Source organism: Streptomyces sp. NPDC002573 (genome assembly GCF_042889625.1).
Classification (GTDB): domain Bacteria; phylum Actinomycetota; class Actinomycetes; order Streptomycetales; family Streptomycetaceae; genus Streptomyces; species Streptomyces gibsoniae.
The window spans coordinates 1-54,732 of record NZ_JBIARC010000027.1; the positions used below are offsets into that span (position 1 = coordinate 1).

Annotated in this window: 54 protein-coding genes, 1 tRNA gene and 4 pseudogenes (1 of these 59 only partly in view); 23 read left to right on the plus strand and 36 right to left on the minus strand. The window is 70.1% G+C overall.

Annotated elements, in window-relative coordinates; translation table 11 throughout:
• Nucleotides 1–658: 658 nt before the first annotated feature.
• Nucleotides 659–1,012 carry a hypothetical protein gene (locus ACFYX0_RS24345; RefSeq protein WP_388973068.1) on the plus strand — a complete coding sequence of 118 codons (354 nt, stop codon included), beginning with the start codon at nt 659–661 and terminating at the stop codon, nt 1,010–1,012.
• Between the two features lie 262 nt (nt 1,013–1,274).
• Here ACFYX0_RS24345 and ACFYX0_RS24350 read toward each other — a convergent pair whose 3' ends face one another.
• The 4 genes from ACFYX0_RS24350 to ACFYX0_RS24365 all read right to left on the minus strand — a co-directional run bounded on the left by ACFYX0_RS24350 (nt 1,275) and on the right by ACFYX0_RS24365 (nt 4,566).
• Nucleotides 1,275–1,793 (minus strand): hypothetical protein, encoded by a 519-nt coding sequence (locus ACFYX0_RS24350; protein WP_388973070.1) that lies wholly within the window; start codon nt 1,791–1,793, stop codon nt 1,275–1,277.
• A gap of 27 nt (nt 1,794–1,820) precedes the next feature.
• A complete protein-coding gene (locus ACFYX0_RS24355; protein ID WP_388973072.1) occupies nt 1,821–3,266 on the minus strand; it encodes a ParB N-terminal domain-containing protein in 1,446 nt (481 codons plus the stop codon).
• Nucleotides 3,263–4,039 (minus strand): ParB/RepB/Spo0J family partition protein, encoded by a 777-nt coding sequence (locus tag ACFYX0_RS24360; RefSeq protein ID WP_388973074.1) that lies wholly within the window; start codon nt 4,037–4,039, stop codon nt 3,263–3,265. Before ACFYX0_RS24360 ends, ACFYX0_RS24355 begins: the two co-directional genes overlap by 4 nt.
• Before the next feature lie 356 nt (nt 4,040–4,395).
• Nucleotides 4,396–4,566 carry a hydrophobic protein gene (locus tag ACFYX0_RS24365; protein ID WP_388973076.1) on the minus strand — a complete coding sequence of 57 codons (171 nt, stop codon included), beginning with the start codon at nt 4,564–4,566 and terminating at the stop codon, nt 4,396–4,398.
• 138 nt (nt 4,567–4,704) lie between these two features.
• On the opposite strand from ACFYX0_RS24365, the pseudogene ACFYX0_RS24370 reads away from it, so the two are divergent.
• The 4 genes and pseudogenes from ACFYX0_RS24370 to ACFYX0_RS24385 all read left to right on the plus strand — a co-directional run bounded on the left by ACFYX0_RS24370 (nt 4,705) and on the right by ACFYX0_RS24385 (nt 8,086).
• Nucleotides 4,705–4,878, plus strand: a pseudogene (locus tag ACFYX0_RS24370) (CsbD family protein).
• A gap of 796 nt (nt 4,879–5,674) precedes the next feature.
• Nucleotides 5,675–6,391: a hypothetical protein gene (locus ACFYX0_RS24375; RefSeq protein ID WP_388973078.1), complete on the plus strand. Its 717-nt coding sequence runs from the start codon at nt 5,675–5,677 to the stop codon at nt 6,389–6,391.
• Nucleotides 6,392–6,480: 89 nt separating this feature from the next.
• On the plus strand, nt 6,481–7,659 hold the full coding sequence (locus tag ACFYX0_RS24380; protein ID WP_388973080.1) for an ISAs1 family transposase: 1,179 nt from the start codon (nt 6,481–6,483) through the stop codon (nt 7,657–7,659).
• Nucleotides 7,656–8,086: pseudogene (locus tag ACFYX0_RS24385) on the plus strand (SRPBCC family protein). Before ACFYX0_RS24380 ends, ACFYX0_RS24385 begins: the two are co-directional and overlap by 4 nt.
• 249 nt (nt 8,087–8,335) lie before the next feature.
• On the opposite strand, the gene ACFYX0_RS24390 reads toward ACFYX0_RS24385, so the two are convergent.
• The 7 genes from ACFYX0_RS24390 to ACFYX0_RS24420 all read right to left on the minus strand — a co-directional run bounded on the left by ACFYX0_RS24390 (nt 8,336) and on the right by ACFYX0_RS24420 (nt 12,263).
• Nucleotides 8,336–8,491, minus strand: a complete 156-nt coding sequence (locus tag ACFYX0_RS24390) for a DUF6131 family protein (RefSeq protein WP_388973082.1) — start codon at nt 8,489–8,491, stop codon at nt 8,336–8,338.
• Nucleotides 8,492–8,689: 198 nt separating this feature from the next.
• Nucleotides 8,690–9,247: a hypothetical protein gene (locus ACFYX0_RS24395; protein WP_388973084.1), complete on the minus strand. Its 558-nt coding sequence runs from the start codon at nt 9,245–9,247 to the stop codon at nt 8,690–8,692.
• A gap of 166 nt (nt 9,248–9,413) precedes the next feature.
• Nucleotides 9,414–9,794: a hypothetical protein gene (locus tag ACFYX0_RS24400; protein ID WP_388973086.1), complete on the minus strand. Its 381-nt coding sequence runs from the start codon at nt 9,792–9,794 to the stop codon at nt 9,414–9,416.
• Between the two features lie 260 nt (nt 9,795–10,054).
• Nucleotides 10,055–10,264 carry a hypothetical protein gene (locus ACFYX0_RS24405; RefSeq protein ID WP_388973088.1) on the minus strand — a complete coding sequence of 70 codons (210 nt, stop codon included), beginning with the start codon at nt 10,262–10,264 and terminating at the stop codon, nt 10,055–10,057.
• Between the two features lie 61 nt (nt 10,265–10,325).
• Nucleotides 10,326–11,444, minus strand: a complete 1,119-nt coding sequence (locus ACFYX0_RS24410; protein ID WP_388973089.1) for a ParB/RepB/Spo0J family partition protein — start codon at nt 11,442–11,444, stop codon at nt 10,326–10,328.
• Between the two features lie 170 nt (nt 11,445–11,614).
• Nucleotides 11,615–11,800, minus strand: a complete 186-nt coding sequence (locus tag ACFYX0_RS24415; RefSeq protein WP_388973091.1) for a hypothetical protein — start codon at nt 11,798–11,800, stop codon at nt 11,615–11,617.
• A gap of 109 nt (nt 11,801–11,909) precedes the next feature.
• Nucleotides 11,910–12,263, minus strand: a complete 354-nt coding sequence (locus ACFYX0_RS24420; RefSeq protein ID WP_388973093.1) for a hypothetical protein — start codon at nt 12,261–12,263, stop codon at nt 11,910–11,912.
• Between the two features lie 343 nt (nt 12,264–12,606).
• Here ACFYX0_RS24420 and ACFYX0_RS24425 point away from each other — a divergent pair, with 343 nt between their 5' ends.
• A complete protein-coding gene (locus ACFYX0_RS24425) occupies nt 12,607–13,320 on the plus strand; it encodes a hypothetical protein (protein WP_388973095.1) in 714 nt (237 codons plus the stop codon).
• Nucleotides 13,321–13,338: 18 nt separating this feature from the next.
• Here the strand turns inward: ACFYX0_RS24425 and ACFYX0_RS24430 are convergent, their stop codons facing one another.
• Together ACFYX0_RS24430 and ACFYX0_RS24435 are read right to left on the minus strand one after the other, a co-directional pair.
• Nucleotides 13,339–14,301 carry a recombinase zinc beta ribbon domain-containing protein gene (locus ACFYX0_RS24430; protein ID WP_388973097.1) on the minus strand — a complete coding sequence of 321 codons (963 nt, stop codon included), beginning with the start codon at nt 14,299–14,301 and terminating at the stop codon, nt 13,339–13,341.
• A gap of 16 nt (nt 14,302–14,317) precedes the next feature.
• Complete coding sequence (locus tag ACFYX0_RS24435) at nt 14,318–14,575, minus strand: DNA-binding protein (protein WP_388973099.1); 258 nt, start codon at nt 14,573–14,575, stop codon at nt 14,318–14,320.
• Between the two features lie 193 nt (nt 14,576–14,768).
• Here ACFYX0_RS24435 and ACFYX0_RS24440 point away from each other — a divergent pair, with 193 nt between their 5' ends.
• Entirely contained in the window at nt 14,769–16,289 is a 1,521-nt protein-coding gene (locus ACFYX0_RS24440; protein WP_388973101.1) for a tyrosine-type recombinase/integrase, read from the plus strand.
• Nucleotides 16,290–16,386: 97 nt separating this feature from the next.
• Here the strand turns inward: ACFYX0_RS24440 and ACFYX0_RS24445 are convergent.
• A tRNA-Thr gene (locus ACFYX0_RS24445) sits at nt 16,387–16,460 on the minus strand.
• Between the two features lie 227 nt (nt 16,461–16,687).
• Here ACFYX0_RS24445 and ACFYX0_RS24450 point away from each other — a divergent pair.
• The 3 genes from ACFYX0_RS24450 (at nt 16,688) to ACFYX0_RS24460 (ending at nt 19,283) form a co-directional block, all read left to right on the plus strand.
• On the plus strand, nt 16,688–17,824 hold the full coding sequence (locus ACFYX0_RS24450) for a sn-glycerol-3-phosphate ABC transporter ATP-binding protein UgpC (RefSeq protein WP_311694495.1): 1,137 nt from the start codon (nt 16,688–16,690) through the stop codon (nt 17,822–17,824).
• A 229-nt stretch (nt 17,825–18,053) separates the two neighbouring features.
• Nucleotides 18,054–18,500 carry a hypothetical protein gene (locus tag ACFYX0_RS24455; protein WP_388973103.1) on the plus strand — a complete coding sequence of 149 codons (447 nt, stop codon included), beginning with the start codon at nt 18,054–18,056 and terminating at the stop codon, nt 18,498–18,500.
• A 51-nt stretch (nt 18,501–18,551) separates the two neighbouring features.
• A complete protein-coding gene (locus ACFYX0_RS24460; protein WP_355921868.1) occupies nt 18,552–19,283 on the plus strand; it encodes a nucleotidyltransferase family protein in 732 nt (243 codons plus the stop codon).
• A gap of 108 nt (nt 19,284–19,391) precedes the next feature.
• On the opposite strand, the gene ACFYX0_RS24465 is transcribed toward ACFYX0_RS24460, so the two are convergent.
• The 7 genes from ACFYX0_RS24465 to ACFYX0_RS24495 form a co-directional block, all read right to left on the minus strand.
• Nucleotides 19,392–21,104, minus strand: coding sequence for a DoxX family membrane protein (locus ACFYX0_RS24465; RefSeq protein ID WP_388973234.1), 1,713 nt, complete (start codon nt 21,102–21,104; stop codon nt 19,392–19,394).
• A 168-nt stretch (nt 21,105–21,272) separates the two neighbouring features.
• Nucleotides 21,273–22,211 (minus strand): 23S rRNA (guanosine(2251)-2'-O)-methyltransferase RlmB, encoded by a 939-nt coding sequence (gene rlmB / locus ACFYX0_RS24470; protein ID WP_388973105.1) that lies wholly within the window; start codon nt 22,209–22,211, stop codon nt 21,273–21,275.
• Between the two features lie 98 nt (nt 22,212–22,309).
• Nucleotides 22,310–23,710 carry a cysteine--tRNA ligase gene (gene cysS, locus ACFYX0_RS24475; RefSeq protein ID WP_388973107.1) on the minus strand — a complete coding sequence of 467 codons (1,401 nt, stop codon included), beginning with the start codon at nt 23,708–23,710 and terminating at the stop codon, nt 22,310–22,312.
• Between the two features lie 85 nt (nt 23,711–23,795).
• Nucleotides 23,796–24,203, minus strand: coding sequence for a PPOX class F420-dependent oxidoreductase (locus ACFYX0_RS24480; protein ID WP_388973109.1), 408 nt, complete (start codon nt 24,201–24,203; stop codon nt 23,796–23,798).
• Between the two features lie 53 nt (nt 24,204–24,256).
• Nucleotides 24,257–24,751: a 2-C-methyl-D-erythritol 2,4-cyclodiphosphate synthase gene (ispF, locus tag ACFYX0_RS24485; protein WP_355921856.1), complete on the minus strand. Its 495-nt coding sequence runs from the start codon at nt 24,749–24,751 to the stop codon at nt 24,257–24,259.
• Nucleotides 24,741–25,511: a 2-C-methyl-D-erythritol 4-phosphate cytidylyltransferase gene (gene ispD, locus ACFYX0_RS24490; protein WP_355921853.1), complete on the minus strand. Its 771-nt coding sequence runs from the start codon at nt 25,509–25,511 to the stop codon at nt 24,741–24,743. The genes ispF and ispD overlap by 11 nt, the downstream gene beginning before the upstream one ends.
• A 424-nt stretch (nt 25,512–25,935) precedes the next feature.
• Nucleotides 25,936–26,418, minus strand: a complete 483-nt coding sequence (locus tag ACFYX0_RS24495) for a CarD family transcriptional regulator (RefSeq protein ID WP_003953493.1) — start codon at nt 26,416–26,418, stop codon at nt 25,936–25,938.
• A gap of 712 nt (nt 26,419–27,130) precedes the next feature.
• On the opposite strand from ACFYX0_RS24495, the gene ACFYX0_RS24500 reads away from it, so the two are divergent.
• On the plus strand, nt 27,131–27,811 hold the full coding sequence (locus tag ACFYX0_RS24500; protein ID WP_388973111.1) for a DUF461 domain-containing protein: 681 nt from the start codon (nt 27,131–27,133) through the stop codon (nt 27,809–27,811).
• 122 nt (nt 27,812–27,933) lie between these two features.
• Here the strand turns inward: ACFYX0_RS24500 and ACFYX0_RS24505 are convergent, their stop codons facing one another.
• On the minus strand, nt 27,934–28,614 hold the full coding sequence (locus tag ACFYX0_RS24505; protein ID WP_009340348.1) for a response regulator transcription factor: 681 nt from the start codon (nt 28,612–28,614) through the stop codon (nt 27,934–27,936).
• Nucleotides 28,611–29,879: an ATP-binding protein gene (locus ACFYX0_RS24510; protein ID WP_355921848.1), complete on the minus strand. Its 1,269-nt coding sequence runs from the start codon at nt 29,877–29,879 to the stop codon at nt 28,611–28,613. Before ACFYX0_RS24510 ends, ACFYX0_RS24505 begins: the two co-directional genes overlap by 4 nt.
• 241 nt (nt 29,880–30,120) lie before the next feature.
• Between ACFYX0_RS24510 and phoU the strand changes: the two genes are divergently transcribed.
• Nucleotides 30,121–30,810, plus strand: coding sequence for a phosphate signaling complex protein PhoU (gene phoU, locus ACFYX0_RS24515; RefSeq protein WP_311694485.1), 690 nt, complete (start codon nt 30,121–30,123; stop codon nt 30,808–30,810).
• A gap of 502 nt (nt 30,811–31,312) precedes the next feature.
• Nucleotides 31,313–31,564 (plus strand): SCO4226 family nickel-binding protein, encoded by a 252-nt coding sequence (locus tag ACFYX0_RS24520; protein ID WP_311694483.1) that lies wholly within the window; start codon nt 31,313–31,315, stop codon nt 31,562–31,564.
• Between the two features lie 27 nt (nt 31,565–31,591).
• On the opposite strand, the gene ACFYX0_RS24525 is transcribed toward ACFYX0_RS24520, so the two are convergent.
• The 4 genes from ACFYX0_RS24525 to ACFYX0_RS24540 form a co-directional block, all read right to left on the minus strand.
• A complete protein-coding gene (locus tag ACFYX0_RS24525) occupies nt 31,592–32,353 on the minus strand; it encodes a DUF2182 domain-containing protein (protein WP_388973112.1) in 762 nt (253 codons plus the stop codon).
• Complete coding sequence (locus ACFYX0_RS24530) at nt 32,350–32,964, minus strand: DUF1326 domain-containing protein (RefSeq protein WP_388973114.1); 615 nt, start codon at nt 32,962–32,964, stop codon at nt 32,350–32,352. Before ACFYX0_RS24530 ends, ACFYX0_RS24525 begins: the two co-directional genes overlap by 4 nt.
• 76 nt (nt 32,965–33,040) lie before the next feature.
• Nucleotides 33,041–34,537 carry a class II fumarate hydratase gene (fumC, locus tag ACFYX0_RS24535; RefSeq protein WP_388973116.1) on the minus strand — a complete coding sequence of 499 codons (1,497 nt, stop codon included), beginning with the start codon at nt 34,535–34,537 and terminating at the stop codon, nt 33,041–33,043.
• Complete coding sequence (locus ACFYX0_RS24540; RefSeq protein ID WP_388973118.1) at nt 34,534–36,216, minus strand: NAD-dependent malic enzyme; 1,683 nt, start codon at nt 36,214–36,216, stop codon at nt 34,534–34,536. Before ACFYX0_RS24540 ends, fumC begins: the two co-directional genes overlap by 4 nt.
• 520 nt (nt 36,217–36,736) lie before the next feature.
• Between ACFYX0_RS24540 and ACFYX0_RS24545 the strand changes: the two are divergent.
• From ACFYX0_RS24545 to ACFYX0_RS24565, 5 genes and pseudogenes are all read left to right on the plus strand, one after another.
• Nucleotides 36,737–37,063 (plus strand): annotated as a pseudogene (locus tag ACFYX0_RS24545) (alkaline phosphatase); the annotation flags it as partial.
• An 82-nt stretch (nt 37,064–37,145) separates the two neighbouring features.
• Nucleotides 37,146–37,571: pseudogene (locus ACFYX0_RS24550) on the plus strand (alkaline phosphatase); the annotation flags it as partial.
• Between the two features lie 181 nt (nt 37,572–37,752).
• Nucleotides 37,753–37,851 (plus strand): hypothetical protein, encoded by a 99-nt coding sequence (locus tag ACFYX0_RS24555; protein WP_388973120.1) that lies wholly within the window; start codon nt 37,753–37,755, stop codon nt 37,849–37,851.
• Between the two features lie 145 nt (nt 37,852–37,996).
• Nucleotides 37,997–38,584 carry a GNAT family N-acetyltransferase gene (locus ACFYX0_RS24560; protein ID WP_388973122.1) on the plus strand — a complete coding sequence of 196 codons (588 nt, stop codon included), beginning with the start codon at nt 37,997–37,999 and terminating at the stop codon, nt 38,582–38,584.
• A 106-nt stretch (nt 38,585–38,690) separates the two neighbouring features.
• Nucleotides 38,691–38,900, plus strand: coding sequence for a hypothetical protein (locus ACFYX0_RS24565; protein ID WP_388973124.1), 210 nt, complete (start codon nt 38,691–38,693; stop codon nt 38,898–38,900).
• A 270-nt stretch (nt 38,901–39,170) separates the two neighbouring features.
• Here ACFYX0_RS24565 and ACFYX0_RS24570 read toward each other — a convergent pair whose 3' ends face one another.
• Entirely contained in the window at nt 39,171–39,932 is a 762-nt protein-coding gene (locus tag ACFYX0_RS24570) for a phosphoglyceromutase (protein WP_355921269.1), read from the minus strand.
• 175 nt (nt 39,933–40,107) lie between these two features.
• On the opposite strand from ACFYX0_RS24570, the gene ACFYX0_RS24575 reads away from it, so the two are divergent.
• Nucleotides 40,108–41,376, plus strand: a complete 1,269-nt coding sequence (locus ACFYX0_RS24575; protein ID WP_388973126.1) for an MDR family MFS transporter — start codon at nt 40,108–40,110, stop codon at nt 41,374–41,376.
• Between the two features lie 40 nt (nt 41,377–41,416).
• Entirely contained in the window at nt 41,417–41,818 is a 402-nt protein-coding gene (locus ACFYX0_RS24580) for a TetR-like C-terminal domain-containing protein (protein WP_388973128.1), read from the plus strand.
• Between the two features lie 6 nt (nt 41,819–41,824).
• On the opposite strand, the gene ACFYX0_RS24585 is transcribed toward ACFYX0_RS24580, so the two are convergent.
• The 3 genes from ACFYX0_RS24585 to mshA all read right to left on the minus strand — a co-directional run bounded on the left by ACFYX0_RS24585 (nt 41,825) and on the right by mshA (nt 45,526).
• Nucleotides 41,825–43,507: a glycosyl hydrolase family 28-related protein gene (locus ACFYX0_RS24585; protein ID WP_388973129.1), complete on the minus strand. Its 1,683-nt coding sequence runs from the start codon at nt 43,505–43,507 to the stop codon at nt 41,825–41,827.
• Between the two features lie 154 nt (nt 43,508–43,661).
• Entirely contained in the window at nt 43,662–44,162 is a 501-nt protein-coding gene (locus tag ACFYX0_RS24590) for a YbjN domain-containing protein (protein WP_388973131.1), read from the minus strand.
• Nucleotides 44,163–44,185: 23 nt separating this feature from the next.
• Complete coding sequence (gene mshA, locus ACFYX0_RS24595) at nt 44,186–45,526, minus strand: D-inositol-3-phosphate glycosyltransferase (protein WP_388973133.1); 1,341 nt, start codon at nt 45,524–45,526, stop codon at nt 44,186–44,188.
• A gap of 311 nt (nt 45,527–45,837) precedes the next feature.
• Between mshA and ACFYX0_RS24600 the strand changes: the two genes are divergently transcribed.
• The 3 genes from ACFYX0_RS24600 to ACFYX0_RS24610 all read left to right on the plus strand — a co-directional run bounded on the left by ACFYX0_RS24600 (nt 45,838) and on the right by ACFYX0_RS24610 (nt 49,678).
• A complete protein-coding gene (locus ACFYX0_RS24600) occupies nt 45,838–46,656 on the plus strand; it encodes a class I SAM-dependent methyltransferase (RefSeq protein WP_355921253.1) in 819 nt (272 codons plus the stop codon).
• A gap of 327 nt (nt 46,657–46,983) precedes the next feature.
• Nucleotides 46,984–48,087, plus strand: coding sequence for an NlpC/P60 family protein (locus tag ACFYX0_RS24605; protein ID WP_388973135.1), 1,104 nt, complete (start codon nt 46,984–46,986; stop codon nt 48,085–48,087).
• Between the two features lie 271 nt (nt 48,088–48,358).
• Nucleotides 48,359–49,678 (plus strand): PP2C family protein-serine/threonine phosphatase, encoded by a 1,320-nt coding sequence (locus tag ACFYX0_RS24610; protein WP_388973137.1) that lies wholly within the window; start codon nt 48,359–48,361, stop codon nt 49,676–49,678.
• A gap of 16 nt (nt 49,679–49,694) precedes the next feature.
• Here ACFYX0_RS24610 and ACFYX0_RS24615 read toward each other — a convergent pair whose 3' ends face one another.
• The 5 genes from ACFYX0_RS24615 to ACFYX0_RS24635 all read right to left on the minus strand — a co-directional run.
• Entirely contained in the window at nt 49,695–50,030 is a 336-nt protein-coding gene (locus ACFYX0_RS24615; protein WP_267971890.1) for a DUF2516 family protein, read from the minus strand.
• A 160-nt stretch (nt 50,031–50,190) separates the two neighbouring features.
• The gene (locus tag ACFYX0_RS24620; RefSeq protein ID WP_388973139.1) at nt 50,191–50,838 is read right to left on the minus strand and encodes a hypothetical protein; all 648 of its coding nucleotides are present in this window, start codon (nt 50,836–50,838) and stop codon (nt 50,191–50,193) included.
• 82 nt (nt 50,839–50,920) lie between these two features.
• Entirely contained in the window at nt 50,921–51,442 is a 522-nt protein-coding gene (locus tag ACFYX0_RS24625) for a helix-turn-helix transcriptional regulator (protein WP_355921242.1), read from the minus strand.
• A gap of 169 nt (nt 51,443–51,611) precedes the next feature.
• Entirely contained in the window at nt 51,612–53,705 is a 2,094-nt protein-coding gene (locus ACFYX0_RS24630) for a phosphotransferase family protein (RefSeq protein WP_388973236.1), read from the minus strand.
• Nucleotides 53,706–54,013: 308 nt separating this feature from the next.
• Nucleotides 54,014–54,732, minus strand: partial view of a GntR family transcriptional regulator gene (locus ACFYX0_RS24635; RefSeq protein ID WP_388973141.1) — the 3' portion only. The gene runs 223 nt beyond the window's last position; only the last 719 of its 942 coding nucleotides appear in the window; its start codon lies beyond the right edge, outside the window; it ends in the stop codon at nt 54,014–54,016.

Sequence of the window (54,732 nt, forward strand, 5' to 3'; positions counted from 1 at the left end):
CTACGAGCGCAAAGCCGAGCACTTCCTCGCCTTCACCAGCATCGCCTGCACCCTCATCTGCTACCGCCGACTCGCCAAATGAGATGACTTCTTAGAGCAGGGGCAGACTCAGCACGGGGGGAACCGAGCCTGCCCCTGCACGTCGGCGCCCGCGAGCCTCCCCCTGGAGTGCAGGCGCCTGACCCCGCGCAGGGTCACTCTCCTCAGCGGCTGGCGCGACTGGAATGTCACGGGTGACGGCAGACGGTTACATACACAACACCTCCGTGAAGCCGTCCACTGTGTGCCTCACAATGAGGTCACATCCCCTCCATGGCAGCTCGGCACGGCGGCGCGATCCGAACTGCTGTCGCCAAGCAGCGGCCCACCGCGAGATCACCATCTGCGGCTGAAGCACGAATCGGGTCTGGGCCGGCGGGGGCGAGGAGTGGGCCGCCCGTCCCCGCTGGTTGTCGCGGTGAGGCGCTCCGCTACCCGTAGGCCTGGCTGCGGCCACTCGCAGCTACGCATCGAGACCGAGGTCGTACCGGCCAAGTCCACCGACACCTGGTAGATCACGCGGCCATTTGCCCAGTCCTGCCGTGCAGCGACGGGCGCCCACCGCCATGCGCCGTGCGACCACACTGCGAGCGCCGGGCGGCCGACGTGCGGGTACGTCGTGACCTTCGGCTCGGGCCTGTCCTCCTCGCGGCGCCACGGGCGGGCCGGTGCGGGCTCGGGGATGTCGCTGGTGTCGCTCACGCTACGCTCTCCGGACGTCCCACTTCGCCTGCACAACGTCGAGCGGTCGCACTGGACCAGGGGTGTGTCACGCCTGTTCCAGGGCATCCCCGAACTCGCGCAGCGTTTTGCCGCGGTGGCTGCGGGCCAGTTCGTGCCCGACGGCTATGGCGAGCGCAACCGGCCATTCGACGAGGTCGAATGCCGTGAGGAGACCGAGGCCCGCGAGGTAGGCGAGCTGATCCCTAGGCGGCAGTTTGAGCCGAAGGCCGCCCAGGGAGACGGTCACTGAATCACCCGAGACGACTCGTTCGGCCGCGGCGCGGGCACCGCGGGAATTCGTGATCGGAACGGGTGCGCCGCCAGGCGCGGTATCGGGGTCTGTCCTGCTCGCTCGCACGGTCATGTCGCATCCCGTTTCCACGGCCGCTTCCGGGCATCGGCTCGATACCCCTCCTCCACGCTAGATGAGTTCCGGGCGGTCTTCCTCTTGTGGAGCCGGGTCTTGCGGCGCTGCGGCCCGTCGACGTGGAGTGGTCGCCGGGCCGCCTGGGCTACGGGAAGGTCAGCTGCTGCGGCGCGTTTGGATCTTTCGGCGGCTGCCAGGCGGAGGGCGGTGCGTCGGGTGCGTCCCGGTTGGTTCGCAGCCACCACGCAAACTGCCAGTTGCGGCAGGTCCGGTACCTCCACAGGCCCCGCTTGTGGGCGGTGGCGGGTATCGAGTGCTCGCCCCATCCGGTGATGGGGCAGGCATTGTCGAGGGTCACCTGCAGGCCGCGCACGAGGGCGGGGCCTTTCCACTGGTGACCTTCGGCGTACTCGAAGGCCAGGTGTGCATTCTTCGACCAGTCCCACGGATGGGGAAGGGCGCAGACGTACCAAGCTAGCGGCGGGTTCTCCCCTGGCAGGGTGATGCTCTGGCGGGGTGCCCGCGCGTTGACCGGGTGACGGTCTGAGACCCCGAACGATTCCAGGCAGTGACGGTCGAGATTGACGTTGCGAATCCCGGCCAGCCACATGATCAGGTACGGTGCGGCGCTGTTCAGACCGACCCTGACGGGCGGTTGCGGCATTACTTGAATCCCCCCTCTTGGTGAATGCTAGGGCGCTTCCCTTTCTTTGACCAATTTTACCAAATTTTCCACGAGTTGCTTATGGCGACCGTGTCGAAATTCGTTGGGGTAAGGCATATTGAATTCCTCATCCAGGGCTTTTTCGTAATCGAGATCGGAAAGCCTGAGGGGGTTTTTGCAGACGGCCCGGAGCGTGGCGTTGGAACGGCCGGCGACCTTCACCTCCCCGAAGTACGCCTCCAGCAGCTCCTGCAGCGACTCGGGGGTGTGGAAGCGGATCCGCATCCACTTGCCCTGCATGAACCGCATGTCGACGTTCTCCTTGTCCAGGAATGACAGACGGGTGGAGTCGTGACGGCTCGTGGAGTGCTGCTTGTTCTCGAACGCCAGCTCGGCCAGCAGGTTGCGGGTGCCGATGCACACCGTGCCGTCCGCCCGGCACAGCGCGTTCACGGTGGTGAGCACCCAGTGCTGGTAGTCCAGCGACGTGGTCGCGTTGATGACGGAGTCGAGGACCACCATGTCGTACAGGCCGTGCTCGGCGACCCGCCTCTCGATGGTGCGGACCATACCGACGACACCCTTGATGTCGACGGCGTACTTGCCGGGGGTCGTGCGGTACGGCTCGTAGTCGTCGATCAGGTAGCCCTCAGGGCGCAGCTTCTTGGCGTAGTCGCCGTGCCCGGCGCCGAAGTCGACCACCCGCAGGTCGGGCGCCTTGCGCAGCCGAGGCAGGGCCAGCTTCTCCCACACCTCGCTCTTGTAGGCGAGCTGCCCCTGCTTCTTCAGCGAGCTGTACTGGCGCAGCCGCTTGGGCTGCACGATGTGCTGGTTGTAGACCGGCGCCTGGTCCTCCAGGCCGGTCCAGTCGTACACGCCGTACTCGCCGGTGAGGTCGGCAACGAGCTGCGCCGCGTTCAGGGACGGGCAGGTCCAGGCAAGGACGTCGAAGTGGTTCGCGGCGGCGACGACGGCGTACTCCGCGTTGAGGGCGATGCGGCCCTGATCGTCGATGACGACGCTGCCCCACGCGCCGTGCCCGCCGGTCATGTACGAGATGGCCTGTTGGAACGGCTTATTGCGGGAGTTCGCGACGTTGATGGTCTGCCAGGGGATCCACGACCACCGGCCGATGAGACCGGGCTCGGCGTACACGACGCTCGCCTCGGTCTCGACCCTGTTGTGCAGGAGGTTGAACTGAATCTCGTCACTCAAGCGGACCTTGGTGCCCAGCATGACCGCGGGCGTGTGCGTGATGCCGAGGGCCTTCATCGCCTTGGTTCTCTGGTGGCCTGCGACCAGGGTGCCGTCGGCGTTGAGGATGACGGGCTTGACGATGCCGTGCCGCCCGATGGACTCCTGCAGCCGCGCGAAGGCTTCCTCGGACAGCAGCCGCGGGTTGTAGTCGGCGGGCTGCAGCTCGGCGAGCGGGTACGCCTCGTAGAACGTGGTCCTGGGTCCGGAGCTGCTCATGCGTCCTCGTCCTCCAGGTCCTCGTCGTAGTCCGCGTCCTCGTCGGCGTCGTCCTGGTCGGCGTCGCCGGCGGAGGCGTCCTTGTCGGGGGCGGCCTCAACGGCGACGGCCGGGGCCTCGGCGGTCTCGGTGTGGGCCTGCTGCAGCAGGTGCCAGCCGAAGCCCAGGTCGCCCCGGTTCTCGGTGGTGTACCGCTCGTAGATCGCGTTGAGGGTCTCCACCTCGGCCGCGGTGATCTGCACACGCATGTTGGACCACTGCAGGTAGCCCCACTGCAGGTACTCCAGTTTGGCCATCGCGCCGGTGCCCTGACCGTCGGAAGGCAGGTCGATCGTCGCGGGCAGGGCCCGGGAATCGAGGAGCTTGTCCAGGGCGCCCTGGTCGTAGCCGGTGCCGTCGAGGTCGGGCAGATCCTCGAGGATGTCGGCCAACAGCTCGCTGTCGTACCCGGCGAGGTCGGAGGTCCGGTTGTCGACGACGACGATCCGGGCCGCGTCCTCGTCGCTGACGTCGACCCACGTCGCGGCAATCTGGTCCCACCCGAGCTGCTTGGCGGCGGCCCAGGTGTGGTTACCGGCCAGGATTTCGTTGGGGCGGCCGGTGTGGGTGCCGCGGTTGACGACGATGGCCTTGTACTGGCCGTTGACGCGCAGCGATTCGGCGATGGCGTCGACGTCGCCGGTGCGCGGGTTGCGGTGGTACCCGGTCAGGTCATCGATCGGGACGGCAAGCGGCAGCAGCGACTCGGGGATGCGGGCGGGCACAACACTCACAGCAGGAGCCCTTCGTGTAGGAGCGTGCCCCCGCGCCCTACGTCCGCCCAGATTAGAGGATCACGCGCTCACAAGCTGCGGCTCAACGTCGACGGCCGGTTCGCGGGCCGCGCGCAGCAGGTCTCGTGGCCGGGGGATGTCCCCACGTCCGGGGCCGCAGCGGTCGACTCTTCCCACGGCAGGGCGCTTAAAGGGGGATCAAGACGGGCCCGTCGCCCGTCGGTCGGGCGGCCACGCCGCAGAGCAGTCTCGCTCGGACGCCCTCGCCCAATGCGATCCGTAGTCGCTCATCAGACAAGCCCGTAGGGCCCGGCCGTTTGGTCGGGCCCTACGAAGGGGGTACGCGCGGGGTCAGGTCACCATCGGTACCAGCGGCCCCGGCCACCGCCAGCAGTGGTAGAGCGCATAACGAAGCCGAGCAGCCACAGCACCAGGACAACGAGGGCCACCCACCACAGGATCTTGACGGCGAAGCCGACGCCGAAAAGGATGACCGCGAGGAGCAGAACAAGAAGCAAGGGAACCATAATTTCGACCTCCTGAGCCTCCGTCTGCCCTGCGTTGTGTCCCCCATTCCTCAACCGCGCCTTTGTTTGTGATGGGAGAGCCGGGGCACGAGCCGAATACCAACACAGCGACACAGATGGTGTGGGGATGCCCCTTTCATGACTGCCACTGAGAAGGCCAAGGTGAAGACCTAGCAGGCCAAGGACCAAGACCAACGAGGCTGTGGGCAGCGCCATCGGCAACGACCGGTGCCCGCCACGGGGCAGACTGGGAAGAGCACGGGTGACGCCCGTGAGGACAAGGAAAAGACCAAGGACGCCTTCAAGTACTGACGTCCCCTCTGCCCCCGCCCCCCGGAAAGGGCCTTCCCTGGTCCTTTCCGACGCCACCGGCCACGAATCCTGGTCGGTGCGTCGCCGTTCTACGCGCCTGGCGAGTGGAGCGCCGACACCACCTTTCGAGCGGTGTGTGTGGGTATGCACAGCCGAAACCGGTGACACCCGGGAACTGATCAGCAAAACCCCTGAGCTGAGTTTGCGCGGGGCACGCCCCACATCTAGGAGATGCCACGTGTCGCAGGTGGAAGATTCCATCGAGGTCAACGTCCCCGTCCGCACCGCCCAGGGCTGATGCGTTCTCAGGTTTCGAGATCGAGTAGTCGGAGTGCGTGGTCGGCTAGTGACCGATAGTGGTCGGTGGCGGCGGTGATGTTCGTCCAGCGGGCCTGACGGATGAGGCCGATGGCGAGGTGCGGAGGGTCGCCACTCTTGGACTTCGGGGCGAATCCTTGCCTTCCTCAATCTGTGGATGGTCACCCGGATCCGCCTCCGGGCGCCGTCATTGATGTCACGCGTGGATGTCAGTCTGGGTCACGTGAGAGACACAGGGCCCCGTGCCGGTGAGCCAGGCTACGCTCACCGCGACCCGTACGGCCTGGTGAGAGGCGGTGCACCTTGGCGAGCCGCCCCTCCTCTATCTCGACTTGGACGAGCCTTTGAATCCGTGTGACGCGAAGCGGGGGTGTCGCCCCGAGGGCTACACGACCCATCGAATGAAGGCAGGGAGCTGGCTCGCCCACCTTGGAGCACGACCGTGAACCCGAAAAGGCACCAGCGGACCCTACGCATCATGTTGGCCGTTGCCGTAGGGGCTGCTCTCGCCATTGCCGTCACTGCATCGATCATGAAGGACCCCAGGCATGGGGAGGGTCTCTTGGGTGAGGTACTGGTGAGCGGTGACGGCCGCACCATCACCACCCTGAACAGCCGGGCCCCATGCCAGCAGGACCCGCCCGAACTGGTGGCAAGCGAATCCCGCGATTCCGTCACCTTGGTACTGAAGGAAAGCGATATCGATCTCCGGCCTCAGTGCCACAGGATCGACGAGCAGATCACCACGAAGCTGCAGTCACCACTGGGGACACGACGGCTGGTAGACCCGGGTAACGGCTGGACCATTGCCCCCTTCGACCAGAAGCGGCTGGCCAACCCGCGATATCTCCCGCCAGGCTATGCGCCGGCCACTGACGTGCAATGGAGCGATTCCAGCCAGCATGACCTGCTGACACCCTTCATTCGGACCCGGAGCTCGGGCCCCGCCTGGACCCGTTTCTACCACCGCGCCTCGGAGAAGGCGTCTTTGAGCATCACGCAAATCGCCGGAAAGCTCACAGTGAGTGCCGCAGGCACTCCGGAGTCCATCCACGGATGGATCGGTGGGCTCGCCCCGGACTCCAATAACACCGTGACGTGGACGAACGGGACCTACACATTCATCGTGAGCACCACGGATCAGGACCTCCACGAAGCCGAACTCCTGAGGATCGCCAAACAACTCATCCCCTAAACCCGAGACCACCAACTGGAGACGACGAACGCGACCCCCGATGATCAAGGTTGTCGAAGCTTTTGATCACGAACAGGGGTCGCGTTCGCATGCCATGCTCCCTGATCGGTGTCCTGCAACGCCACCGCGAGGACATCGTCTTGTCCTGCCCACCCGCCGAACTGCCCGACCTGACCTCGTTGTCGACGGTCCTGGACCGGCTTCCCGATCCGCGGCGCGTAAGAGGCCGCCGCTACAGGCTGGGCTCTCTGCTTGCCCTGTGCCTGCTCGCGGTCCTCGGCGGAGCCACCACGCTGGCCGGCATCGCACGGTTCGCCATCGACTCCACACCTGAGGTGCGCAAACGGGTCGGGCTGGACCGTCTTCCTCGCGCCACCACCCTGGGCCGCCTTCTGTCCCGCATCGACGGGGACGCCCTTGACGACGCCGTGGGCGCCTGGCTTGCCCGGCACTCCCGTGACCCCGTCGAAACCGATCCGCCCGAGCTGGTGGGACTGGCCGTCGACGGCAAAGCCGTGCACGGCAGCCGTGACGGCGGCAAGAGCGCCATCCACCTGCTCGCCGCCGTCCTGCACGAAAACCAGACGGTGATCTCACAGCGGCAGATCGCCGCGAAGAGCAACGAGATCCCCGCCTTCGCCCCGCTGCTGGAACGGCTCGACCTGCACGGGCACGTCATCACCGCCGACGCGATGCACACGCAGACCGATCACGCCGAGCAGATCACCGCCCAGGGCGCCCACTACATCCTGGTGGTGAAAGGGAACCAGAAGAAGCTCCGCCGACAGTTACGGCGACTGCCCTGGCGCGAGATTCCGCTCCAGCACCGCACCCGGGACAAAACCCACGGCCGCCATGAGATCCGCCGCCTGAAGGTCTGTACCGTCCAGCCCGGCCTGCGCTTCCCACATGCCGTCCAGGCCATCGAGATCAAGCGCCGCCGCACGAACCGCAAGACCGGCAAGACGACCGTCAAGACGATCTACGCGATCACCAGCCTCACCCCTGCCCAGACCACCCCGGCCCAACTCGCACAACTGATCCGTGGGCATTGGCAGGTCGAGGCCCTCCACCACGTGAGAGACGTGACCTTCGCCGAGGACGCCTCCCGCGTCCGCACCGGCACCGCACCCCGAGCGATGGCGACCCTCCGCAACCTCGCCATCGGCCTCATCCGCCAGGCTGGCTGGACGAGCATCACCGCCGCCACCGACCACTACCGGTCACGAGCCGACCACGCACTCCAACTACTCGATCTTGAAACCTGAGAACGCATCAGCCCTGCCGCACCGCCTACAACCAGTTGACCCAGTTCGAGGACTTCTTCCAGTTCATGGCCGGCGTCGAACACATCGAGCAGCGCACCGACACCCTCACTCACTGGAAGACGAAGATCGGCGGAGTCGAGCGCAAGTTCGACGCCGAGATCACCGAGCAGATCCTCGATGAACGCGTCGCCTGGACCACCATCGGCGGCGAGGCCAAGCACACCGGCGTCGTCACCTTCCACCGCATCGACGACAACACCACCAAGGTCATGCTGCAGCTCCACTACGAGCCCTACGGTCGGCCGAGACCGTCGGTGCCAAGCTCGGCTTCGTCAAGCGGCAGGTGACCGGCAACCTGAAGCGGTTCAAGGACTTCATCGAGTCCCGCGGCGGCACCGAGACCGGCGCCTGGCGCGGCGGGGTCTGACACACCCGGGACGGTCCGGGCAAGCGCACCCGCGTCGACGAGGCGCCGCCCGGCCCTACCGCGGATGCCGAGACAGGCGGGAAGCTGGGCGGACGGCGAAGAAGGAGGACCATCACGAACGATTCCGGGCTCCCACCCGAGCACCTCATCGACGACGTGGCGAACTCCCCCTGCGCCAGGTTTGGTCCTCCGTGGAGTTGCACAAACACCGCATGCGCAACGAAAGACCGCCCTGGGGCCCGGCACTACCTACCAGTAGTGGCGTCGGCCGCCGACGGCGTGCCCGACGGAGCCGAGGAGGAACAGAATGGCCCCGATGACGAGCAGGATGATCCCGATCGTCCACAGGATGCCGATGTGCAGGATGAACCCGACGACGAGCAGAATGACGCCGAGGGCGATCAAGGTGGCCTCCTTCCACTGCGGTCGGCGCGCCGGCCGCTGATGGCGGCGGCTGGTAGCTCGTCGCCGACTGATTGCCGTTGGCTCTCCTTGTGGCGGTGGAGCCGCCAGGTGGTGAGCAGGCGGTTGAAAACGACTGGTAGTGGCACAGGGCTGTGCGTAGGGCTTCGGTCTCCGCTTGGCCGCTGCGGTTCCACGGTGTCAGGCCCGGGCGTGGCGGGTCTGCCCGCCGTCGGAGAGGAGGTCATCGAACAGAGCGCGGTAATGCACCATGGCGCTGCGCAGCTGCTCGGTAGTGGCCCTATGGCCCACGCTGAGCGTGTCGATCTCATGCGCGGCCCGGTAGTGCTCCAGAGTGCGGCCGTGCTCGACCGAGAGGTCCTTGAGCTGCTGGTCGAAGCCCTCGGTGGGGTAGCCGCGCGCCTGCATCAACGAGGTCACCAGCCGGTCCGCGTCGTGCACTGCATCCTCCGGTCGGTCCACGAACTCCTGCTGCACGCTGTCCCAGTCCCGGGCGAAGCGGTCCTGGGCACTGGCCGGCAGCGGCTTGATGTCAAGCTCGTCATGACGCTTCGCACGCTCGCTGAGCTCACGCTCGGCGGCGAACCTGCTGTCGGCTCCCTCGACCGTCCGCTCATACTCCGGTCCGAAACGTTCACGCAGGGTCCGATGCCGCATGGAAACAGTCAGGGCCGACGCGATCAAGGCCACGACCACCACTACGGGAATGACGATCGCCAGAAGAGTTCCTGTAGACATCGAGCTGACTCCCTCCTGGCTGCCTGGCTCGCGTGAACGTAGCTCCAGGGCACTTCCCTTATCAGGGATATACCCGGGCAATACGGGCCCACACTCCGCAGTGGCTCGCCGCGGTCCATGCCTGCGACAAACCTGACAACCCTGAAAGCAACGCGACTTCGCCTCGCTACGAGTTGTTGCAGCCGCAGATGCCCTGCGGTGTGCACCAGCCGTCGCACGAGTTGCACCAGGTCATGCCCGGGGCGGGCGGCTTGCGTCGCGGTGCGGACGCGGCTGGGAAGGGTTGACCGTTGGGCGCTTTGACCAGGGCGGCGGGTCGGCCGACCGGCTGGGATATCGCCTCCTGCAGGTCGGCGAGGTGCCTGGCCGCGTCGGGGTCTGGCTTGGACTGGTAGGCGGGGGCCGTCACGGGTCTCCGGTCAGGGGCTGGCGGATGCGGTCGCTTGCGTTCGGCCATGACCTTGTCCAGCGGCCCGTAGCGTTCCCTCATCAGCCGTTCGAATAGGGCAGGGTCAGCGGCATGGTCGGAGCGATAGGTCGCGGTCATGTGGTTTCTCCCAAGGGCGCGGGGACCCGCCCGGCCTGACGGCGTGGGCGGGTCCACTCGCGGGTGCGTGAAGCGGCGTCCCCGTGTGGCGCCGCGCGGGCGGTGCCGGCGTCTGGCGGGTAGGGCGCGGGGGGGTTGCCACCCGCCAGACACCGTTGGGGGATGCCGCATGCCACGGCAGTGCTGATGGGCCGGTCCCGCGGCTGCAGCCGTTCCCAATCAGCGAGCAGAACGTACCACGATCGAATGTTGTGGCACATCTACGAGGTGGGGTGTTCGGTGTAGTTGGGGGCGGGATCGGGCTGGTCGGCCCACAGGACGGCGCCGAAGCCGTAGCCGTCGAAGGCGTCGGTGCCGCAGGCGTCGGGCTTGTCGACGAGGAACAGGGCGTCTTGAGCGGGCTTGGGGACAGGGTGGCCGAAGTCGCCTGGCTTCATGCGCTTCCAGTCGCGGCCGGTCGAGTCGCTCACGGGGGTTCCCTTCGGTGGGTGGGGCGCGGCCCGCCCCCGGGTGTGGGCGGGACGAGTCGGGTCAGGCCGTGGCGACGGCCGTCTTGGCGGCGGCCGGCTGCTTCGCCGGGGTGCGCCGGGCGGGCGCCTTCGGCCGGGCCGGGGTCTTCTTGGCCGCGGCGGCGGGCTTGGCCGCATCCGCCTTCGCCGGGGCCTGCGGCTTGGCTGCGACAGCCTTCTTGACCGGCGGCTTCGGCTTGGGCGCGGCGGGCTGGGCGGGGGCGGCGAGGCTCTTGTGCTCGGCGTCCGGGTTGAGGGCGATCTCGCGGGCGTCGGCGTGCGCCTTGGCCTGCCGCATGTTGAAGCGGGCCTTGGCGACCGCGTCGGCGACGCGGTCCATCTGGTCCAGGCGCTTGCCGACCTCGCCCTCCAGGGCCAGGGCCAGCTTCATCGGGTCGGCCTTGGCCAGCTCCTCCAGCAGGCCCAGGACCTGCTCGATCCGGTCGATGCTGTTGCGGGTCTTGGTGCGCTCGCGCTGCCGCTCGGCGCGCTCCTCGGGGCTCATGTCCTCGACGAGCATCGCGACGACCTGGCCCTGCTGCTGCTTGAGCGCGTACGCGAAGTGGACGAGCTCGTTGTCCCCGGCGAAGGCGCCCTTGGCCCACTTGGCCATGACCGCTCGCTGGTTGCCGGGGGTCAGGGCCGCGATCTGCACGGCGGCCTGGGTGCCGATCGCACCGGAGTTGACGTGCTGCTGGACTTCCTCGGTGAGGTCCAGGAGGGCCAGGCGCAGGTTGACGTACTGCGTGGACTTGCCGAACTCCGCGGCGACGTGGCCGACTTCAGCGCCTTCCTGCTCGTCGAGGATGCGGCGGAACGCCTTGGCCTCCTCCATCGGCGTCATGTCGGCCCGGTTGATGTTCTCGGCGACGGACCGCTTGAACCGCTCCATCTCGGTGAGGTCGTCGCCGGTGATGATGCATTTGATCTCGGTGAGTTCGGCGAGCTGGTGGGCGCGCCAGCGGCGCTCGCCCGCGACGATCTCGTAGCCGCCAGCGTCGCGGCGGACCTCGATCGGCTGCATCAGGCCGAACCGCTTGATGGAGTCGGCGAGTTCCTGCAGGGCGGTGGGCTCGAAGAACTCGCGCGGCTGGCGCTCGTTGCGGCGGATCTCGCTGATCGGGAGGGTCGTGATCGTCATCGCTGGCTCCAAGAGGCTGGTCGGGTCGGGGGGCGCTCCCTCCGCCCTGCTGCTCTTATTCTACCTGCACCGTTGATCTTGGGCCAGATTTTTGGGGGGAATTTTCGCAGGTCAGAGGGTATGCATGGGGGCGGGCACCAAGGGTGCCCGCCCCATCAACGCGAAGCTGTTCAGCTCGCCTGCATCAGGGTCTGTGACCCGCTGGACGGCTCCTGAATGACGTCCTGCGGATCCTCTCTGACGACGACGGCCAGCGCACGCAGCGCCTCCTCCGCCTCATGGACACCTATAGCAGGTCGGCCGGACAACTCGGCCTCCTCCATGCGCCGTTGGATGCGTGCTGGATCGATCGCCACCGCGCTTCCCCTCCCCTCGGCGGGGTCCCCCGCCTTCGACCACATGCACGATCACTGCTCCACACGCTTCCCCCCAGGACGCCCGCCCCTACGGGCGCCGGTGACGCAACTACCAGGTGGTGTCGGCCGGTTGGGCCTCGACGGTGCCGGCAGGCACGGCCCAGGTCGTGCCCTGCGGCGCGACGTCGGCAGGCGCAGCCCAGGTCGTGTCCTGCGGCGCAACGTCGACAGGCACGAGCCAGGTCGTGTCGGTCGCCTCGACATGACGCGACGTCACATCCCCCTGGCTCACCCCGATAAGAGCGGCCAGCGCAGCGAGCGCGACAGCGGAAAGAATCCGGAAAGCCCGATTGATACGCACAAGTTCCCCTGTATTCACATGGACCATGAAGGGCGGGAAGCGCGCAGGGACGGCGGTCAACGTCCGATCCAGGCCCCCGAGTTCGCGCGGAGCACCCGCCACGCCACACCTTGTAACGGAGTTGTGGAAACTTCAAGCCGAGGGGTTACCGTACTTTCACCAGACACACAATTCAGGGGAACGTTAGGTGCCACAACTTCCCGACCTGCCGGATCTGTCCGACGAGGCGGTTACCGCTTACCAACAAATACAGGACGGCCAACCGGTTTCTCCCGATACCCCGGGGCTGGACACGCTACTGACGACCGGTCTCGTACTGGATATGCAGGCCGGTGACGGCACTTACACCGCGGTCCATCCCCGGTATCCGGCAATGCAGATGGTTCAGCAACTCCACGAGCATTTGGCTGCGGTTGCCGCATTTACGGGCGCGTTACCGGAATTCGTGTCCAGCCTCCTGGAAACGCCCGTCGCACGGCGGACAGCGAACTCGTCGATCCAACTCCTTCTCGGCCGAGACCTGATCAACGAGCACATCGCCCGCGAACACGCCGCCGTCCGCAAGGAGGTCATCTCGGCGCAGCCCGGCCACCGCACCCGCGAGGACCTGGCGTACTCCTACGACCGTGACCACGGCGCCCTCAAGCGCGGCCTGCCCATGCGGACGCTCTACCACAGCTCCGTCCGCCGTGTCCCCACAGTCGGCGCCTGGGCCAGGAACATGTCGGACGCCGGCGCGGAAATCCGCACGCTCAACGGCCGGTTCCCGCGCAGCATCGTCTTCGACCGCCGTGTCGCCTTCGTCCCCGCGCACCGCAGCGACGGCGACCCCTCCCCGGACGAAGCCGTGATGATCACGGACCCGTACGGCGTGGGGCGGATCGTCGACGTCTTCGACATGTTCTGGGAACGCGCCAGGCCGTGGTACGGCGGAAACGGCCGCGACGACAAGGGCCTTTCCACCACCGGCACCCAGCGGGCGATCCTGCGCGAGCTGTGCCAGGGCCGTACACAGGCGCAGGCCGCGAAGAACCTGGGCATCGGTTCGGCCTGGATCAACGAGCAGCTGGGACAGCTCCGCAAGAAGCTCGGCGTGCAGACCCTCAACGAGGTCATCTACTGGTGGGCGACGTCCCCCGACCAGGAAGAAGACGACTGACGGGCCCGACGCGCCGCCCTACGAGGCGACCGGGGTACGCCAGGCCAGCGTGACCCGGTCGTCCACATCGCGTACCCCGCGCGCCCGCGCGGGGTGCACGAGGACCTTCTCCAGCAGCAGCACCACCAGGGCCCGCTTGGAGGCGTGCGGCGCGTGCTCCCACCAGCGGGCCAGGTCCTCGACCCCGCCCAACGGCACATCCACCACCTGCTCCAGGTGCCGCAGCCGCGCCCGCTCCTTCTTCAGGCTCTGCCCGATGGTCCGGTCCGTGGCGACGAGAGTGCTCCGCGAAAGGTCCCCCTTCGCGTACGGCTCGGCAAGCTCGGCCCGCGACTTCTCCAGCTGGGCTATCCGGCCGCGCACCTCCTCGGCCTCGTCGGCCAACTGCGCGCGGGCCGCCTCCAGTGCCGCCTGCGCGCCCGGGCGCAGCAGCTCACCGAGGATGTGCTCGGCCACGTATTCCTCGAGCAACGCCGCGTTGATGCGGACCTTGCCGCACCCGCCGCGACCCTCGAACGTGGTCTGGCAGCGGTAGGACGGCGTTCCCGCGCCGGTGCGGGCGCCGGCCATGCGCTGCTGGCACTGCCCGCACTCGCTCACCCCGCCCGCCAACAGGTACTCGTGATCGGGGGCCCGGTCCTCCGCGCTTCGCGTACCGCCAGGCCGGCCGGGCCGCAGCTCCTGAAGACTCCGGAACTCCTCCGGTGTGATCAGCGCCTCCCGGCCGGTCTCGACGAGCTCGCTCGTGGCAGGGTCCCGCTCCAGTCCGGCGATCGCCGGATTGTCCAGCAGGCGGCCGAGCGTCATGCTCGTCCACGCCCCACCCATCGTGCCGCGGTGGCCCTCGGCCGTCATCCAGGCCGCGACCTCAGCCTGCGACTGGCCGGCGCGGATACGGCTGACAGCCTCGCGCACAGCCTGCCGCTCCTCGGCGCGGACCCGCGTCAGTGCCTGGTTATCGAAGCCGTACAAGCGCGGCATGCCACCCGTTCCCCACTCATTCAGCCGGCCGTGCAGGTCCTCCCTGACGCAGCGAGCCGATCCCCAGCGCCTCCCAGAGGGCGGCCGTAGGAATCCGTATCGTGCTCCCCATCGTCAGCGTCCGCACGGGAAACTGACCGACCTTGATCAGGTCGTACGCCTTGTTGTGACCGATGCCCAGTGCGCGGGCCGCAGTCACGACGTTGACCGTCGCGGGCAGCGCCAAGACCTCGTCCAGGCTCATTCCGCGCTGTTCGGCGGCCAGAGTGCTCATCGTCGCCATATTCGTTGTCGCGTTCTCCCCCGCGCCAACTTGTGCCACACCATACACGCGGTACCAGGTAACAGGGAGTCTTGGCCAGCATCGTTAGGGAAGAATGTGCGCCCACAGTGAAAACCCGACGTGGGGGTGGGGGACAGTGTTCGAGGACAGGACATACAAAAGGTGCTCCTGTAAGGGCCCGCTGGTGGACAAGGACGGCCAACCGGTCCTGGACGACGACGGCAACCAGAAGATCGGCAGCCTGGAGAAGAACTGCCCCAAGCTGAAGCAGCGCGACCACGGCTCCTGGTACTACTCCATCGAGCTACCGCCCGGCCCGGACGGCAAACGCCTCCCCCGCGCGAAAAAGGGCGGCTTCCGCACAAAGAAGGAAGCCGCCACCGCAGCTGAGGCAGTCTGGAAACTCGCGCAGGATGGCGTAGACGTCCTTAGCGAGGAGACCGTCGCCGACTATCTGCACCGCTGGTTCGCCAAGCGCGTCGACCTCAAGCGGTCCACCCGCAAAAGCTACGAGGACTACATCGACCGGGTCTTCATCCCCTACCTCGGCGCCATCAAGCTGCTGCAACTGCGCACCCGCCACATCCAGGGCATGTTCGAGAAGATGTGGGCCGACAACGAGGTCCACGCTGAAAACCGCCTCAAGGCGCACCAGGCCCTCGAAGCCGAACGCGCCGCGCACACGGCCTGGAAGGACTGCCCGACCCGGCCGCGCCCCGAGGGGCTGCGCCAGGCGTGGCAGGACGCCAAAGCCGCCCTGAAGGAAGCCCGAGCCCTGCCCACGCATGTGACCGGCCCCGGCACACAGGTCAGGATGCGCAACACGCTCTCCGGCGCCCTGGACGACGCCGTGAACGAGAAGCTGATCTCCGAGAACTGGACGAAAGGCGTCGTCCTGCCGAAGTACGTCCGCCCCAAGCCGCTCGTGTGGACACCGGCCCGGGTCGAAGCCTGGCGTCAGACCGGCGAGAAGCCCGGCAAGGTCATGGTGTGGATGCCCGAGCAGACAGGCGCGTTCCTGGACGCCGTCGCCGGGCACCGCCTGTACCCGATGTTCCACCTGATGGTCTTCCGCGGTCTGCGCCGGGGCGAGGCTGCCGGCCTGCCGTGGGCAGAGACTGACCTGACACACGGCACCGTGCACATCAGCGAGCAGCTGGTGGTCGCGTCATACGACGTGTGGGAGGACACCCCCAAGAGCGAGAGCGGCGAGCGGACGATCAAGCTGGACTCGGAGACGCGGAAGCTGCTGGAACTGTGGCGCGCGCGGCAGGCCGGGGAGCGCGCCGAGTGGGAGGAGAGCGCCAAGACGTGGAAGGACACGGGCTTGGTGTTCACCTGGGAGGACGGTCGCGCCTACCACCCGGAGCACCTGTCGCAGACGTTCACGCGCCTGGTGACGAGGCTCGGCCTGCCGCCGGTGCGGCTGCACGACCTGCGGCACTGCGCGGCGACGCTGTCGCTGGCCGCCGGCCTGCACATGAAGGCCATCCAGACTCTGCTGGGGCACGGCTCGTACTCGCTGACCGCCGACACGTACACGTCGGTGCTGCCGCAGTTCGAGGACGCCCAGGCCGAGGCTCCGCTTGCTCTGGTCCCGCGCAGGTCCCCGGCGCGCCGTGACATGGCTCACGAGCCGGACGCGAAGGCCGGTGCTCCGGCGGCCGAGAATCCCGTCGGCGTTCCCAGCGAGGACGCCGCCTAACGGCTCGTTCCCATGGCGTTCCCATCGACGCTAAACAGGCCCATCGGAGATGGTCTCCGGTGGGCCTGATTCATGCTCCGACGCAGGTCAGAGGGTGAGCCCCCTGTCGGATTCGAACCGACGACCTTCGCTTTACAAGAGCGGCGCTCTGACCAGCTGAGCTAAGGAGGCGTGCACGTGTGTGCCCGAGCAGTGTACCCAGGTCCCAGCCCGGCACCGTCGAAAATTTCCGCGAAGTTCACAGTCACCCGGGTACTGACAGAGCAGGTGAATGGCAGGTACGGTCCTGAGCCAGTTCACTCTTGTGGACTACACCACAACGGAACCTCCGTAGTGGCACACCACCTTTACAACGGATCGTCCGGCACGTTCCTGCCGGTGAAGGGGGCCCATTCACCATGGCCACTGTCTCGTTCGACAAGGCGACCCGGATATACCCGGGTTCCACCAAGCCCGCCGTCGACGCACTCGACATCGAGATCGAGGACGGGGAGTTCCTCGTCCTGGTCGGCCCGTCGGGCTGCGGCAAGTCCACCTCGCTCCGCATGCTGGCGGGGCTCGAGGACGTGAACGCCGGCGCCATCCGCATCGGTGACCGCGACGTCACGCATCTGCCGCCCAAGGACCGGGACATCGCCATGGTGTTCCAGAACTACGCGCTCTACCCGCACATGACGGTCGCCGACAACATGGGCTTCGCCCTCAAGATCGCCGGTGTCGCGAAGGCGGAGATCCGCAAGAAGGTCGAGGAGGCCGCGAAGATCCTCGACCTCACCGAGTACCTGGACCGCAAGCCGAAGGCGCTCTCCGGCGGTCAGCGCCAGCGTGTCGCCATGGGCCGCGCCATCGTGCGCGAGCCGCAGGTCTTCCTCATGGACGAGCCGCTGTCCAACCTGGACGCCAAGCTCCGTGTCTCCACCCGTACGCAGATCGCGTCGCTCCAGCGCCGCCTCGGCATCACCACGGTGTACGTGACCCACGACCAGGTCGAGGCCATGACGATGGGCGACCGCGTGGCCGTGCTGAAGGACGGTCTCCTCCAGCAGGTGGACTCGCCGCGCAACATGTACGACCGCCCGGCCAACCTCTTCGTCGCCGGCTTCATCGGTTCTCCGGCGATGAACCTCGTCGAGGTCCCGATCACGGACGGCGGCGTGAAGTTCGGCAACAGCGTGGTGCCGGTGAACCGCGAGGCCCTCAAGGCCGCCTCGGACAAGGGCGACCGCACGGTCACGGTCGGCGTCCGCCCCGAGCACTTCGACGTGGTCGAGCTGGGCGGCTCCGCCGCCGGCTCGCTGTCCAAGGACGCCGAGGACGCCCCGGCCGGCCTCGCCGTCTCCGTGAACGTCGTCGAGGAACTGGGCGCCGACGGCTACGTCTACGGCACCGCCGAGGTCGGCGGCGAGCCCAAGGACCTGGTGGTCCGCGTCGGCGGCCGTCAGGTGCCGGAGAAGGGCGCGCAGCTGCACATCGTGCCGCGGCCGGGCGAGACCCACGTGTTCTCGACCTCGACCGGCGAGCGCCTCTCCGACTGAGGTCCGCCCACCGGCCGGCCCGGCACCCGGTGCCGGTGATCCCGTGACGAAGTGACGAAGAGGGCCCCGCAGCCGATCGCAGGGCCCTCTTCGCTGTCGACAAATACCCCGGCATACACGGCATTTCGACCACGAACGTCAACCCCCTACCCGGAAATCCCCACTTTCTCATCCCCCGTACCGGTGACTAAATGTCGCCAAATCACTACACCGCGCTACCCTCACTCGCGTGAAGCACACCACTACTCCTCGGACACGGCGCGGCCGTGGCCCCGCCCGCGGGATCGGCCGCACCCTGGCCCTCGTCCTGCCCGTCGTCCTGGTGCTGTCCGGGACCCTCGCGGTCACCCGCGTGAACTGGTCGGGGGGCTCGTCGAACTCGGTGCTCGCCGCGTCCGTCGCAGACGTCTCCACGCGCGCCTCCTCCCGCGCCCCGCAGGACGTACTGCGCGACAAGCTCCTGCTGGAGCTCCAGGACAGGAACCCGGGCGTCGCGCTCACCCACCTCCAGCAGGCGGTCAACGGCCGCCCGTCGCTGGCGAGGCACTGCGCGTCCATCGCCCGCGCGCTCGGCCGCGCCGCCGTCCGTATCTACGGCCCCACGCGCGCCCAGTCCTACGCCCGCCCGGTCTGCGACACCTCCTTCGCCTCCGGCGTGGCCGCACGGCGCGGCTGAGCCTGCCGGCCGCCCGGACGTCGGACGGGGCGCGCGACGTACAGTTCGGTCATGACCGATCCGAACGCCGCCTCGCGCCCCGTTCAAGCCGTCATCCTGGCCGGGGGCCAGGGCTCACGGCTGCGTCCGTACACCGATGACCGGCCCAAGCCGATGGTGGAGATCCCGGGCACCGGGACTCCGATCATCGGCCACCAGCTCGCCTGGCTCGCCGAAGAGGGTGTGACGGACGTCGTGGTCTCCTGCGGCCACCTCGCCGACGTCCTCCAGCGGTGGCTGGACTCCACCGATCTGCCCGTGCACGTCACGACGGTCGTCGAGGCGGAGCCGCTCGGCCGTGGCGGCGGTCTGCGCTACGCCGCCGAGCATCTGCCGCACCCCGACCGGCCGTGGTACGCCACCAACGGCGACATCTGGACCCGGTTCTCGCTGCGGGACATGGCGGACTTCCACGCCGAACGTGGCGCGGCCGCCACGCTCGCGCTGGCCCGCCCGCGCATCCCCTGGGGTGCTGTCAAGACGGACGGCTTCGGGCACGTCACGGACTTCATCGAGGCCCCGCCGTCGACGTTCGAGATCAACGCGGGCGTCTACGTGTTCTCGGCCGAGTTCGCCAAGATGCTCCCCGAGCGCGGCGACCACGAGCGCACGACCTTCCCCCGGCTGGCCCGGGAACGCCGCCTGGCCGGCTTCCCCCTCCCCCAGGGCGCCTACTGGCGGGCCATCGACACGGCGAAGGACCTCACGGAGGCGGCCAAGGAACTGGCGGCCCTGGGCCGCTGACCCGGCCGCCCGCCCCGGGACATGAGAAGGGCCCCGCACCTCCCATGTGCGGGGCCCTGTCTGTCTTCACCTGTTGTCTTCGTCTGTCTTCGCGAGGACCGGTCGGGGTCAGCCCAGGAGGCCGCCCACCAGGTGGTCCGAGCCTCCGGAGCCGCTTCCGCCGCCGCTGCTGCCGCTCGCACCGCCCGTCGGGCCGCCCGTGCCGCTGCCGCCCGAGGAGGACGGTCCGGCGCTGGTGCTGGGGGCCTGCCGCACCGGTGCCGAGTGCTGCGGCGGGGCCTGGCCCGCGGTGCCCTGGGTCTGGCTCGGCCGACTGCCGGTGACGGAGCCGGTCGCCCCGGCCGTCCCCGGCGTGGTGACCTCGCTCGACGGCGACGACGAGTTGGACCCTCGCGTCGCCGAGGGCCGCGAGGCCGAGGGGCTGGAGGAGTGCTGCCGCCAGCCCGGCGTCCCGGGCAGCGGCGAGCCCGGCAGCTCGTTGCGCGGCGCCTCCCCGGGGCCGGGGACGACCACGCGGTGCGTGTCCCGGACCGCCCCGCCGAGCAGCGACCCGACGAGCAGCGTCACCCCGGTCACGAGCGCGGTCAGCAGCGCGCCCCGGCGCAGCACATAGCGCCGCAGCTCCCAGATGTCCGCCCGCGGACCGAGCCTGCGCCAGGCGGCGCCCGCGAGCCGGCCGTCCACGGAGTACACCGGCGCCCCGGCGATGACCAGCGGCGACCAGGCCGCGAGGTAGATGATGTCGGGCGCGTCGTACGCGGGCGCCGTCCGCCAGCTCACGGTGACGATGAGCGCCGCGGACAACAGCGCGCCGACCGCGGCCGCGACCCGCTGCCACAGGCCGAGGACCGTGAGCACGCCCGCGATCACCTGGAGGAAGGCGACGACGAGCCCGGTCCCTACGGGGTGCTGGAGCGCGAACTGGCGCATCGGCTCGGCGACTTGCCAGGGGTGGAGCGTGCTGAGCCAGGTGACCATGGAGCCCCGTTTGCCGCCGTCGAAGTAGACGGGGTCGCAGAGCTTGCCCATGCCGGCGTAGGCGGAGATGGAGCCCAGGAAGATACGCAGCGGCAGCAGCACCACGCCGAGGTTCATCCGGCGGCCCGGATAGTAGGCGTGCCGCACCCCCGCCGCGGCGGCGGACGCGGCCGGTGTGCCCCCGCGCCGCCTGCCCCGGGGTCCCGGGACCGCGGACTGGACCTCGTCCCTGAACAGGGGGCCGCCGTAGGGCTGTTCGTCGTGATCCGGCAGGCCGTAGGCCGGGTCGCCGTAGGGCGGGTCCGCGTAGGGCGAGTCGGCGTAGGCCGGTCCGCCGTAGAGCGGTTGAGTGTAGGCCGGTTCGTCGTAGAGCGGTTGCGTGTAGGCCGGTTCGTCGTAGGTGCTGCCCGGGTTGCGCATGTGCGGCAGCAGCCGGGTCGCGCCGGAGTCGTAGCCGTGGCCGGGCAGGTCCCGCATGCCGAGGCGGGACATGAGCTGGGTCGCGCCCCCGTCGCCGGCCGCTTCCTCACCGTGGCCGATGCTCTGGCTCCGTACAGCCTGCAGCAGCCGGTGGGCGCCGGTGTCGTCGGGCGCGGACCTTCCGGTCCACACCACGGGACGACGGCGGCCCACGGCATCGGCGTCCTGGGGGCCGCTCAGCTGCCGCGCCGCGTGCGGGGACGGGGCGCGCCGTGTCGACGCGCCCAACTTCACGCGGAAGCTCGCATGATTGACGACGACCTGCGCCGGGTCGCTCGGCACCTTCACCATGCTCAGCGCGGGGGCGTCGTCGAATCCCGACGACCGCTCCCCCGTGGGTGTGCGGCGTGTTCTGGTGTCCACACTCATCTAACCGAGTGACGTGTGGTTAGGACACTGCTTTGACCGCGTGGATCTGTCCGGACCCCGTCAAGCTTGTCCCGTACGACCGGTTTCCCCCGTACGGGTGAGTACCCGAACGGTCGCCCGGGCCTGTCAGAGCGGTCTGTTCAGGCCCGGCACCCGTCGGCCTCAGGCGCGCCTGCGGGCCGCCTCGTACAGCACGATCCCCGCGGCCACACCCGCGTTGAGCGACTCGGCGCCGCCCGGCATCGGGATCCGCACCCGGTAGTCGCAGGTCTCGCCGACCAGCCGGGACAGGCCCTTGCCCTCGCTGCCGACCACGATCGCGACCGGCCCCTGAAGGGCGTCCAGGTCGCCGAGCTCGGCCTCCCCGTCCGCGGCGAGGCCGACGACGGTGATGCCCGCCTTCTTGTACGCCTCCAGGGCGCGCGTCAGATTGGTGGCGCGCGCGACGGGCGTACGGGCGGCCGTACCGGCGGACGTCTTCCACGCACCGGCGGTCATCCCGGCGGCACGCCGCTCGGGCACGACGACGCCGTGCCCGCCGAAGGCCGACACGGACCGCACGACCGCGCCCAGGTTCCGCGGGTCGGTCACCCCGTCGAGGGCGACGATCAGCGGGTCCTCGCCCTCGTCGAACGCGGCCTCGACGAGGTCCTCGGGGTGCGCGTACTCGTACGGCGGGACCTGAAGGACCAGCCCCTGGTGGTTGAGGCCGTTCGTCATGCGGTCGAGCTCGGGACGCGGGGCCTCCATGAGGTTGATCCCGCCGCGCTCCGCCGCGAGCTGGAGCGCCTCGCGCACCCGCTCGTCGCTGTCGATGAACTGCTGGACGTACAGCGTGGACGCGGGCACGCCCTCGCGGAGCGCCTCGACGACCGGGTTGCGCCCGACGACCAGCTCGGACGACGACTTTCCGCCCGTACGACGCTGCGGGCGTCCCTGGACGCGGCGCGCCTTCGCCTGGGCGGCACGCTGCTTGGCGTGTCCCTTGCGCATCTCGGCGGGCGGGGTCGGACCCTTGCCCTCCAGGCCGCGGCGCCGCTTGCCGCCGCTGCCGACCTGCGCGCCCTTCTTGCCGGACATGCGGCGGTTGTTCGCGGCCATGACCTACCTGTCTGTTGAAGCCTTCGTACGTACGTCTATGCAGTGTGCCGCCCGGAGGGCCGGGCGGCACAATCGATCAACGAGTCGCCGGGACGCGATCAGCGCGAGCCGAGTGTCCAGCGCGGGCCCTGGGGGCTGTCCTCGATCACGAGTCCGGACTGGTTCAGCTGGTCGCGGATGGCGTCCGCGGTGGCCCAGTCCTTGCGGGCCCGGGCGGCCTCGCGCTGCTGGAGCACCAGACCCACGAGGCTGTCGACGACCCCGTGCAGATCCTCGCCGCGGTCGCCCTCCCCGGCCCACTGCGCGTCGAGCGGGTCGAGGCCGAGGACGCCGAGCATGGCCCGCACCTCGGCGAGCCGGGCCACGGCGGCCTCCTTGTCGTCGGCGGCCAGCGCGCTGTTGCCCTGCCGGACGGTGGTGTGCACGACGGCCAGCGCCTGCGGCACGCCCAGGTCGTCGTCCATCGCCTCGGCGAAGGCGGGCGGCACCTCGTCGGCGGGCTCGACGGCACCGCCGGCCTTCTCCACGACGCGCTGCATGAAGCCCTCGATGCGGGCGAACGCGGACTCGGCCTCCAGCAGGGCGTCCTCGCTGTACTCGATCATCGAGCGGTAGTGCGGGGTGCCCAGGTAGTAGCGCAGCACGATGGGGCGCCAGCGCTTGACCATCTCGGAGACCAGCACCGAGTTGCCGAGGGACTTCGACATCTTCTCGCCGCTCATGGTGACCCAGGCGTTGTGCAGCCAGTACCGGGCGAACTCGTCGCCGTAGCCCTTGGCCTGGGCGATCTCGTTCTCATGGTGCGGGAAGATCAGGTCGATGCCGCCGCCGTGGATGTCGAAGACCGACCCGAGGTACTTGTGCGCCATCGCCGAGCACTCCAGGTGCCAGCCCGGGCGGCCGCGTCCCCAGGGCGTCTCCCAGTTGGGCTCGCCCGGCTTCACGGCCTTCCACATGGCGAAGTCACGCGCGTCGCGCTTGCCGGTCTCGCCCTCCTCGGAGGGCTGGCGCAGATCGTCGAGCTCCTGCCTGGACAGCGACAGATAGCCGCGCAGGGAGCGCACGTCGAAGTAGACGTTGCCGTCGGCCTCGTAGGCGTGTCCGCGCTCGATGAGCCCGCGCATCATCTCGATCATCTCGGGCACATGGCCGGTGGCGCGGGGCTCGTAGGTGGGCGGCAGGCAACCGAGGGCGCGGTAGCCGTCGTTGAAGGCGCGCTCGTTCTCGTAGCCGATTGCCCACCACGGACGGTTCTGCTCGGACGCCTTCTTGATGATCTTGTCGTCGATGTCCGTGACGTTGCGGACGAACGTCACGTCGAAGCCGCGGTACTCGAACCAGCGGCGCATGATGTCGAAGTTCAGGCCGGAGCGGATGTGCCCGATGTGCGGCGGCGCCTGCACGGTGGCACCACACAGGTAGATCGAGACACAACCCGGCTGGAGCGGGGTGAAGTCACGGATCTGCCGGGCGCTGGTGTCGTACAGGCGAATAGTCACGTGTCCAGAGTAGTGGGCCGTGGGGAGTGCCTCACGCCCTTTGCCGCCTTCGTGACCAACGTCAGGGGCGCCCGGGGATCCGCCCTCACAGGCCCCCGGCCACCCTGCGCGGGACGATCCGCACCACCACCCGCTCGGCGTCCCGCACCGAGTCCGGGTTGAACTCCGCGTACTTCTTCCCGGTGTACTTCAGCGACAGCTCGTCGATGAGTTCCGGGGCGCCCTCCGACGTGAGCTCCGCGGTCCCCCTGATCTCGGCGTACTCGTACGGCGAATCGGGGTCCTGGACCACGACGCTCACCCGGGAGTCGCGGTCCAGGTTCTGCTTCTTGCGCCGGTCCACGGTGGTGGAGACCAGGAGCTGGTCACCGTCCCGCGTGACCCACACCGGGGACAGCTGCGGGCTCCCGTCGGGCTGGATCGTGCCCAGGACCACGAAGACGGGGCGGTCGAGCAGGACCTTGAGCCGGTCGGACAGAGCGGCGGTTGCCATGGGGTACCTCCGGGGACCTCGGTCACTGGTGCCCCTCGGGTACCCCCGCGCTCTCAGTCCACCCGCGCCACGAGCGCCGTGGCGACGGCCATCAGCCCTTCGCCGCGCCCCGGGAAACCGAGGCCGTCCGTCGTCGCGCCCGAGACCGACACGGGGGCGCCCGCCGCCTCCGAGAGGATCTTCTGCGCCTCGTCGCGGCGCTTGCCGATCTTCGGACGGGGTCCGACGACCTGCACCGCGATGTTCCCGATCCGGAACCCGGCCGAGCGGACGATCCGCGCCGCCTCGGTCAGCAGCGTGACGCCCGAGGCGCCGGACCACTCGGGGCGGCCCGTGCCGAAGTGCTGCCCCAGGTCACCGAGCCCGGCGGCCGAGAACAGCGCGTTGCACGCGGCGTGCGCGACCACGTCGGCGTCCGAGTGGCCCGCGAGTCCGGGCCCCTCGCCGTCCCACTTCAGGCCCGCGCACCACAGCTCCCGCCCTTCCTCGAAGGCGTGGATGTCGGTGCCGATGCCCACCTGCGGCAGCAGCGGTGCCTCAGAAGCCATCGTTCAGCCTCCTGCGGGCCAGGACCGCCTCCGCCAGCACCAGGTCCAGGGGCCGCGTCACCTTGAAGGCCTCCTCGTGGCCGGGCACCACGACGACTCCGAGGCCCAGTTGCTCGACCATGCTCGCGTCGTCCGTGACGTTGTCCGTCACCGTCTCGTGCGCGTGGACCAGCGTGGCGCGGTCGAAGCCCTGCGGGGTCTGCACCGCGCGCAGCCGGGCCCGCTCCGGGGTGGCGACCACCGGTTCCGGCTCGCCGGGCGTCGCGGCGGGCTCGACCTCCTTGACGGTGTCGGCGAGCGGCAGCGCCGGCACCACGGCGGGCGCGCCCTCCCGTACCGCGTCGATGACCGCGTCCACCGTGTCCACCGGGACGAGCGGGCGGGCCGCGTCATGGACGAGGACGATCCCGTACTCCGGGGGCAGCGCGTCGAGGCCCAGCTTCACGGACTCCTGACGGGTGTCCCCGCCGGGCACGACCATGAAGTCCGTGCGCTCGGGCAGCGCATGCGCGTCCAGGAGCGACTTGACCTCGGCGGCGCCGTCCGGCGGGGCCACGACGATCACCAGGGAGACGGCGCGGGACGCGGCCATCGCGCGTACCGCGTGGATGAGCATGGGGGTGCCGTTGAGTGTGCGAAGCGCCTTGGGGGCACCGGGACCGAGGCGAACTCCCCGGCCGGCGGCCGGAATCACCGCGGCGATACGGGTCGCCGCCTGGGACGGGACTCCGGCGGGTGAAGGGCGCGAATCGTCAGACATCGGTTCCTGTCAGGTTTGTGTGCTCGGCCGGGATGGGTATGGCCCTGGGGGTGCCCCCTGCTCGAACGCAGCAGAGAGCTTGGGGGAGTGCCGGGCGCGAGCCTCGACCGGACCCTTCCGTGACATCCGGTCGAGCCAGCTGCCCGGGCCCGGCACGCCAAGTATCGGGGTTTCCCCCCGGCGCCGGACATCCGGGCAGGGCTCCAGACCTCGGCAAGGTCCCACATATGCGTGTGCCTGTAGGGACGACGCGTGCCTGTAGGGAGTGTGCCTGTGGGTACGAACATGCCGCAGCGCCCGGCGACAGCTACTGCGTCATCGGGCACCGCGGCATGTACATGGGTGCTGTGCACCGGTCCGACCGCCAGGCACCTCCGGAGGCCGGGCGGGGCCCCTCGGGGGAACCGGGCGGAGCGGAAGGGCGTCAGGACGCGAGGACCTCGTCGAGCAGCGCCTCGGCCTTGTCCTCGTTCGTATTCTCCGCGAGGGCCAGCTCGCTCACCAGGATCTGCCGAGCCTTGGCGAGCATCCGCTTCTCACCAGCGGACAGTCCGCGCTCGCGCTCGCGACGCCACAGGTCACGGACGACTTCCGCGACCTTGATGACATCGCCGGAGGCGAGCTTCTCCAGATTTGCCTTGTAGCGACGCGACCAGTTCGTGGGCTCCTCGGCGTACGGCGCGCGCAGCACCTCGAAGACCCGGTCCAGCCCGTCCTGACCGACCACATCACGCACGCCGACGAACTCCGCATTGTCCGCTGGCACACGCACCGTCAGGTCGCCCTGGGCGACCTTCAGCACCAAGTAGGTCTTGTCCACGCCTTTGATCTGGCGAGTTTCGATGGCCTCGATCAGCGCGGCCCCGTGATGGGGATAGACCACGGTGTCGCCAACCTTGAACGTCATGTGACAGGTACCCCTTCCGTGGCTATCCAGGGTAACACGGAAACCGCGTCTTCTGAATGGCGTTTTCGCAGGTCAGGGCATATCTCGGGGCTTGACAACCGCGACAGGAACGTGCTTCGAGGGCAGAGCGGAAGAGGGTATTCGCAGGTCGGACCGGCTCTGCGGGCGCAGAGAAACCCGTACGTTACACGCTTCGGAGGCCACCAGACGACGCCTGATCATCCCCTTTTGTCCGGCCCCAAGCGCTCGACTTACGCTACTCCGTTCGGTGCCCGGCGTCGCGTCCGGGCCGAATCAGGAATTGATCAAGACAGACGCCGATCCCGAACCGTTTGTCCGTGTGATCGATTTTCGGCACCGGTCGCGCATTACTTGCCGGAAATCCGAACAGAACCGAGCCGGTTATGTGAATGGAAGGCCAAGCCGAGGTCAAAGTGGCTGATGGGGCAGCTGCGAACGATGAGGTCGGAGTGGTCGGGGTGGACCCGGTGGACGACCCCGCGGAGCGCGCGCCCTCTCCCCCGGCAACCCCGCGCCGTATCCCGGGGGACCCGCGCCGGACCCCCTTCCGGGACGAACTCGGGGCCCTTGGGGAGGGTCGGGTGCGGTGGCCGGGGAACGGCTCGGTAACCTAAGGCCGCTGACAAACACTTAGGGCGGCTTTATCAGGGGGTCGCCCTGCTCCGCCCACGTTCAAGGAGTTGCCGCCGCCGTGAGCAGCAGCCTTCGACGCGGCGCCCTCGCCGCCGCCGCCATCGCGTTCTCGATCGCCTCGCTCGCCGCATGCGGCGCCGGCAACGACAGCCAGACGCTCGAGATCAAGCCGGACAACGCCGCGACCAGCGTCGGCGCCATCAAGGTCCAGAACGCTCTCGTCATCACCCAGCCCGACCCGAAGGCCACCGGCCCCGCGGTGATCTCGGCGACCGTCTTCAACTCCGGCCGCACCGACCAGACGCTGGACTCGGTCAGCGTGGACGGGGACGGCACCGCCACCCTCTCCCCCGCCAAGGGCTCGGGCAAGCTGACCGTCCCGGCCGGCGGCTCCCTCGTCATCGGCGGCAAGGGCAACGCCTCCGCCGTCCTGGACAGCGTGGGCGCCTCCGTCAAGAACGGCAACGCACAGAAGATCACGTTCAGCTTCAGCCAGACCGGCGACGTGAGCCTGGGGGCGTTCGTGGTGCCTGCCGAGAGCTACTTCACCAAGTGGGGACCGAGCAACATCCCCACGCCGACCACCACCGCCTCGCCGACGGTGACCACGGGCGCCAAGCCCTCGAAGCCGGCCACGGGCTCGCCCGCCGCGGGCTCGACCGGCAAGCCCGGGCACAAGGAGTCCGGCAAGCCCGGACACGACGCGTCCGCGAGCGCGACGGCGACCGCCAGCCAGTGACACCGGGGGCGGGGCCGCGGCCCCGCCCGTAGGGTCGTACACGCGAAGGGCGGCACCCCACCGGGGTGCCGCCCTTCGTCGTACGCACACGCGGTCATGAGGACCGCGGGCGGTGGGCCGGTTTACGGCTCGAACTTGTAGCCGAGACCGCGGACCGTGACCAGGTAGCGCGGGGCGCCCGGGTCCGGCTCGATCTTGGCGCGCAGGCGCTTGACGTGGACGTCCAGGGTCTTGGTGTCACCGACGTAGTCGGCGCCCCAGACCCGGTCGATGAGCTGCATACGGGTCAGCACACGGCCCGCGTTGCGCAGCAGCATCTCCAGGAGGTCGAACTCCTTCAGCGGCAGGTCGACCTTCGAGCCGGAGACCGTCACCACGTGCCGGTCGACGTCCATGCGGACCGGTCCGGCCTCCAGGGCGGCGGGGGTCACCTCCTCCGGCTCACCGCGGCGGCGCAGGACGGCCCGGATCCGGGCGACCAGCTCGCGCGAGGAGAACGGCTTGGTGACGTAGTCGTCGGCCCCTATCTCCAGCCCGACCACCTTGTCGATCTCGCTGTCCTTGGCGGTCACCATGATCACCGGGACGTTGGACCGGCCGCGCAGCTGGCGGCAGACCTCGGTGCCCGGCAGACCGGGCAGCATCAGGTCGAGCAGGACGAGATCGGCGCCATTGCGCTCGAACTCGTCGAGACCGTCGGGCCCGGTGGTCGCGATGGCGACCTCGAAGCCCTCCTTGCGGAGCATGTAGGACAGGGCGTCGCTGAAGGACTCCTCGTCCTCGACGACGAGCACTCGGGTCACGGAAGGACCTCCGGGGCGGGAAGCGGTTCATACGGGGAAGAGACGGTGGTCGTCCCGTCGGGCCGGCCGTCCTCGTCTTCGAGGTCGGACGGATGGTCGGTCGCACGGTCACGGGAGGCACCCGGCTCCGGCAGCCGCAGGGTGAACGTGGAGCCCTGTCCCTCCGAGCTCCACACCGTGACCTCCCCGCCGTGCGAGGCGGCCACATGCTTGACGATCGCGAGACCCAGGCCCGTACCGCCCGTGGCACGGGAGCGGGCCGGGTCGACGCGGTAGAAGCGCTCGAAGATGCGCTCCTTGTCCTTGTCGGAGATGCCGATGCCCTGGTCGGTCACGGCAAGTTCGATCATGTCCCCGCCGGTCGCCGGCACCCTGCGGGCGGCGATGCCGACGCGGGTACGGGCGGGCGAGTAGTTGACGGCGTTCTCCACGAGGTTGCCGAGGGCGGCGGCCAGCTGGCCGCGGTTGCCCCAGACATGCAGATCGGCGGTGCCTCCGGCGGCCATCGTGATCTGCTTGGTGCCGGCCTGGTGGCGGCAGCGGTCGATGGCCTCGGCGACGAGTTCGTCGACCCGCACGGGCTCGGCGTCCTCCAGCGGATCGTCGTTCTGCACCCGGGACAGGTCGATGAGCTCCTGCACCAGGTTGGTCAGCCGGGTGGCCTCGATCTGCATACGGCCGGCGAAGCGCTCCACGGCCTCGGGGTCGTCGGAGGCGTCCATCACGGCCTCGGAGAGCAGCGACAGGGCGCCCACCGGCGTCTTCAGCTCATGGCTGACGTTCGCCACGAAGTCACGGCGCACCGCCTCTATCCGCCGGGCCTCGGTGAGGTCCTCGACGAGCAGCAGCACCAGCCGGGAGCCGAGCGGGGCCACACGCGCGGAGACTGCGAGGGCTTCTCCGCGCCCGGTGCCGCGGCGCGGCAGGTCCAGCTCGACCTGTCGTATCTCGCCGTCCCGGCGGGTGTCGCGTGCCATCTGGAGCATCGGCTCGACCGCGAGTTTGCCCCCGCGCACCAGGCCCAGGGCATAGGCGGCGGAGCTTGCCTTGACGACGGCGTCGGACTCGTCGAGCACGACGGCCGAGGACCGCAGCACGGACAGCACCGTGTCCACGCCCGGCGGAAGCACGGGGTCCGTGTGCAGGGAGGTGCGGGTGGGGCGCTTCTGGTCGCGCTCGCTCCAGCGGAACGCCAGCATGGCGATGACACCGGTGAGCACTCCGGCGATCGCTGCCGCTGCGGCGACCGCCGCGTTCACGTCCATGCACCCAGGTTAGGCACGTCCTGACACTTACCCACAGCCATGCGAGTGCGACCTCGAACACTCGTCGCCCAGAGTTCACCTTGGAGCCAGTATTGATTCATTTCAGATGCCGGAAACGGTCGCGTACGGCCCGGAACGTGGGAGCGTGGGGACCGTAGGGCGCCGTGACCACCGTGTTCGCCATGGTGACGACAAGCTCCGGCCCCCGGCCCCCGGAACAGACGTAAGAGAGGGAACCCTGATGCGGGACGCGTACCATGAGGAACTTGACTCGATCGGCGAGGGTCTGGTCGAGATGGCCCGGCTCGTCGGGTCGGCGATCGGACGCGCCACGACGGCGATCCTCGACTCCGACCTCAAGCTGGCGGAGACCGTGATCGAGGGCGACAAGAAGGTCGACGATCTTCAGCACGACCTGGAGGCGCGCGCGATAGCCCTCCTCGCCCGCCAGCAGCCGGTGGCGACGGACCTGCGCATCGTCGTCACGTCGCTGCGGATGAGCGCCGACCTGGAGCGCTCGGGCGACCTCGCCCAGCACGTCGCGAAGCTGGCCCGGCTGCGCTTCCCGGAGCGCGCCGTCCCGCAGGACCTGCACGCCACGATCCTGGAGATGGGCCAGCTCGCGCAGCGCCTGATGGCGAAGGCCGCGGAGGTCATCGTCACGAAGGACATCGACCTGGCGATGCAGCTGGAGCAGGACGACGACGAGATGGACCTCCTGCACCGCACGCTCTTCCAGCACCTGATCGACGACCGCTGGAAGCACGGCATAGAGACCGCCGTGGACGTCACCCTGCTCGGTCGCTACTACGAGCGCTACGCCGACCACGCGGTCGCGGTCGCGAAGCGCGTGGTGTACCTGGTCACGGGTGAGCACGCCGACGATCTCCAGCAGGACATCCCGCCGGTGACGCGCGTGGAAGGCGCCTGACCGCTGCCGGGGCGGAAGGGCTCGAGCCGGGGTCGAAGGAGCCCGGCCGACAGCGGTCGAGCCTCCGTGCGCCGTTGATGCGCCCGCTCCGGCGGGCATGCAATGGGTACAGGCACAGTCTCGTCAGACTTCGAGGAGAGACCCATGGCCGAGGCCCCCAGCACGCCCGACCCCACGCAGGAGCGCGAGACCCAGCAGCCCGTCGAGATCACGAGCCTGCCTCTGGTCGGCGCGTGCGGCTGCGGCTCCGGCTGCGGATGCGGATGCCAGTCGGGTGCACCCTGCCAGTGCGGCTGACGCCGTAGGGCACGCACGATCTCGACCGGTACGACCACCATCGATCACTGAGCACGAGGTGAGGGGCCCGGCCTGCGCGGGGCCCCTCACCTGCATGCCTTCATGCCCGCGCGTCTGCCGCCGTGCCTTTCGTGGCAGCCGGGATCGCGGGAGCGCAGCATGGAGATGGGGAGCATGCGGGCGCACCCGGAAGGAGGTGCGGGCCATGACGCAGTTCATGGACGTGCACCACGACATGCAGGGCATCACGGACGAGCAGCTGAAGCGGGTCCACCGGGCCGATCTCGCCGTGGAGAAGGAGGAGGGCGTGCACTTCGAGCGGGCCTGGGCGGACCCGGAGTCGGGCACGGTGTACTGCCTCTCGGAGGCACCCTCGGCCGAAGCGGTCCGCCGCGTCCACGAACGCGCGGGCCACGCACCCGACGAGATCCACGCGGTGCCGCTGTCCATCTGGTGACCGGCCGGCCGCCGACCGGCCGGGACGTCACGACGCAGGCATTCCGCCCATGCCGCCGCCGGTGAGACCGGGGGCCAGCGCGGGTGCCCAGAAGACGGCGACCGCGAGGGCGAGCGAGACGACGCCCACGACACGCGCCACCAGAAAGCCGCCCGGCAGCCGCTTCTCCGCGGCGACGACGGCGGCCAGGCCCGCCATGGCCCAGAGGTTCATCACCCCGAACGCCGCCAACAGCAGCATCAGGGACCAGCAGCACCCCAGGCAGTACGCGCCGTGGTGCACGCCGGCCCGCAGATGGCGGGAGGGTCCGCGGTACGACGCGTAGCGCAGCATCAGGCCGATCGGGGACCGGCACTTGGCGAGGCAGCGGTCCTTGAGGTTGCCGAGCTGGTAGAGACCGTTGACCGCGAAGACGGCGGAGGCCACCGCCGTCCCCGTCGTGACATGTGCGGTCGCGACCCGGTCCGCGCCCACCGCCAGGGCGTAGGCGGGCAGCCCCGCCGCGGCCCACACCAGCACATAGCCGAGGGTGAACGCGGCCATGCGCGGTGTCCGGTGAGCGGTGACCGTCCGGGCGTACAACGCGGCGACGAGCGCCGTCGCGGGCAGCATCATCGCGGCCATCATCACCGTCCAGACGCCCACGAAGACGAGCAGGCCGCCGGTCGTCGAGCGGGTTCCCATGTCGCCCCGGCGCAGCAGCAGCCAGACCCAGGCGGCGGCCGCCGCGCACAGCACCAGCCCGGTGGGGCCGGCCGGACGGCGGACGGTGACCGCCGTCCTGGTCACGCCGACCACGAGAAGGGCGCCGCGTGTCCGTTGCGGCCGGTGAAGTCCCATGAGCGGCCGTGCACGTCACGGCCCCTCGCCCGGGTGGAGCGGGCGACGGTCAGGGTGCTGTTCGCCGGGTGGAACATCCCCGTCAGTCGCATCACCGGTCCGTCCGCGCCGAACTGCGGGGCCACCTGGTCCTCGATCTCGATGTCGATGGCGTCCGCCACCCGCACGGCGTGCCGCCGGCCGTCGTCGCGGTAGCCGATGGGGACGCGTTCGACGCCGAGGACCTCGCCGATCAACGGGGCGAGCGCCGCCATCGGCCCGCCCGCCTGCCCGGAGAACACCCTTCCCAAGGCGTCCGCCTGGCTGTCGTCGGCCGAACCGTCCACGTACAGCGCCACCTGCCAGCCGCCGTCGGCCATCACACGGGGTGTGTCGGCGAAGACGACGACGGTCCGGTCCGACACGTCCACGCCGTCGACCTCTCCCCGTTCCACATGGAACGCCAGCGTCAGCCGGCAGCGCTCCTGGTCGGCGGGGGCGGTGAGGCCGGAGGTGGTGCAGGGACACACGACGTCGCAGTTGCAGCTCTCCAGATAGGTGCCGCTCAGATTCCAGGCCATGACTCGTCCCGATGTACGTCCCGGACCTGTGCGCCTCCGAGGCCCGGGGACCCTTCCCAGGCCGGGGCCGCCCGTGTCATACGTCGCCGGACGCGTGGTCCTGGCCGACCATGGCGGCCGGGTCGACGGTGCGGTCGAACTCCTCGGCGCTGACATAGCCGGAGGCCAGGGCGGCCTCGCGCAGCGTGGTGCCCTCGTCATCGGCCTTGTGGGCGATGGCGGAGGCCTTGTCGTAGCCGATCACCGGTGACAGCGCGGTGACCAGCATCAGGGACCGGTTGACGAATTCGTCGATCCGGGAGCGGTCGAGCTGGGCGCCCTCGATGCAGTACCGGCGCAGCTTGTCGCAGGCGTCGGCCAGGATGCCGGCCGAGTGCAGGAAGTTGTTGATGATCACCGGGCGCATGGCGTTCAGCTCGAAGTTGCCCTGCGATCCCGCGAAGGCGACGGCCGTGTCCTCGGACAGCACCTGGATGCAGACCATGACCATCGCCTCGCACTGGGTCGGGTTGACCTTGCCCGGCATGATCGAGGAGCCCGGCTCGTTCGCGGGGAGGAGCAGTTCGCCGAGGCCGCAGCGCGGCCCCGAGGCCAGCCACCGGATGTCGTTCGCGATCTTCATCAGGGACACGGCCAAGGCGCGGAGCCCGGCGGAGGCGCCGACCATGGCGTCCAGTCCGCCCTGGGCGGCGAACTTGTTCTCGGCGGTGACGAACGGGTAGCCGGTCTCGGCCGCGATCTCGGCGGCGATCTGCTCACCGAACCCGGGCGGGGCGTTCAGCCCCGTGCCGACGGCGGTGCCGCCCGCGGCCAGCTCGAACAGGCCCTCCGACGACCTGGCCACCCGGTCCACGGCCTGCGCCAGTTGGTGGGCGTAACCGGACCACTCCTCCCCGACGGTGAGCGGGACCGCGTCCTCCAGATGCGTACGGCCGATCTTCACCACATCGCGCCACTGCTCCGCCTTGTCCTCGACGGCCCGCTGGAGCGCCTGCGCGGCGGGCAGCAGCTTCTCGTGGACCGCCTTGACCGCGGCGATGTGCATCGCGGTCGGGAAGGTGTCGTTGGAGGACTGGCCCATGTTGACGTGGTCGTTGGGATGGATCGGGGACTTGCTGCCCAGCTCGCCCCCGACCAGCTGGATCGCCCGGTTGCTGATCACCTCGTTGGTGTTCATGTTGGACTGCGTCCCGGACCCGGTCTGCCACACGTACAGCGGGAAGTTCTCGTCCAGATTGCCCGTGATGACCTCGTCGGCCACCCGCTGGATCAGCTCGGACTTCCAGCCGGGCAGCCGCCCGGCCCGGCCGTTGACCAGCGCGGCGGCCTTCTTCACATATCCGTACGCGTGGTAGACCGCCTTCGGCATCCGGTCGTCCCCGATGGAGAAGTGGATCAGGGACCGCTGCGTCTGCGCGCCCCAGTACCGGTCCGCCGGGACCTCGATGGCACCCATGGAGTCGATCTCCCGCCGGGTGCCGGTCGCATGCAGGCCGATGGGCACATCGAGGATCTTCGGCGCGGGCTCGTGCGGGGCCGGGGCGGTCCGGTCCGTGCCGGAGCGCGCACTCATGACGCCGCTCCGTCGGCGTAGACGGGCTCCCACATGGCGTCCCGGACGGCGCGCCCGGGATCGTCCGGCTTGTGGCTCGCGACGCCCTCGTTGACCGCCGCGCCGACCACGGCGGTGGCGGTGATGGCCGAGGACTGCCGCAGGTTCTCCACCGGCGGCAGCAGGGAGGCGCCCGGCATGGAGACGTCGACCTGGTCCGCCACCGCCTGCGCGGCCGCGAGGAGCATGCCCGCCGTCACTCTCGACGCGCCGGAGACGATCGTGCCGAGCCCCAGCCCGGGGTACAGCAGCGCGTTGTTGGCCTGCCCGATCTCGTAGGTGACACCGCCGAACTCCACGGGCGGGACCGGGATGCCGACCGCGACCAGGGCCTTGCCCTGGCTCCAGGCGATGACGTCGGCGGGCATGGCCTCGATCCGCGAGGTCGGATTGGAGATGGGGAAGACGATCGGCCGCTCCGTGCCCTCGGCCATGGCCTCGACGACCTCGCGGGTGAACGCCCCGTGCACCGTGGAGGTGCCCAGCAGAATGGTCGGCTTCGCCTCGCGCACGGTCGTCGCCAGCGAGATCGCGCCGCCGTCGGCCGCCCAGCCGGCGACCTCGGCCCGGTCGCGCGCGTAGGGCCGCTGGTAGTCCCGTAGATCGTCCATGTCCCGGGTGAGCAGGCCCTGCTTGTCGATCAGCCAGACCTGGGCGGTGGCCTGCTCGGGGCTCGCACCGTTGCGGATCATGGCGTCCCGCAGCTGGTCGGCGATGCCCACTCCGGCGGTGCCGGCGCCGAAGACCACGAGCCGCTGGTCCCGCATCGGCACACCGCTCACCTTGACGGCCGACAGCGTCGCGGCCAGGGTGATCGCGCCGGTGCCCTGGACGTCGTCGTTGAAGATGCGGTAGGTGCCCGCGTACTTCTCCAGGATCCGCCGGGCGTTCCCGGGGCCGAAGTCCTCGAAGTGCAGCAGGGCGTCGGGGAACATCGACGAGGCGGTGCGCAGGTACTTCTCGATGAACGCGTCGTAGTCGGCGCCACGCACGCGTGGGTGCCGATTGCCGATGTACAGAGGGTCGTTCAGCAGGGACTTGCGGTCCGTGCCCACGTCCAGCGACACCGCGAGCACCCGGCGCGGGTCGATCCCGGCGGCCGCGGTGTACACCGCGAGCTTGCCCACCGCGATCTGGATCCCGCCCACGCCCCAGTCGCCGATGCCGAGGATCTCCTCCGCGTCGGTGCACACGATCAGATCCACGTCCTGGGGCCCGAGCCGGAACGTGGCGAAGGTCTTCTCCATCTCGTCGGGCCGGTCGATGGACAGAAAGGCCCCTCGCGGGCGCCGGTACTCATGGGAGTACTTCTCGATCGCCTCACCGACCGTGGGGTCGTAGACGATCGGCAGCAGGTCCACCAGATGGTCGGTCAGCACCTTGAAGTACAGGGTCTCGTTACGGTCGTGCAGTTGCTCCAGACCGACGTTCTTGGCCAAGTCGCTGCCCTGGGCCTGTATTTGCCGGTACGCGCGCTCCGCCTGCTGCTCCAGGGTCAGCACCCCGGACGGCAGGCGCCCGGTCAGGCCGAGGGCATCGCGCTCCGCCTGGGTGAACGCCATACCGTGATCGAGAAAGGGATCGGCCAGAACGCCCGGAGTGGCCGGAGTGGCCGGAGTCGGAACGTTCTTCTCGCCCATGATGGCCTCCTGTCGCGTATGCGGCCGTCGCGGATCGCGCGCCCCCCACCCGGTCCCGGACCAGCAAGCCACCCCCCTGCTACCACTGTGCGTCCACGGCCCCGCAGCCGCCCGCCGATCTTGCAGCGCCATGTCTCCCGGGGCCCGGCCACCCACGGCGTGACCTGCGGCTGCGCCGGAACGCCCGCGCAGGTGCCTGCTCCCTTGGCCTGCGCGGGGCGGCAATCGTGAGGCTTCGTTTACCCCAGGTGTGCACTGTTCGCCCAGGCGTCACTTGCGGTTCGACTCAAACGGACTGCCGCTCTCTAGATTGCAAAGGAAGTGCATTGCCATGCCCATGGAAGGGTTTTGTGAACGCAAGCATGCGTGGTATGCGGTGGGGGCGCCGGTCGCAGCGGCGTCTGCGGCAGTGGTGGCGACCATGGTGCTCAACCCGACGCCGGGTGCGTCCGCCAGTGCTCCGCAGAGCGCGGCGAAGGCCCCCGCCGCGAAGAACGTCATCTTCATCAACGGCGACGGCATGGGCGCGGCCGCGCGTGAGGCGGCGCGCCTGCATCTCACCGGCCTGCAGGGCCAGTTGTCGATGGATCGCCTTCCGGTGTCCGGCCAGCTGACGACGACGCCGGACGACCCCAAGGCCGTGGTCACGGACTCCGCGGCCGCCGCCACCGCATGGGCCACGGGTCAGAAGACCTACAACGGTGCGGTCAGCGTGGACACCGACGGCAACCCGCTCCCCACACTCGGGGCGCAGGCCAAAGCGGCGGGCAAGGCCACCGGCCTGGTGACCACCGCGCAGGTCACCGACGCGTCGCCCGCGGCCTTCTTCGCCAACACCGCCGACCGCGGCAAGCAGGACGACATCGCCCGCGAGTACCTCGACGTCAGCAAGCCGGACGTGATCCTGGGGGGGCGGCGAGGACTGGTGGCTGCCGGCCGGCACCGCGGGCGCGTTCCCGGACAAGCCCGCCGAGGACCCCGGCGAGGGCAGCCGGGGCACGAAGGGCGACCTGATCGCCAAGGCCAAGCGCTCCGGTTACACGTATGTCAGCAGCGCGAAGGACCTGGACAAGGCGCGCGGCGGCAAGCTGCTCGGTCTCTTCGGCAACGAGGAGATGTTCCAGCAGCGTCCCGAGGGTCAGGGCGATGTGTACAACCCGGTCGTCGACCTCGCCACGATGACCGGCAAGGCGCTGAAGACGCTGGACAAGAACAAGAAGGGCTTCTTCCTCATGATCGAGGAGGAAGGCGTCGACGAGTTCGCGCACAGCAACAACGGGACACGCGTCCTGCAGTCGATGCAGCAGCTGGAGAAGGCCGTCGCCGTCGCCCGTGCCTACCAGGCGACCCACCCCGACACGCTCCTCGTCGTCACCGGCGACCACGAGACCGGCGGCCTGGCGGTCGAGGAGAACGACGTGGCCGACGAGTCCGGCACCGGCGTCCACCGAGGACGGTCCGTTCACGATCCACGGAAGCGACCGGACCTTCACGATCGACTGGACGACGTCCGGCCACACCAGCGTCGACGTCCCGGTGACGGCCGCCGGCCCGCTCGCGAACCGGTTCACCGGCAAGCACGCCAACACCTACGTCCACGACGTCCTGTCCCAGATCCTGGCACCCCGCTACTGACCTGCCCGACGGACATGTCTCCGTCCCGGAACACCCCGGTAGTCTCCGGGACCGCCTCCGGGACGGAGACACCCCGGGGGAAGAAGAAGCAGTGTGGGCACCTGAACGCCTGCGACCGCTGATCGACGACTTCTATCCTGCCCCCGTGAACGACCAGCCTCTCGAGGGCACTGTTGTCCGCCTCGTCCCGTTGTCCCCCGACCACGCCGACGCCCTGTTCCCGTCGGCGTCCGACCCCGAGGTGTGGCGCTGGATGCCCCGGCCGCGCCCCGGGACCGTGGCCCTTCTGCGCGGGATGCTCGCCGAGATGACCGCCGCCCCGACCCGCCGCGGCTTCGCGGTGCAACGCCGCGACGACGGCAGGGTCATCGGTTCGACCAGCCTCTACGACGTCGACCTCGACGAGAGCCGCGCGGAGATCGGCGCGACCTGGTTCGACCGCTCCTGCTGGGGCGGCCCCTACAACGCGGAGTCCAAGCTCCTGCTGTTCGCCCACGCCTTCGACGACCTGCGGCTCGCCCGGCTGGCGCTGCGCACCGACAACCTCAACGTACGGTCCCAGCAGGCCCTGACCCGCCTCGGCCTGACCTACGAGGGAACCCTGCGCAGCCACATGCGCCGCCAGGACGGCACCCGCCGTGACTCGCTGTACTACAGCCTGCTGGCCGACGAATGGCCGACGGTCCGCGAGACACTCCGGGCCCGGGTCACGGCGAAGACCGCCGCGGCCTGACCTCGGGCGTCGTCACCCGAATGGCGCAACATGACGTGCCACCCACATGGGTGAAGATCAAGCTGACTAGTGCCCCGACCGAGGCAATCCGTGAAAGGGGAACCAAATGCGCAGTCGACGAATCGTCGCCGCCGTCATCGCCACGGCAGCCCTCGCCGGACTCGGCCTCACAGGCGCCGCCACCGCCGCCACCGCACAGGGCGGCCCATCCTACGTCACCCCTTCTCAGTGCGAGCAGGGCGGCGGAACGCCCCGGATCGACTTGCCGGGCAACCCCTGCGTGGGCGGCAAATACAACGGCCAGGCGGTCGACTAAACCCCACAAGGCGCCCCGCAGCCACCCGCCGCGGGGCGCTGCCGCGCGAGCGTAGCCGGGAGAGCGGAGTACCCCGGGCACTCCGACCCGGGGCTGACGCTGAAGGCGTACGCGCACCTCATGGCGAGCAGCCGGGAGCGGGCCCGGAAGGCTCTCGGGCGAGCGCTCCGGCCGCAGGACCCGGGGGCCTGAGGGCCCAGAGAGGGCCCAGGCCGTGAAAATGCCCCTGAGCCGCGCCATCTGCGCAGTTCAGGGGCATGATCGCAATACCTACTTCTTCTTGCCCTGGTTCTTGACCGCCTCGATCGCCGCCGCGGCCGCCTCCGGGTCGAGGTACGTGCCGCCGGGGGTGATCGGCTTGAAGTCGGCGTCCAGTTCGTAGGCGAGCGGGATGCCCGTCGGGATGTTCAGGCCCGCGATGTCGGCGTCCGAGATGCCGTCGAGGTGCTTGACCAGGGCCCGCAGGCTGTTGCCGTGGGCCGCGACCAGGACCGTGCGGCCGGCCAGCAGGTCCGGGACGATGCCGTCGTACCAGTACGGCAGCATGCGGATGACGACGTCCTTCAGGCACTCCGTCTTCGGGCGCAGCTCCGGCGGGATCGACGCGTAGCGCGCGTCGTTCGCCTGGGAGAACTCCGAGTCGTCCGCCAGCGGCGGCGGCGGGGTGTCGTAGGAGCGGCGCCAGAGCATGAACTGCTCCTCGCCGAACTCGGCCAGCGTCGCGGCCTTGTCCTTGCCCTGGAGGGCGCCGTAGTGGCGCTCGTTCAGGCGCCAGGAGCGGTGGACCGGGATCCAGTGGCGGTCGGCCGCCTCCAGCGCGAGCTGCGCGGTGCGGATCGCGCGCTTCTGGAGGGACGTGTGGACCACGTCGGGGAGCAGGCCGGCGTCCTTGAGCAGCTCACCGCCGCGGACCGCCTCCTTCTCGCCCTTCTCGTTCAGGTTGACGTCCACCCAGCCGGTGAACAGGTTCTTCGCGTTCCACTCGCTCTCGCCGTGGCGGAGGAGGATCAGCTTGTACGGTGCGTCGGCCATGCCTCAGAGCGTAATCCACGCATTCGTCGCCCTGCCCGCCTGCCCGGAGGGCGGACGGCCGGACCCCCTCCCGTACGACAGTTGACGGCATCTGTTAATTGAGTGGCCGACCCGAGCTCCACCCTCGTAAGTTGTGCTTGCCGCTGGAGCCACTTACGTTCGTGGGGGATCACACATGTCAGTCGCCGCCCTGAGGCGTGCCGCCCGAGAGACCGTGTCCGGGCTTCCACGGGAGTTCTGGTGGCTGTGGACCAGCACGCTCGTCAACCGGCTCGGCGCCTTCGTGGCCACCTTCATGGCCCTCTACCTCACCCTGGACCGCGGGTACTCCGCCTCGTACGCGGGTCTCGTGGCCTCGCTGCACGGCCTAGGCGGCGTCGTCTCCTCCCTCGGCGCGGGGGTGATGGCCGACCGGCTGGGTCGGCGGCCGACCCTGCTCATCGCCCAGTCGTCCACGGCCCTGTCCGTCGCCCTGCTCGGCTTCATGCGCGACCCGGTCGCCATCGCCGCCGTCGCCTTCGTCGTCGGCATGGCCGCCAACGCCTCCCGTCCGGCCGTGCAGGCGATGATGGCCGACATCGTCCGGCCCGAGGACCGGCTCCGCGCCTTCTCCCTCAACTACTGGGCGATCAACCTCGGCTTCGCCGTCTCCTCCATGGCCGCCGGGTTCATCGCCGAGTTCAGCTATCTCGCCGGGTTCCTGATCGAGGCGGGGATGACGATGATCTGCGCGATCGTCGTCTTCGTGAAGCTGCCGGAGTCCAGGCCGACTCCGGTCGCCGAGGAGGCCGGAGACGACGTGCGCCTCGGGACCGTGCTGCGCGACGGCCGTTTCATGAGCGTGGTCGGGCTGTCCTTCCTGGTCGCGCTGGTCTTCCAGCAGGGGTCCGTGGGCCTGCCGGTGGCGATGGGCCGGGCCGGGTTCACGCCCGCGGACTACGGTCTGGCGATCGCCGTCAACGGCGTGCTGATCGTCGCGCTCCAGATCCCGGTCACCCGGTTCATCGAGCACCGTGACCCGCGCCGGCTGCTGGTGATCTCGTCCCTGCTCGCGGGCTACGGCTTCGGGCTGACCGCCTTCGCGGGGTCGATCGGCGTCTTCGCGCTGACGGTGTGCGTGTGGACCCTCGCGGAGATCGTCAACGCGCCCACCCAGACGGGTCTCGTCGTCCGGCTCTCCCCCGTGCGCGGGCGCGGTCGGTACCAGGGCATGTACACCCTGTCGTGGTCCGTGGCCAGCCTGATCGCCCCGTTGATGTCCGGTGTGGTCATCGACCGGTTCGGCGCCGCATGGCTGTGGGCGCTGTGCGCGGTGGTCGGCACGATCGCCGCGGCCGGGTACGGGGCGCTGATGCGCCGCCTCCCGGCGGAGGAGACGACGGCGGACAGGAAGACGACGGGCGCGGAGCCGGAGACGGCGGGCGCGGAGGTCGGCGCGGCCTGAGAGGGCGCTCCCGGGTGGGGGCGCCCCTCGGGACACTAGCGTGGCGGCCGTCGCCGTGCAGGGCTTCGAGGAGCTGGCCGGGCAGCTGCAGGCCGCCCGCACCTCCGCCTCCTCCGCGCGCGAGGCCCTCGCCGCGGTGGGCCGCGCCTACGCCGACTTCGGCGAGCGGCGGCCCGCGCTCTACGACGCGATGTTCACGCTCTCCGTGGACCTGCCGTTCGCGCGGCCCGAGACCCCCGCCCCGCTGCGCGCCGCCTTCGACGAGCTGCGCCTCGCCGTCACCCCGCTCGCCACCGCCGACGACGACCCGGGCGTGCTCACCGAGACCGTCTGGAGCGGGCTGCACGGACTGCTCACGCTGATGCGCAGCGGCCGGCTGCGCCGTGACCAGCACGACCGGCTCGCCCTGCTGATCGACCGCTTCAGCCCGCCGCGGGGGTGAGGAGGCCTACAGCTCCCGCTGCGCCTCGTAGAGGTTCCGCGGCCGGACCACGTCCGTCGTGCCGTACAGCTCCAGCCGGGAGTGCAGATCGCCCGTGAAGTCGGGCACGTCGATCTGGTCGAACTCCGTGACCTCGTTCAGGCCGACGGTCGCCGACCAGGGGGCCAGTCCGTCGAGCTTCATCAGACCGGCGCGGCCGTTGGTGACGCGGACGTTCCAGTGCGTGAAGCGGGCGCCGAAGAGCGGCCCGGCGGAGGCGTCCCCGCCGTGGCGGCCGTTGTTGTTCACCGTGATGTCCGTACGGACATCGGCGAACGGCAGCCCGCGGTGCGAGTCGAACGTGCCCATCTGCATCTCGCCGCGCGACCAGACGTTGTACGAGGACAGGCCCTCCACGTTGATGCCGTGCAGCTGGGTGTTCGCCGGGGCCGGGACCGTGCGCTGCTCGATGGTGAAGTCCTCGATCAGATTGTCGTGCGAGCCCTCGCGGCAGAAGTACGGGTGGTGCGAGCCCCGGCCCGCCACGCGGGTGCGGCGCAGGGTGCAGGAGGAGGCCGCGACCAGGCCGAAGCCGTTGTCCACGTTCGTGACGACGACGTCGTCCGCCCAGCAGTCGTACGTGCACTGGAAGACGACCCCGTTGTAGCCCTTGTCGAGCAGGTGCGGGGACTGCGGGGTCTCGACCACCCGGAGGGTCAGGCCCTCCACGCCGGCGCCGGTCAGCTCCCGTACGTGCGTCGTCAGCCGCGGGTCCCACTCCGGGCGGACGTCGAGCGGCAGGGGTCGCTCGAACGTGACCTTCCGGCCCGCCACGCGCGCGATGCGCACGGGCCACTCATAGGGGACGTACGACGTCAGCTTGGTCTTGTCGTCCCAGTAGTACGCCTCCGGGCCCGGCCCGCCGCCGGCCATGTGCTCCAGGAGGGTGCGCCCGGCGTCGTCCGCGAGGCGGAGCAGGACGAGCTGACCCGGCCTCAGTCGCCGGGCGTCGGCGACCGTCACCGTCCAGGAGCCCTGCCGGGCCGGGGACACCGTGGTGAGCGTCTCCCACTCGTCGCGCTTGTTGCCGGTCCAGCCCTCGAAGGGCCACGCCTTCGCCCGGACGGCCGCGACCAGGGAGTCCCAACGGGCCGTCGGCGCCAGCCAGATCAGGCCGCCGGCCCAGGACCAGGAGGACTTGTCGCCGCCGTACCGGGAGCCGTAGACGCCGATCAGCTCCGTGAGGTTCCTGGTCGCGTACAGCGTCGTACGGCCGCTGCCCGCGCCCCGCAGGACGACGTTGTCGTAGCCGATGCGGATGAGGCCGTCGATACGGAACGTGCCGGGCGGGATGAGGACCGTGCCACCGCCGGCCCTTCCGGCAGCGGCGATGGCACGGTTGATCGCGGGTGCGCAGTCCGTCGTGCCGTCGGCCACGGCTCCGTACGCGGTCACGTCGGCGACCACGGGGCGACGGGGGAAGCGCGCCGCCCCACGGCGGTAGCCGGCCCGGCCGACGTAGGGGATCTGCGGGTGGGTGAAGGGGGTGCGGAGGAACTCGCGCCACAACGCGGGGACTTGGCCCTTCGGTGGGACGGGTGGGGTGGGTGCGGCGGCCGTCGCCGTCGTTCCGGTCACGGCGACGGCCGCCACGGCGATGGCGCTGCCGAGCAGGCTCCGTCTGGTGATGTCCGCGTGCCCCTTACCCATGCCCGAACCGCCTTCCAAGGATCTCAAGAACGCCCAGAGACGTGAATTTCCATGGATGTGAACGCTGTTCAGATTTACGTTGGCAGTGAGCATGCCACGACGCCTGTTGACCGGGGAAGAGTCGTGCAGGGATTGATTGGTACGGTCCAGGCGGTCAGTCTTCGGAGCGTCGAGTCAGATGACTGAACGCGTCCAGATTGCGCGTGGACTCCCCGCGCGCCACCCGCCAGGCGTACTCCTTGCGGATCGCGGTGGCGAACCCCAGCTCCAGAAGGGTGTTGAAACTGCCGTCCGCCGCCTCCAGGACCGAGCCGAGCAGCCGGTCCACCTCCTCGGGGGTGACCGCGGCCAGCGGCAGCCTGCCCGTCAGATAGATGTCGCCGAGCGGGTCGACGGCGTAACTCACGCCGTAGAGCTTGAGGTTGCGCTCCAGCAGCCAGCGGTGGACCGCGGACTCGTTCTCGTCGGGGTGGCGGATCACAAAGGCGTTCAGGGACAGGGAGTGCCGGCCGACGATCAGCGACACGGTCGTCGACAGCTTGCGCGTCCCGGGGAGCTTCACGACGTACGAGCCCGACTGCGGGCTCTCCCACTCCAGTTCGGCGTCCTTGAAGACCCCTTCGATGACCTGCGCCGCCTGCTGTTCCTCAGCCATGCGGGCAGCGTACGCGACGGGCATCAGCCGTGGTGCGCGCGCATCCGGCGCCGGTGGGCCCCCATGGCCTCGGTGTACACCCCGGCCGTCGCCGAGGCCGCCGTGTCCCAGCCGAACGACCCGGCGTGCCGGGCCGCTGCCTCGCCCATACGGGCGCACAGCTGCGGGTTGTCGGCGAAGTCGCGCAGCACGCGCGCGTACGCGGCGGGGTCGTGCCCCTGGACCAGGAATCCGGTCTCCCCGTCCCGGACGGCGACGGGCAGACCGCCGACGGCGGCCGCCAGCACCGGCGTACCGGCCGCCTGCGCCTCGATGGCGACGAGCCCGAAGGACTCGCTGTACGACGGCATGACCAGGACGGAGGCGGCGCGGAACCAGTCGGCGAGCTGGTCCTGCCCGACGGGCGGCCGGAAGCGCACCACGTCGGCTATGCCGAGCCGGGCGGCGAGCTTCTGCAGCCCCTCCGGCTTGGCGAGTCCGCTGCCGCTGGGGCCGCCCACGATCGGCACGACGATGCGGGAACGCAGTTCGGGGCGGTCGTCGAGGAGGACGGCGACGGCGCGCAGCAGCACGTCGGGCGCCTTGAGGGGCTGGATGCGGCCCGCGAAGACGGGGATCAGCGCGTCCTGCGGAAGTCCGAGCCGGGCGCGGGCGGCGGCCCGGCCGTCGGCGGGCCGGAAGCGCTCCAGGTTGACTCCCGGGTGGACGACGGCGACCTTGCCGGGGTCGGCCGCGTAGTGCCGGACGAGTTCGGCGGCCTCCTCGGCGGTGTTGGCGATGAGCCGGTCGGCGGCGCACACGATCTGGGTCTCGCCGATCACCCGGGCGGCGGGTTCGGGGGCGTCGCCCTCGGCGAGCGAGGCGTTCTTGACCTTGGCCATGGTGTGCATGGCGTGCACCAGCGGAGAGCCCCAGCGCTGGGCGGCCAGCCAGCCGACATGGCCGGAGAGCCAGTAGTGGGAGTGCACGAGGTCGTAGTAGCCGGGGCGGTGGCCGGCCCAGGCCTGCATCACTCCGTGGGTGAAGGCGCACAGTTGGGCGGGCAGCTCCTCCTTGGCGAGCCCCTCGTAGGGGCCGGCGTCGACATGCCGGACCAGGACGCCGGGCGCCAGCTCGACGGTCGGCGGGAGGGCGGCCGTGGTGGCCCGGGTGAAGATCTCGACCTCGATGTTGATCGCGGCCAGACGCTGGGCCAGCTCCACGATGTAGACGTTCATACCGCCGGCGTCGCCCGTGCCGGGCTGGTGGAGCGGCGAGGTGTGCACGGAGAGCATGGCGATACGACGGGGCCTGCGGTGCGGCAGCCGCAGCCGGGAGGAAGCCGCCGGGGAGCGACGCCCGAGCCTGCTGACGTACTGGCTCACGTCGCGTTCCTCCTTGTTGCGTGCATGCCGTGTGCGAGGGACCGCACACCCTGGCAACGGTGCGAACGCCGACGCAGGGCGCTCCATTTCCCCTGCGGTCCCCCTGTGGGCGGTTTTACTGAATCATTACCGGTTTCCGCTCAACCGTTCGACAGTCGTGTGTGTGGGGCGTCGGGGACGGCCACGCCGGCCTGCGGCCGCGGGGTCGGCCGAGGTCGGCCGGGTGTCGGTCGTTCCGTTGTCCACAGGCCGCCCGCCGCGTTGTCCACAGGCTGCCCGCCACCCCCGCGCCGCCGCTTACTCTCGTACGCATGTCAACCCGCGCCGCGTCCCGCCCCGTGGGTACGGTGACGCGCGGGACCACCAATCCGAACCGGCTGCGCCGGATGGACCGCTGGATCGCCGCTGTCCACGGCGCCGAGCTGCGCCGTACGGCGGCCCCGGTGGCCGTCGACCTCGGGTACGGGGCCGCCCCCTGGACCGCGGTCGAACTGCTGCACCGCCTGCGCACCGCCGCGCCCCGCACCGAGGTGGTCGGGGTGGAGATCGAGCCCGCCCGGGTCGCGGCCGCGCGGCCGTACGCCCGCGAGGGCCTGGTCTTCCGGCACGGCGGCTTCGAGGTGCCTGTGCCCGGCCGCCCCTGCCTCATCCGCGCCGCCAACGTCCTGCGGCAGTACGAGGAGGGCGAGGTCGCCGCCGTCTGGGAGCGGCTGTGCGCCCGCCTGGCCCCCGCCGACCCCGCGACCGGCTCCCGCGGCGGGCTGCTCGTCGAGGGCACCTGCGACGAGATCGGCCGCCGCCATGTGTGGGTGGCCCTCGGCCCGGAGGGCCCACGCACGGTCACCTTCGCCACCCGCCTCGGCTCCCTGGACCGCCCGTCCGACCTGGCCGAGCGGCTGCCGAAGGCGCTGATCCACCGCAATGTCCCGGGCGAGCCCGTGCACGCCTTCCTGCGCGACTTCGACCACGCCTGGGCCGCCGCCGCGCCCTTCGCGTCCTACGGCGCCCGCCAGCGCTGGATACGCACGGTCCGCCGGCTGACGGCGGACTGGCCGGTGACCGACGGCCCGGCGCGCTGGCGCCAGGGCGAGGTCACGGTCGCCTGGGAAGCCCTGGCGCCTCGCGCCTGAATCCCTTCCGACCCCTCCTGACCTGCGGGGAACGATCTTCCCGCGTGCTTCGTCACATACGCGGCGGATTCGCCGTACGAGGCGGCCGAGGGGGCAGGGAGTTCACCGTGCGCGGGTGACGGAGGGGGCGGGGACCGCCGTACGCGGGCGGCAGGAAAGACGGCCGTAGGAAAGCGGCGCGGGGTAGGGAGATCGTCGTACCAAGTGCGGCAGGCGAGGGAGTTTTTTGTGCGGATAAGTCCCGCCTCTGTCGCTTTGCCCGCCGACATGGCACGATCCCCCAGACGCCGCAAGTTACTGACGGTAAACCAGATTTGGGGGCGAAGTATGGGATCCGGGAAGCGGACCCTGACCATGGCGGCCATCGCTCTGGTCTGCGCGGTCACCGTGCTGGGCGCACCGGGCGCCGCGTATGCGAACCCGGGCCCGCCGGCCCCGACACCCACTCCGCCCGGCGGGTCGGCTCCGGCAGCCGGCGGGTCGACCCCGACCGACAAGGACCTCGAAGCGGTCCGCGCGAAGCTGGACACGCTGTACCACGACGCCGCGGTCGCCACGGACGCGTACAACGCCGCCGAGGAGCAGACCAAGCGGCAGTCGGCGCGGATCGTCGATCTGGCCCGAGAGATCGTCAGGGGCCAGGAGCGGCTGGACCAGTTGAAGGACCGCGCGGGTGCCGCGGCCCGCGCCCAGTACCGCGGCGGCGGGCTGCCGCCCGAGGTCAGGCTCTGGCTGAGCCACGACCCGCAGAAGTTCCTCGACAACGCGGGCACGATCCGTCAGGGCGAGCACGCGACCGAGGGACTGCTCGCGGAGATGACGCGCGCCCAGGAGGACTTGAAGCAGTACGCGCGCGACGCCGCCGACCAGTGGAAGCAGCTCGAGGCCCACCGCAAGGCCAAGGCCGAGGCCAAGAAGAAAATCGAGAAGGAGATCGCCGCCGCCGAGAAGCTCCAGTCCAAGCTGAAGAAGCAGGAGCAGGAGCGGCTGCGGAAGCTGGAGGAACAGGCCGCGGACCAGGCACAGACCGCCTGGCTCGACACCGGGATACTCAAGGACATCAGCACCGAGGCCTCCACGGAGGGGCGCAAGGCCGTGCAGTTCGCGAGCGACCAGATCGGCAAGCCGTATGTGTGGGGTGCCGAGGGTCCGATGTCGTACGACTGCTCGGGGCTGACGTCCCAGGCCTGGGCGGCGGCGGGCACCGCCATCCCGCGCACCTCGCAGGAACAGTGGAAGCAGCTCAGGCACGTCGACATCAAGGACATGCGCCCCGGCGACCTGATCATCTACTTCCATGACGCCAGCCATGTGGCGATGTACGTCGGCAACGGCGCGATCATCCACGCACCGCGCCCCGGACGCACGGTGACGATCGCGGGCGCGGGCACGATGCCGATCCTGGGAGTGGTGCGCCCGGACGCGAAGTGAGGGGCGGCCCGTCCGAAGTGACGGGCCCCACGTGACACGGCGCACGCCGCCGCTCGACCCGGTCCCGCACCCGACGTGACTTTCGTCATCCCGGGCGATGTCACCCCTGTCCAACTGCGGTAGGGGATGCGGCATATGACGGCGGCCCGATGCCCGGCGTCACGCCGCCGGGCATTCCGCTGCGGCCTCGGCTACCGCTAAGGTCCCCGTCGGTGGGTCGAGGTCCCTCGCCCCGCCCGCGCCCTCGGGGGGAGGGAAGGAACCCAAGACGATGCCCGCACCCGTACCGCGGCAGAGAGCGATCCCGGCCGTGGAGAGTGGTCAGGCTCAAGCCGCGTCCCCGCCGGGGACCCAGGCCGCACCGGGGCCGCCCACCCGTACCAAGGCTCCGGCCGACACGCTCACCCTGCTGGTGATCGAGGACGATCCGACCGGCGCGCCGATCGTGCCCGAGCTGCTCGACTCGGCGGGCCGCCCCATCCGGCTGCGCACCGCCCGCAACCTCACCGAGGCCGAGCGGCTGCTCACCGACGACGTCCACTGCATCCTGCTGGACCTCGCGCTGCCCGCTCCCGGCCGGGCCGCCCGGGAGGACGACGAGCTGGCCGTGCTGCGGCACGTCCTCCAGATCGCGCCCCGCCACGCCGTGCTGGCGCTGACCGCGTCCGGTGACGCCGAGCGCGGCACTGAGGCCGTTCGCGTCGGTGCCCAGGACTATCTGTTCCGCGACGAGCTCGACGGACGTCTGCTGAGCCGCGCGATCCGCTACGCGGTGGAACGCAAGCGGTCCGACACGGCCGAGCGACGGCTGACGGAGTCCAGGCTGCGGGCGCAGGAGAACGCGCGTCTGGAGCGCGGTCTGCTGCCCACCCCGCTGCTGGACGGCTCCTCGCTGCGCTTCGCGGCCCGCTACCGCCCCGGCCGCTCGCGCGCGCTGCTCGGCGGTGACTTCTACGACACGGTGCGTACGCCGGACGGCACGGTGCACGCGATGATCGGCGACGTCTGCGGGCACGGCCCGGACGAGGCCGCGCTCGGGGTGGAGCTGCGTATCGCCTGGCGTGCGCTGACGCTGGCCGGTCTGTGCGGCGACGAGCTGCTGTCCACGCTTCAGCAGGTCCTGGAGCACGAGCGGCAGAACGAGGAGATCTTCGCGACGCTGTGCACGGTGGACATCGCGCCGGACGGCCGCAGCGCCGGGCTGTGCCTGGCCGGCCACCCGGCCCCGCTGATCGCACGCCCGAGTCTCTCCTGCGCCCCCGGCGCGGCGCCCACGGCCGAGCTGGTGCCGTACGTCAACAACGGCCCCGCGCTCGGTCTGCTGCCGCGCGCCCGCTGGCCGCGGACGCAGGTGGGGCTGGGCTCCGCCTGGAGCCTGATGCTCTACACGGACGGACTCATCGAGGGGCACGTCGGCGAGGGCCGGGAGCGCCTCGGCCAGGACGGCATGGTGGAACTGGTCCGTCGCCGGCTGGCCGAGGGCCTGGCCGGCGAGGCGCTGCTGCGGGCGACGGTCAGCGAGGTCCGCGACCTCAACGGCGGAGAGCTGACGGACGACGTGGCGGTCGTCCTGCTCGACCGCGTGCCGTGACCCCGGGCGGGCCGGGTCACCGCCCGCCGTTGTACGGACCGTAGGGTCCGTCGCTGCTGCTTCCGCGGCGGCGACGGCCCCAGCCACCGCCCGAGACCTGCCTGAGCGCGGGCCGGACGTCCACGAAGAACACGATCGTGGCGACCAGGCCGGCGAGCTGGAGGAAGAGCATCGGCACCAGCAGATTCACGGCGACCGCGATGCCGAGGATGATCAGCCAGAAGCCCTTGTTCTGCTTGTCGGCGGCGCGATAGGCGTCGTCGCGGTACAGCGCGGCCATCGCCAGTGCCACCACGGCGAGCACCAGCATGGCGAGATAGAGCAGCGACAAGAAGCCGCCGAATGCCGTCATCAGCACAATGCCCACCACCCGGGTCGAGTCCTCTGTACGGCCACCGTACCCGCCCGCGGCCGACGTGTATCCGTAGAACGGGCCGGGCACCCACGAAGTGCCCGGCCCGCCATCGGTCCCCCGACGTACACGGGACCGGTCACAACGGTGCTTGCTTGACTTACTTGGCCGGCGGCGTGGTCTTCTTCGCCACCGGCTTGCGGACCGGCGCCGCCTTCTTCGGCGCGTTCTTCTTGTCGTCGGCGGGCTCGGCCTTGGCCTCGGCCGGCTTCTGCTCGTCCTTGACCTCGACGGGCTCCGGCCTGCCCTCGACGGCGACCGCGAGGTCCTCGATCTCGTCGGCGGCCTCGCCGCGCCAGGTCTTCACGGCCTGCTCGCCGTGCTCGGCGACCTTCTCGTAGGTCTCACGGGCCCGGACCGCGTACTCGGCGGCGACGCCGACACCGCGCAGGGCGATGTCCTGGGCGGTCTCGCCGAGCTTCTTCAGGTCGGCGTCGAGGGTGGTCCCGAACTTCTTGAGGTCCGAGTCGAGCGAGTTCAGGAACTCGCCGACCCGCGCCTGGATGGTCTCCTGCGTCACCTTCACCCGGGCACTGGCCTCCTTGGCGCGGGCCGCGGCCCGCTCCTGGACCGCCTTCGCGTCGGTGTTGCGCACCGCGTCGATACGGGCGGGGGCCTCGGTGCGCAGCTGCTCGACCAGGCCGGGGACCTTCCTGGCCTGCTGGATGGCCAGGTCGGCGGTGCCGGCGGCGAAGTAGAGCGGGGTCGGGTCGCTGAGGGTCTTGCGCAGGTCGTCGGTGATGGCCATGGGAACGGTCCTCCCGGTTCGGCTTTCGACTGAGGGTTTGGGTGGTCCGCCGGTCGCGCTCAGGTCGTCCCGGCCGGTCCGGTCATGCCGATCGGCCCGGTCGACGGCTGGTGCGCCGCGGACCGGCATCGCTGTCGTCGGCCGTGCGGGGGCCGCGGGTGTCGGTGTCCTGGGCGTCGTCCGCCTCCGGAGCCTTCGGGGCCGCCCGGCCGTCCTCGTCCGCCGTGCCCGACTGGGCGATCTCGACTCCGTTCTCCTTGCGGAAGGACTCGTAGATCTGGAGCAGCACCTGCTTCTGCCGCTCGGTGAGCGTGGGATCGGCGAGGATGACGGCGCGCGTCGCACCTTCCTGCCGGCACTCCTCCCGGTCCCGCTCGGCGTCGAGAATGCCGGCCCGCACGTACAGCGTCTCGGCGGAGATCCGCAGCGCCTTGGCGACCTGCTGCAGCACCTCCGCGCTCGGCTTGCGCAGCCCGCGCTCGATCTGGCTCAGATACGGATTGGACACCCCGGCGGCTTCGGCGAGCTGCCTGAGCGACAGCTGCGCATTGCGCCGCTGTTCGCGCAGATACTCACCGAGGTTGCCGACGTTGAGCGATGCCATGCCTCCACTGTGCCCCACTCGCGCTAACAATTGCAAGCACGCCGCTTGCAAAAGTGCGCCGCGTCGCAAACGGCGGCTGCCGCGGGGCGAGTCGGCGCAGGGGGCGCATCGATCAGCGCCGGGTCCCAGGGCATCATGTGTCCGGCCGCCGCCCGGTCGGCGGGAGCGGTCAGGTGTCCACCGTGACCGCCCCGGCCCGGTGGCCGCCGCGCGGCAGGGCGCGGACGAGGTACGGGTTGACCGTGGATCGGTCCGGCAGGCCCAGTGCGGCCGTGGCCTCCACCAGCGTCATCGCGTAGGCGTCCACCGCCCGGCGTACGTTCGGGGCCTCCAGGCTGTCACCCGTCACCAGCCGGTCGAGGTCCACATACGCGGAGCGGATGATCTCGATCCACCGGTACACCCGCCAGTCCTCCTGCCAGCCCTTGGTGCAGTCGTCCGGCAGCCGCCGCGACCAGCGGTCCAGCAGCCGTCGGCGGATGTCCGGGCGGGTGGGCGTCAGATGCATATGGCGGACCAGGTCGTACAGCGGGTCCCCGATCATGGCCATCTCCCAGTCGATCAGGGTGAGGCCACCGTCCGCGCGGCGTACGAGGTTCCATGGGTTGAGGTCGCCGTGCAGAAGCACCGACCGGCGCGGGGCGAGGATGTGGCGGGTGAGGATCTCGTCCAGCCGGACGCTGTCCGGGAGTCCCAGCTCCCGGGCCAGGTCCCTGGTGTCCGTGGGCAGTTCGCCGACCATGCGGACCAGCTCGGCCCGCAGCCAGGAGTAGAAGTCCATCTCTCCGAAGTCGGGGGCGAACCGGTCGCAGGGGACGTGCGTCAGTTCGGCGAGCTGGTCGACGAGGTCGTCCGCCTCGTGCGGCAGCAGTCCGTACTCGGGGTGGGCGGGCGGCCGGAGGCCGTCGGCCGGTCCCTCGTAGGTGTGGATGGTGAACTGCTCGCGCAGTCCGCTGGTGCCCAGCGCCAGGACCCGCGGCGCGCGCACCCGGACCCCGGTCTGCTCGATCGCGCCCAGCACCACGTGCTCGTTGAGGAAGCGCCGTTCGAGCGGGCTCGACGACCCCGCCCTCCGGCGCACCATGACCGGGAAGGCGACCCCCGCCACCCGCACCGCCGTGTTGAGGTGGGCCGTGCCCTTGAACACGCGGTCCGCCGACGCGGCCCCTTCCTCGAACAGCGCCCGGCTGACCGCCCAGGGCGGGAAGTCCGGGCGGATGGGAACCCGTCGGTCGCGCTCCCAGACGATCTGGAACATGGTGCGCTCCCGGCTGGGCCGGACCCCGTGGGACTCGTTCCATCTGAAGAGGATGCGTTCGATCGCCCGCTCGTCCGGCACGTGCTTCAGACGCAGCGGCTCCTGCGCCGCCAGCAGCGCCCGGCGCACCGCCTGGGTGGCGGCGTCCAGTTCCCGCTGGTCGAAGGAGTCGCCGAGCGACTCGGCGGCGCGCATCACGTCCGGATAGACGGACTGGGCGTGCTCGAAGGCCAGATAGTGCTTCAGATCCCGGTCGAGGCCGTGGACGGCCTTGCTGCGCCGCTCCCCCATGACGGTGCGCCAGGCCTCGACGACCTCGTCCCACTGGTGGCTCGGGTACTGCATGCGCACCAGATGGGTGGCCAGGTCGTGCAGGGGGTCGCCGTACGTCGCCAGTTCCCAGTCGACACAGATCAGCGGCGGATCACCGTGGAAGGACACGATGACGTTGTCCCGGTGCAGATCGGTGTGCAGGAGGCTGAAGGGGCGGCTGATGAGCGCGGGCACCCGTTCCGCGAAGCGGACCATGGCGTCCTCGGGAATGCCCAGCATCGCGAACAGCCCGCCGAACTGGGCCCAGTTGCGCGCCCGGATCTGCTCCTCCGCCGCGAAGGCGAGGGCGCGCAGAAAGGCCCTGCCGTCCCGGCTGGACCGCGGCCAGGACACGGGCAGCGGCGGCAGATGCCGTCGCCCCACCTGGGTCATGTCCGCGAGCAGGCCGGCCAGGGCGGTGATGACGCCGGGGTCCAGCGGGGTGCCGCCCGGGCAGATGCTCGACAGAGGGACGCCCTCGACATAGCTGAGGACGGCGATGTCCTGGTACTTGGCGTGACAGCGCGGGACATGCGGCAGGATGCCCCGAATCCTGTTGAGGATCTCCGGCTCGTCCTGCCAGGTCCTGATGACCACGGGCAGCGCGGACGGGATCCGCTGCCGCACCGTGACCGCCGCCCCGTCGTCGACCGCCACGAGGGCGGAGTCCTGCTCGGTCAGCGGCCGCACCATGTAGTTCAGGTTGTGATGGCCGCGGTCGAAGGAGCCCAGCGCCCGGGCGTAGCGCAGAAACCTCTCGAATCTGTCGTCCGCCGGCCGCTGAAGAGCGCGGTGGTCAGGCACTGGCGGACCGCCCAACGGTGACTCCTGCATGACTGTGCGGCGCTCTCGATGTTCATGCGCCGCGAACGAAGTGGGCACACCCTAGGGCATCGGGACCCATGCCGGCGGACGGACTCGGCATTCCCCGCGGATCCCGGTGCTCGCGGCACCCGGAAGGGCCACGCCCCCGTACGGGCCCCAGCGGGCCGGGCCGCAGCTCAGATCTCCTCGGCCAGCAGATTCCAGCAGGAGTCGAACCACCCCTGCATGCTCTCCATGAACACGGAGCCGGGCGCGTCCGGGTCACCCTCGTCGTTGACCTGGCGGGTGAGCGTGGATCCCAGCCCCAGCACGTCCAGAGCCGCCACCTCCGTCCCGTCCTCCATGAGGATGGGCCGCTCCACCACCTCGTAGGGGCCGAACAACGCCTCGGCACCCTGGCGCAGATAGAGCTTGAAGGCCGGCGCCAGGGGCACATGGCGGATCTTCACGTCGACGGACTGAACGAGCCCCTCCGTGCGGAGGTCCCCCAGGGCCGAGAGCAGCGAGGCCGTGTGCCGCCGCGTGATCCCCCGGAGCCGTGCCTGCACCTTCTCCTGCAACTGGCCGGACCCTGCCGGTCCGCCGTCCCCGTCGTCCCCGCCCTCGGTCGCCCTCGCTCGCGGATACGGCAGCGGGAGCGACACGGAGGGCAGCAGCATGCGCAGTTCGATCCGCTCGGGCCGGACCTCTCCCAGCCGGATGCGCTCCGCCTGAAGACGGATATGGGCGTCCAGGCTCTCCGACGTGAGGGTGTACACGTCCAGCCGTACGGTCGGCTGGGCGAACGCCCGGGCGATGAAGGGCCCGAGGGCCGCCCGGACCCGCGGCACCTGCTGGCGCGTAGCCGAGTGGATGGGGCTTCGCACCACGCGGGAGCCGCTGCCCTGGCGCGACT

Bases quoted from the DNA above. Each gene is read 5' to 3' on its own strand.
- ACFYX0_RS24350 (WP_388973070.1), bottom strand. From the start codon at position 1,793: ATGCCGCAACCGCCCGTCAGGGTCGGTCTGAACAGCGCCGCACCGTAC.
- ACFYX0_RS24355 (WP_388973072.1), bottom strand. From the start codon at position 3,266: ATGAGCAGCTCCGGACCCAGGACCACGTTCTACGAGGCGTACCCGCTC.
- ACFYX0_RS24365 (WP_388973076.1), bottom strand. From the start codon at position 4,566: ATGGTTCCCTTGCTTCTTGTTCTGCTCCTCGCGGTCATCCTTTTCGGC.
- ACFYX0_RS24375 (WP_388973078.1), top strand. From the start codon at position 5,675: ATGTTGGCCGTTGCCGTAGGGGCTGCTCTCGCCATTGCCGTCACTGCA.
- ACFYX0_RS24380 (WP_388973080.1), top strand. From the start codon at position 6,481: ATGCCATGCTCCCTGATCGGTGTCCTGCAACGCCACCGCGAGGACATC.
- ACFYX0_RS24395 (WP_388973084.1), bottom strand. From the start codon at position 9,247: ATGTCTACAGGAACTCTTCTGGCGATCGTCATTCCCGTAGTGGTGGTC.
- ACFYX0_RS24400 (WP_388973086.1), bottom strand. From the start codon at position 9,794: ATGACCGCGACCTATCGCTCCGACCATGCCGCTGACCCTGCCCTATTC.
- ACFYX0_RS24410 (WP_388973089.1), bottom strand. From the start codon at position 11,444: ATGACGATCACGACCCTCCCGATCAGCGAGATCCGCCGCAACGAGCGC.
- ACFYX0_RS24430 (WP_388973097.1), bottom strand. From the start codon at position 14,301: ATGCCGCGCTTGTACGGCTTCGATAACCAGGCACTGACGCGGGTCCGC.
- ACFYX0_RS24435 (WP_388973099.1), bottom strand. From the start codon at position 14,575: ATGAGCACTCTGGCCGCCGAACAGCGCGGAATGAGCCTGGACGAGGTC.
- ACFYX0_RS24450 (WP_311694495.1), top strand. From the start codon at position 16,688: ATGGCCACTGTCTCGTTCGACAAGGCGACCCGGATATACCCGGGTTCC.
- ACFYX0_RS24460 (WP_355921868.1), top strand. From the start codon at position 18,552: ATGACCGATCCGAACGCCGCCTCGCGCCCCGTTCAAGCCGTCATCCTG.
- rlmB (WP_388973105.1), bottom strand. From the start codon at position 22,211: ATGGCCGCGAACAACCGCCGCATGTCCGGCAAGAAGGGCGCGCAGGTC.
- ACFYX0_RS24480 (WP_388973109.1), bottom strand. From the start codon at position 24,203: ATGGCAACCGCCGCTCTGTCCGACCGGCTCAAGGTCCTGCTCGACCGC.
- ispF (WP_355921856.1), bottom strand. From the start codon at position 24,751: ATGGCTTCTGAGGCACCGCTGCTGCCGCAGGTGGGCATCGGCACCGAC.
- ispD (WP_355921853.1), bottom strand. From the start codon at position 25,511: ATGTCTGACGATTCGCGCCCTTCACCCGCCGGAGTCCCGTCCCAGGCG.
- ACFYX0_RS24495 (WP_003953493.1), bottom strand. From the start codon at position 26,418: ATGACGTTCAAGGTTGGCGACACCGTGGTCTATCCCCATCACGGGGCC.
- ACFYX0_RS24510 (WP_355921848.1), bottom strand. From the start codon at position 29,879: ATGGACGTGAACGCGGCGGTCGCCGCAGCGGCAGCGATCGCCGGAGTG.
- phoU (WP_311694485.1), top strand. From the start codon at position 30,121: ATGCGGGACGCGTACCATGAGGAACTTGACTCGATCGGCGAGGGTCTG.
- ACFYX0_RS24520 (WP_311694483.1), top strand. From the start codon at position 31,313: ATGACGCAGTTCATGGACGTGCACCACGACATGCAGGGCATCACGGAC.
- ACFYX0_RS24530 (WP_388973114.1), bottom strand. From the start codon at position 32,964: ATGGCCTGGAATCTGAGCGGCACCTATCTGGAGAGCTGCAACTGCGAC.
- fumC (WP_388973116.1), bottom strand. From the start codon at position 34,537: ATGAGTGCGCGCTCCGGCACGGACCGGACCGCCCCGGCCCCGCACGAG.
- ACFYX0_RS24540 (WP_388973118.1), bottom strand. From the start codon at position 36,216: ATGGGCGAGAAGAACGTTCCGACTCCGGCCACTCCGGCCACTCCGGGC.
- ACFYX0_RS24565 (WP_388973124.1), top strand. From the start codon at position 38,691: ATGCGCAGTCGACGAATCGTCGCCGCCGTCATCGCCACGGCAGCCCTC.
- ACFYX0_RS24570 (WP_355921269.1), bottom strand. From the start codon at position 39,932: ATGGCCGACGCACCGTACAAGCTGATCCTCCTCCGCCACGGCGAGAGC.
- ACFYX0_RS24575 (WP_388973126.1), top strand. From the start codon at position 40,108: ATGTCAGTCGCCGCCCTGAGGCGTGCCGCCCGAGAGACCGTGTCCGGG.
- ACFYX0_RS24585 (WP_388973129.1), bottom strand. From the start codon at position 43,507: ATGGGTAAGGGGCACGCGGACATCACCAGACGGAGCCTGCTCGGCAGC.
- ACFYX0_RS24590 (WP_388973131.1), bottom strand. From the start codon at position 44,162: ATGGCTGAGGAACAGCAGGCGGCGCAGGTCATCGAAGGGGTCTTCAAG.
- ACFYX0_RS24600 (WP_355921253.1), top strand. From the start codon at position 45,838: ATGTCAACCCGCGCCGCGTCCCGCCCCGTGGGTACGGTGACGCGCGGG.
- ACFYX0_RS24605 (WP_388973135.1), top strand. From the start codon at position 46,984: ATGGGATCCGGGAAGCGGACCCTGACCATGGCGGCCATCGCTCTGGTC.
- ACFYX0_RS24610 (WP_388973137.1), top strand. From the start codon at position 48,359: ATGCCCGCACCCGTACCGCGGCAGAGAGCGATCCCGGCCGTGGAGAGT.
- ACFYX0_RS24615 (WP_267971890.1), bottom strand. From the start codon at position 50,030: ATGACGGCATTCGGCGGCTTCTTGTCGCTGCTCTATCTCGCCATGCTG.
- ACFYX0_RS24620 (WP_388973139.1), bottom strand. From the start codon at position 50,838: ATGGCCATCACCGACGACCTGCGCAAGACCCTCAGCGACCCGACCCCG.
- ACFYX0_RS24625 (WP_355921242.1), bottom strand. From the start codon at position 51,442: ATGGCATCGCTCAACGTCGGCAACCTCGGTGAGTATCTGCGCGAACAG.
- ACFYX0_RS24630 (WP_388973236.1), bottom strand. From the start codon at position 53,705: ATGGTGCGGCCGCTGACCGAGCAGGACTCCGCCCTCGTGGCGGTCGAC.